This is a genomic window from Paraburkholderia sp. Ac-20342, assembly GCF_017104985.1.
In the GTDB taxonomy this organism is placed as follows: Bacteria; Pseudomonadota; Gammaproteobacteria; order Burkholderiales; family Burkholderiaceae; genus Paraburkholderia.
In genome coordinates this window covers 57672-98779 of sequence record NZ_JAAGPQ010000022.1, presented here as the reverse complement: position 1 = coordinate 98779, position 41108 = coordinate 57672, and the positions used below count along the sequence as shown (strand labels likewise).

Genomic DNA, 41108 nt, shown 5'->3' with positions numbered 1-41108 from the left:
AGGCGATCCGCCATCACGATGCCGACTGGGAAGGGTATCGGGACCGTCAGCGCCGCATCATCGCGCGCTATCTGTCGACGAACGCCGAAGTCGTGGCGCGCTATGACGGGTTGCTGCTGCAGCTGGACAGCAGATAAATGGCTGGCTTGGAAAGCCGGGAGACCAGCGTGACCCGGACCAGGAGCCGTTCGCAGCGTCGGTGCATACTTCATCGCTGTATCAGTGCCGTTTCACAAGACGCGCACTCCAGCAATCCAACCTTATCGCGACAAAACCGTTTTTGCCCGCTATTCTTCCGGCTCATTCTGCGTCTATGAAAGCCCCTTCCCCCTACTTGTTCCCTCGACATCGATGATCGGCGCAAGCCGCGCGGCGACGCGCAAGAGCTTCGCATCCTCATGCCCGGCACCGATCAACTGTATACCGACCGGCAAACCGTTTGGTCCCGTCGTGCACGGCACGGCCAGGCAAGGCACATGCAGCAGCGACCACATCGCGTTGAACACCGCTTCGCCAGTGCTTGTGTGGCCGTGCGGCGCCTCACCTCGCGCAGCCGGCGTGACCAGCACGTCGTAATCGCCGAACACGCGGTCCAGCTCCGCGCGGCAGTGTTCGGCGACGCGATACGCATGCCGCAGAACCTCAGGCTTATCGAGCCGGTCCGGTGACAATCGTTCGAGCATCGCAGGATACATGCTGTCGCGGCGGCTTTCGAGCAGGTCGAGAAACGCGGCGGCGCCCTCGGTTTCGATCACGGTCAGATGCGCGGCCGACATGTCGTCGAACGCTGCGGGCAGCGTCACATCGGCGATCGTCACACCGGCATCACGCAGGCGTTGAGCGGCAGCTTCGAGCGCACGCTCGCCGGCGGGTTCGATCGACGGCCATTGCGGCGAGCGGCAGATGCCGACGCGCAGTCCGCGCAACGGCGCGTCATCCTCGGGAGCGGCGTCGGCACCGGGCGGCAGCAGACGGAACACCTGCGCGACGAGCGCGAGATCGGCAACACTCCGGCCATACCAGCCGACCGTATCCAGACTGACCGCAAGCAGCTTTACGCCCTCGGCGCTGACGCGGCTCCACGTCGGCTTCAACGCATACACGCCGTTGAACGACGCCGGCCGGATCAGCGAGCCGCCTGTCTGCGTACCGAACGCAAACGGCACCTGCAGATCGGCCACCGCAGCGGCGGAACCCGCCGACGATCCGCCTGGCGTATGCGCGGCATTGAGCGGATGCGTGGTTGCCGCGACGCGCCCGAACGCGGCAAATTCGACCGTATCGGTCTTGCCAAGCAGCACCGCGCCAGCATGGCGCGCACGCGCGACACAGGCAGCGTCATGCACGGGCTGGTTGCGCTGGAAAGCGGGCGAATTGTGCGTGGTCGGCAGATCGGCGGTATCGATCATGTCCTTCACGCCGAACGGCAGGCCCGACAACAGCCCGCGCGCGCCGTCGCGACGACGTTTGTCCTGCTCGCGCGCGGCCTGCACCGCCCGTTCGCGGTCGATCGCGAGCCACGCCTTGACCACCGGATCACGTGCGTCGACCCGTTCAAGGCACGAGCGCATCAGCGCCTCACTGGTCAGGTATCCTTCACGAATCTGTCGGGCGGCTTCAGCTGCGGAAAGCTGGTACGGTTCCATGAATACTCCTTGTCCCTATTCAACCGGTTGGGCTCACGCAAAGCCGTAGAGCGCCGCGGGATGGTCGACGAGAATGCGCGTGCGCATCGCCCGGTCGGGTACCCAACGGTCGAGCAACGACCGCAACGCGACCGTATCCGCGTTGCCGTGCTCGGTGACATGCGGCCAATCGCTGCCCCAAACGAGCCGCTCGGGCGCCTCGCGTACGAAGGCCTCGGCGACCCGCGTCGCGTCCTCGTACGGCGCGCCGGTCAGCGTGTTCAGATAGGCGCCGGACAGCTTGAGCCAGCAGCGCTCGCGCGCGAGCAGATCAGCGACGACGCGAAATGCCAGATGCGCGGCGCCCTGCTGCGGCGCGAGTCGCGCGAGATGATCGAACACGATCATGCATGGCAGGCGGTTCAGCACGTCTCGATGCTCGACGATCTGATCGCCGGACATATGCAATTGCACATGCCAGCCCAACCCGGCGATGCGCGCCGCGAGCGGCTCGAGCATATCGACCGTCATCACCGTATCGCGTGCGTTCCAGACGCTAAAGCGCAGCCCGCGCACGCCACAGGCGTCGAGTTCACGCAAGGCGGCAAGCGGCGTGTCCGGCGCGACCACCGCGATGCCGCGCGCCGCGCCGCCGAACTGCGCGATGGCATCGACGAGGCAGGCGTTATCCGTGCCGTAGCGCTTGGCCTGTACGATCACCGCACGCGTCGTGCCGATCTTGCGCTGCACGCGGCGATAGTCGTCGACAGTCATGCCGGTCATCGGTGCTCCGTTGCCGGGCTGCTCGGGAAAGCGCGGATCGTAGATGTGCAGGTGGCAATCGCACGCGCCTTCGATAGACCCACTCATGGTTTCGGATACCTGAAGATTCATCGTCACGTTTTCTCCGGTTGATGCGCCCGCTCTGACGGGCGTCCGGTCAGCCTCATCAGCTCAGTTGCCGCCCGCGCGTTTCCGGCGAGATCAGCACCATCCCCCACGCGAGCAGGAACGCGACCAGCGTGGTCAGCATGCCCATGCGGAAACCGCTCGCCGAGGTGGCCAACGCGCCGATCAGATACGGCGCGATCATGCCGCCGATGCGGCCGCCGTTGTAGGCAATGCCCATCGCGAAACCGCGCGCGCTGGTCTTTGGCACCAGTTCGGCGGCGAACGGCCCCATGCCCGCGAACAGGCCGGTAATGCCCATGCCCGTGAAGAAGCTCGCGACCATCACCGTCGTTTCGCCGCTGCCGGTCACGAACGCGAACACCGCGATCGCGCCGATCAGCAGATAGATCGAGAAGGTTGGCTTGCGGCCGATGCGATCCACAAGCAGCGCGAACACCGCGAAGCCGAAGATCGACCCGAGCTGCTGCGCGAACGTGAAGCTTAAGCTGTGCACGAAGTTGAAGTGCTTGACGGTCAGCAGGAACGTCGGCGTCCACGTGAAAACTGCCCAGTACACGTACTGCACGAAGAAGATGAAACCGAACGCCTTCGCGAGTCCGCCGAAGTTGCCAGGGCGCAACAGATCGCCGATCTGTCCGCGCTCGCCGCCGGATTGCGCGCGCGATTGCCATACCGGCGATTCGGGTGTGCGGCGCGCGATCGGATACAGCAGCACGATCGGCAATACACCGAGGCCGTACACCCAGCGCCAGCCGCCGTGATCGAGGCCGCCCGAGAGGTTTGAAATCAGCGCCACCACACCGATCGCGAGCAGCGAGCCGAGCGGCAGGCCGAACTGCATCATCGCACCGCCCTTGCCGCGATGCTCGGGCTTCCATGTCTCCGCGACCAGCGCGGCACCCGCGGTCCACGCGCCGCCCATACCGAGGCCCGCAAGCGTGCGCAGCACCGCCAGTGAAACCGGGCCTTGCACAAACGCGGTGAGCCCAGTGAAGATCGAATAGACGAGAATGGTCAGCATCAGCGTACGCACGCGGCCGATGCGATCCGCCACCCAGCCGAACGCGATACCGCCGACGATCAATCCCGCCGCGGCGATACTGCCAATCGCCCCCGCCTGCGCACGCGTCAATGCGAAGTACGCAATGAAGGCGGGCACGGTCAGCGAGAACACGAAGATCTCGTAGACCTCGAACAGCCAGCCGAGCCCCGCGAGCGCAAGCACGCGCCACGCGCCGCTTGTGACCTGCCGATACCATGCGACCTGACTGGCCGGTCTGGCATCCGTTGCGGATGGGTGCGGAGTCTGGTCCTCCTGTGCTTGCTGCTGCATGCTGGTGTCTCCTGGGGTGCTCTTGACAATCGGGGTCTTCGTCGTACCCATCCTGCTCATGCGGCGCGTTGTATGTGTTGTCGCCGTCCTTGCCCTGAATCAGCCTGCTCTCGCTTCGGTATCCTCATAGGTCGCCGCCATATAGGTCTCGACGATACTCGGCAGATTCATTAATACATGCTCGCGCTTAAGCGCCGCCGCCTGCGAAAAATCACGCGCCTTCAACGCCTGCATGATCTTCTTCGTGTATTGCAGCGAGCGGCTCTTGTCGAGCCTGCGCGACAGCAGGTTATAGCGCAGCGGCTCAGCGGTTTCGTAGAGCCGGTTTAGCGCGTCCTGCAATGGCTTGTTGCCGAGAAACCGCGAACTGGCGTCATAGAAATTGCGGATCTCCTGCACGTACTGTCCGACATTGCGGGTTTCGAACGCCGACGCCATGCGCTGATGACACTCGTTCATTTCCTTCAGCAGCGGCTTCAGATCGTCGATTTCGCCGAGACTTAGCATCGTGTAGCTTTGCAGCTCGGCGCGCAGCAGGTACATATCGCGTATTTCACGCTCGCTGTACAACGTCACGCGAAAGCCGCGCCGCTGAATATGGCTAACCAGACCGCTTTGCTCCAGCAGACGCAAGGCCTCGCGGATCGGCCCACGGCTGCTGCCATAGCGCCGCTCCAGATCCTGCTCGCGCAGCGGCTGGCCGGGCCGGAACGTGCCGTCGATGATCGAGCGGCGAATCTGTTCCTTCAGAAAATACGGGATGGTGCCCGGAATCGATACCTGCTCCATCACCCGGCATCCTTGTTGACAACGATGCCGGCCGATGCGAGCACCTCTTCGGTATGCTCGCCGAGCCTCGGCGCGGCGCGTTGCGCGGCAAGCGGCACGGTGCCGAAGCGAAACGGACGCGCGAGTCCGCGATACGGGCCGGCGTTGTCATGCTGGTAGGTTTCCACGAGCCCTTGAGCGAGTACCTGCGGATGATCGAACATGTCCTCGATATCGCGCGCGGCCGAGCAAGGCACCCGTTCGCCGAAAATCAGCTCCCATTCCTGCGCCGAATGCGCGCGTAACGCGTCGCGCACGACCGGCACGATTTCGTCCGCGTGCTCGGCGCGCTTTCTGACGGTGTCGAAACGCGGATCGGCGGCGAGCTGCGGACGCCCGATCAGTTCGCACAGCGCAGCCCAGAAATGCGGCGTGTTGGCCGAAAGATAGATGCTGCCCTCACCCGTTGGATGCAAACCGGTGATACCGCCCGAGCGCATGTCGCGAAAGCATTCGCGCGGCTCGCTGTCCGCCCATACGAAGCGCGCGGATTGCATCGCGAGCGCGCTTGCGAGGAGCGACACGCCGACATACTGTCCGTGCCCGGTGCGTTCGCGCGCATACAGCGCCGAAGCGACGCTCGCGGCAAGCATCGCTGCCGCGTAATAGTCGACCACCGATCCGTATACGATCTCCGCGTCGCCCGGCGCCCCTTGCAGCGAACAGATGCCGGACATCGATTGCAGCACCTGGTCGTAGCCGGCCTTGTCGCGCATCGGCCCGGTATCGCCGTAACCGGTGAGCGCACAGTAGATCAGACGCGGGTTGCGCTCGCGCAGCGAGTCATAGGCGATGCCGAGCTTGGCCGGCACGGCCGGGCGAAAGTTATGCACCAGCACGTCCGCCTGATCGACGAGCTTCATCAGCGCGTCGTGCCCCGCTGCCGTTTTCAGGTCGAGCACGATGCCGAGCTTGCCGCGATTCACGCCGAGAAAGGCGCGGCTTTCCCGCGGCAGCGTGGAGGGGTAATTGCGCAAATTGTCGCCTTGCGGCGGCTCGACCTTGATGATCTCGGCGCCCTGATCTGCAAGCAGCGTGCACCCGTATGGACCCGCGATATAGGCGCTCAAATCCAGCACCTTGATGCCGGCGAGCGGTCCGGCGGAGTGATCGGCGGTGGCCGGCGTGGCGGCGGATTCGTGCGATGAAGACGTCATGTTGAACTGTGTAAGAGGCAACTGCGGGCAACTGCGCGGTGAATACCAAGCAGCCCGAAGCAGCCGTGGGTCAGCCGCAAAAACGATGCGCCGGTCGCCGGGCACGAAAACAGCACTCGTGGTTGTGCGGAACACGGTACCAATGTAGAGTACAGAAAATAAATTGTCTACAATTTTTGAGCGAAGCCAACCATGTCATCGAATGCCGGCCATCTACTGATGCGCAGCAAGCTGTTCGTCCCCGCGTCACGTCCCGAACTGTTCGTAAAGGCCATGCAAGGCCCTGCCGACGCGATTTCATTCGATCTTGAGGACGCCGTCGAGGAAAGCCGCAAGGCCAGCGCGCGCGGCACGTTGCGCCAGTATCTGTCGACGCCCGAGGCCAGCGCGGCCGGCAAGACGTTGATCGTGCGCATCAACGCAATCGACACGCCCCACTTTGCCGACGACGTAACCGCGTGCACGCAAGACGGCCTTCATATGCTGAATCTGCCGAAGGTCGAAGATCCGGACGCCGTGCGCCAACTGGCGGCGAGGCTCGATGCGCTCGAACGCGAGCGCGGCATCGCGGCGCCGATCGGCATTCTCGCCAACATCGAATCACCGCGAGGATTGCGTCACGCAGCGCAGATCGCGCTCGCGCATCCGCGTGTAAGAGGCTTGCAGGTCGGCTTCGGCGACCTGTTCGGGCCGCTTGGCATCTCGCAGCGCGACACCGCCGCGTTGCAAACGGTCCGCTTGCAGGTACGGCTCGCGGCGGGCGAAGCCGGCATCGAAGCCTACGACGGCGCTTTCGTCGATATCGCGGACCCAGAAGGATTCACGGCGGACGCGAAATCCGCGTTCGCGCTGGGCTTCGCCGGCAAGAGCTGCATCCATCCAACCCAGGTCGCACTCGCCAATGACGCGTTCCGCCCCAGCCAGGAAGAAGTGGATCATGCGCTGCGCGTCGTCGCCGCGGCAAAAGAGGCCCTCGGCGAAGGCGTCGGCGCGTTCAAAGTGGACGGCAAGCTCGTCGACGGACCATTCATCACACGAGCGGAAAAACTCGCGGAGTTGGGCCGCGCGCTCGGCATGGCGTGATGAGCCCGCAGCGGGCAATCGATCGCGTTGCCGGCGTTGTCAACTGCACGGTACAGATATTTCCACTGCCCCCTCACCTTTTTATATAGGTCTCCTCGAAAGATTGCGACGTCATCCCCATACTTCGTCGGGCAGTGGCAGGCCTGCGAGATCGGTGTCGGTGAGCGGGCCGTCAGGCGCAATGCCGTGGCTCTCCAGCATCAGCATGATCTGGCGCGTGTGTTGCGTCGCGTGCCATGCGGTGCGCTCCAGTACTTCGTGAAACGGCCGCGTGCCGTAATACGTCGAAACCGTATAGTTCACGTCCGGGTCTTGCTCCGCAGCCCACCACGCATCGAAGCGGCGATGCACGTCGTCGCCCCAGCGCGCGATATCGTCCGCCGTCCATGTTTCGGGCGGCACCTCGTCGAAGCTCTCGAAGCGCAGCGCGATGCCCTGCGATGCTTCCATCCCCATCCCGGCGATGCGATACACGTGATAGCAAAGCTGCGCCGGCGTGCGCCGCCGGTTGCGGAACGGCTCGTTCAGCTGTTCGGGCGTGAACTGATGCACGTAGCGCGAAACGGCGCTCATCACGTGGTCGAGCCGCTGCACCAGCACGGCGGCGGGCAACGGATCGGCGAGCGTCGTGCGCAGGTCGAGAAACTTCACGACATCCTTGAGCGATTGCGCGAGCGTGTAATGCTTGCCGATCGACACTACCGGCACGCTGCGCACGCCCAGTTCGAACAGCTCGGCCTGCGCGCGCGGATCGTTGTGCACGTCGCGCGATTCGTACTCGATGCCCTGCTGCGTCAAAAATTCCTTGGTGCGCAGGCACGACGAGCAGCCGGGCTGCCAGAAGACCTTGATGCGCACACCAGTCGCGGTATCAGACATGGATCCCTCCATTGCAAAAGCTTGCTTCGGGCCTGCGTGCTCCTGTCCCGCACGCTGGCGGCCCGACCGGTTGAAGCGAAAGTTCAGGCGAGCGCCGCCTGCTTGCCCTTCGCGAGCACGGCCATCGCGTCGGCGCTAGTCATGAGGTCGGCATACTTCTGGCCCATGTCGAAGAGGCTCTGCTCGTGCGGCGCCTGCGCGCGGTCGCCCACGCAGTCGGTCACGACGATCGGACGCAGCCCGTGCGCGGATGCATCGACGACGCTCGCGCGCACGCAGCCGCTCGTCGTGCAGCCGGTGACCAGCAGCGTGTCGATGCCCGCAGCCATCAGCCACGACGCGTAGTTGGTTCCGAAGAACGCCGACGAATGGCGCTTTCTCGATACGTATTCGCCGTCGAGCGGGCTGCACGACGACACGATCCGCGTGTCCGGCGCGTCCTCGGTGAGCTCGCGCAGACGCGGTACCTTCTCGCCGAACGTGCCGATATCGAAGCCGCCTTTCTGCGCGGCGAAGTACACATGCGAGACCGGCATGGCCTGCCGGCGCGCGAAGGCGAGCAGCTTCGCCGTCTGCGCGATGGCGTCGTTGATGTTGTAGCCGCCGAAGCCGTCCTCGCGCGTGAAGCCTTCCTGGAAATCGATCACCAGAACGGCCGTCTTGCGGCCGAAACCGAGCGATTGCCCGAACTTCTGTTTGACGAAGATATCCGTATCCGACATGTCGACCTCGGCGAGAGAGAGTGAGAGTTGCGGCGGGAATCGGGAACACCACGCCGGCCTCTCACCGAAAATTGCATGCAAAAAATCAGAATGTCAACATTAAAACTCACGCTGAATTTGTATGATTTGGTTAGCCACTTCAATAAAAGCCATAAAACCAGAACAAAAATTAGTTATCCAATCAGATTGGATTGAATATCCGTACAAATTACAAAAATAACTTCATGCCGACACCCGAGATTGGTGTTTTGGAGACCTTGCCCCGCGAATTTTTGTATGCGATTCTGATCTGGTGCTCTCCCGACCGATTCGATCGCTCTCCGACCGGTGTTTGCCATGACCACAAAAGCCTCGTGCCACAGCCTTTCCCGTCGTCAATTCACCCTGGGCGTCGCGGGGGCCGCCGCGCTGAATCTGGTGGCGCCGCTCGCCCGGGCGCAGGGGCAGCCGAAACTCCTGCGCGTGCGCCTCGGCTCGGACATCGCCAATCTCGATCCGGCGCATATCTTTCAGGTCGAAAACCAGACCGTCGCGACGCATATCTACAGCGGACTCGCGCGCTATGACGAGGCGACCAACAAGATCGTCCCGGATCTTGCCTCGAGCTGGGACGTCTCGCAGAACGGCACGGTCTACACGTTCCACCTGCGCAAGAACGTGCAGTGGCACAAGAACTTCGGCGCGCTCTCCGCCGACGACGTGCGGTTCTCCTTCGAGCGCGTGCTCGATCCGAAAACCGGCAGCAACTATGTCGGGCAACTCGCCGCCATCGCGAAGATCGATACGCCCGACGCAAACACGGTCGTCATCACGCTCAAGGCGCCGAACTCGGGCTTCATGCATAAGGTCACCAACCTGAATCAAGGCTGGATCGTGAGCCGCAAGGCCGTCACCGAGATGGGAGATCGCAAGCACGCATTGAATCCCGTCGGCACGGGGCCGTTCGTCTTCGAAAGCTGGACGCCGGGGCAGGAAGTGCGCGTTTCCGCCAACAGGAGCTATTTCGGCGGCCCGCCGAAAGTCGATGGCGTGCTGTTCCGCGTGATCCGCGACGAGAACGCGGCGGCCACGGCGCTCACCAACGGCGAGATCGATATCTTCTTCGCGCTGCAAGAGCCGGGCGTGATCGCGCGCCTGAAGGACGACCCGAACGTGAAGGTGCACGACCGCCCCGCCGATCACACCATCAACTTCGTGCTCAACATGACGCACCAACCGCTCGACGACCTGCGCGTGCGTCAGGCAATCATGTACGGCATCAACCGCGACGCGATCATCGCCGGTCTCTTCAAAGGCACGAAAGGCCCGGCGTACAGCGTACTCACGCCAGCCTTTCTCGAATACACCGAGGACGTACCGAAATACGCCTACGATCCGGCCAAGGCGCGCGCGCTGCTCGCCGCAGCCGGGCAGACGGATTTTTCGATGGATGTCATCGGCGTGGGCTTCAGTCCTTACGACAAGATCGTCGTGCCGATTGCGAGCGACCTGTCGGCCATCGGCATCAAGACGCGCATCCAGGTACTCGAACGCGGCGCGTACCTGCAGGCGCGCTCGGGCGGCAAAATCCCGACCGCGATCACCGGCGTGGTCGGCGCGCCCGATCCCGACAACCCGATCATCTCGATGCTCGCGAAGTCATCGTTTCCGCCAGGCCTCAATACCTCGCATTACGCCGGCGTCGACGACCTGATTGCGAACGCCGCAGCCGCACAGGACGAAGCGGCACGCAAGGTCGCGTATCAGAAGATCCTGCAGAAGAGCATGACGGACCTTCCGTTGATCCCCCTGTATGCGGACCGGCTGTTCATCGCGCATTCGAACAGGGTTCAGGGCTTCGTGCAGAACTCGCTATTCACGATGAACTCATATCCGGTCTCGCTCGCCTGAGAGGACACCCGCAATGGGACGCTATCTGGCCAGACAGACGCTGCACCTCGTCGTCACGCTTGCCGGCATTCTCACCGTGACGTTCTTCCTGGTCCGCATGATTCCGGGGGACCCCGCGCAATACATGCTCGGCGATTACGCCACCAACGATGCGCTCGCCGCACTGCGCGAGCAGCTCGGGCTGAATCACTCGCTGCTCGTGCAGTACGGGCTGTTCATCGGGCACGTGCTGCACGGCGATCTCGGCACTTCGGTCGTCACCGGCCGACCGGCGCTGCTGGAGATCGTGCAGAGCCTGCCCGATTCGGCGATTCTCGCGGTCGCCGGCATGACGATCGCCGTGCTCGTCGGCGTGCCGCTCGGCATCGTCACGGCGGTGCGGCACGGCAGTTTCATCGATATCGCCGTGATGCTCGTCGCGCTCGCGGGCATTTCATTCCCGGTGTTCTGGCTCGGGCTCGCGGGCATCCTCGTGTTCGCGCAGCATCTGAAATGGCTGCCCGCGCTCGGCTCGAGCTCCGGCGGCGGCTTTATCGAAGCGCTCCGGCATCTGGTGTTGCCCGCCGCCGTGCTGGGCGTGTCGGTGGCGGCGTATATCGCGCGGCTCACGCGCTCCGCAATGCTCGAAGTCATCGGCCACGACTACATCCGCGTGGCCCGCGCGATGGGCGTGCGCGAAAGCACCATCGTCTGGCGGCTCGCGTTCAGAAACGCGCTGGTGCCCGTGCTGTCGATCATCGGCGTGACCTTCTCGTATTCGCTCGGCAGCGCGATTTTGATCGAAGTCGTGTTCAGCCGGCCGGGCATTGGCACGACCATTCTCAAGGCGGTCAGCTCGCGCGATTACCCGCTCGTGCAGGCGGGCGTACTGGCGCTCGCGGTGATCGTCGTGCTCGTCAACACCGCGCTCGATCTGCTCTACGCGGCTGTCGATCCGCGTCTGCGCACGCGCTGATCGAACGAGGACCCGCCGATGAGCTCGCCCGCCGCTTCCCTCAACCCCGCGCACCGTAACGGCAACGCTTCGTGGCGCCGCTATGCGCGTCATCCGGGCTTCATGACGGGGCTCGTGATTCTCGCCGCAATGGTCATCATCGCGCTCGGCGCGCGGTGGATCGCGCCCTACTCGCCCGTCGCCGCCGACATGACCAACACGCTCGCGGCGCCCTCCGCCGCGCACTGGTTCGGCACGGACCAATATGGCCGCGACGTGCTCTCCCGCCTCGTCTGGGGCACGGGCATTTCGCTGCAAGTCGCGTTCTCGGTCATGGTCATTTCCATCGTGCTGGGCGTCGCGCTCGGCTCGGCGGCCGCGTTCTTCGACGGCTGGCTGGCGCGCGTGCTGGTCGCGATCATCGATATCCTGCTCGCGTTTCCGGGCTTTCTGCTGGCGCTCGCACTGGTGGCCGCGCGCGGCTCGTCGCTGAGTTCGGTGATCTGGGCGATCGCCATCGCGTTCGCACCGCGCGTCGCCGCCGTCATGCGCGCGGTCGTGCTGACGATCAGGCCGCGCATGTTTATCGAGGCGTCGACGTCGATCGGCATGGCGCGCTGGAAGATCCTGCTTGTGCACGTGGTTCCGAACAGCCTGCCGCCCGTGATCGTGGTCGCGACGGTCGGTGCCGCGAACGCGGTGCTCGGCGAGGCCGGTTTGAGCTATCTCGGTCTTGGCGTTCAGCCGCCCGCGCCGACGTGGGGCAACGTGATCGCCGACGGTCAGGGCTTTCTCGCCTCGCATCCGATGATCTCGCTCTCGGCGGGCGCGTGCATCGCGCTGCTCGTCATCGCCTTCAACCTGCTCGGCGACGGACTACGCGACACGCTCGATCCGCAGATGCGCCGCCGCGCCGACGCGAGGACGTTATGAACAGCAGCCTGCCAGCCGTCTTCCGGATCCCGCGACGCCACGCGCCTGCCGACGCCGCCGATGCATCGGACAGCATCCGGACAGGCGAGACGCGCATCGATCCGGAAGCCGTTTTAGAAATCGACGGAATACGCACCGTATTTCCGGGCGCAGTCGTGGTGGACGATGTGTCGCTGAGCGTGCGGCCGGGGCGCACGCTCGCCGTGGTCGGCGAGTCCGGCTCGGGCAAGTCGATGACGTTTCTTTCGGCGCTCGGGCTCGTCGCGCCGCCGGGGCGCGTGACGCACGGACGCGTGCTGCTCGATGGCGTCGATATCGCCCGGCTCTCCGGCGAGGCGTTGCGGCGCGTGCGCGGCGCATCGATCTCGATGATCTTTCAGGATCCGATGACCGCGCTCAATCCGGTCTTCACCATCGGCGAGCAGATGACGACGCTCCTGCGCGCGCACGAGCGCGTGAGCCGATCGGCGGCGCGGGCGCGGGCGGCGGGGCTGCTGGAACGCGTGCGCATACCCGAGGCGCGCGCCCGGCTCGACGCCTATCCGCACGAGTTGTCGGGCGGCATGCGCCAGCGCGTGCTGATCGCGATGGCCGTGGCGCTGCGCCCCAAAGTCGTGATCGCCGATGAACCCACTACCGCGCTCGACGTCACCGTGCAGGCGCAGATCCTCGACCTGCTCGCGGACCTGCAGCAGGAAACGAACATGGCGATGGTGCTCATCACGCACGATCTCGGGCTGGTGGCGCGCTACGCGCAGGATGTCGCGGTGATGTACGCGGGCCGCGTCGTCGAGCGCGGTTCGCTGGAGCGCGTGTTCGGCGCGACGCGGCACCCTTATACGCAGGCGCTGTTTCGCAGCATTCCCGATCTCGAAGGCGAGCCGGGTTGCGCGCTGCATGCGATCGAAGGCAATCCGCCCGATGTCGCCGCCCTGCCCGCCGGCTGTGCGTTCGAGCCGCGCTGCGCGATGGGACGCGGCCGCGCGAACTGCGGCTCGATGCGGCCACCGCTCGTCGAAACGGACGCCGCCGCGCATGTCAGCGCGTGCTTTTTCTGGCACTCGCTTGCCACGACGGGGAGCGCATGATGCTGTTCCAGATCGATGCCGTGAGCCGCAGCTTCGGTGCGAAGCATTCGGTTCTGCGAAGCAAGAAGCCGGTGGTGCAGGCGGTCGACGGCGTGTCGCTGCATCTCGATGCCGGCGAAACACTCGGTCTCGTCGGCGAAAGCGGCAGTGGCAAGAGCACGCTCGGGCGGCTCGCCGTGCGTCTGCTCGAACCGAGTGCGGGACGCATTTTTCTCGACGGCGTCGATATCGGCACGCTCGGCGGACGCCAACTCCGCGCGATGCGCGCGCAGGTGCAGATGGTGTTTCAGGACCCGTACGGCTCGCTCGATCCGCGGCGTACGGTGGGCGCGGCCATCGCCGAGCCGATGAAGGAGCACGGCGCGTGGCGTGCCGACGGTCCCGCAAAAGTACGCGAGCTGATGTGCACCGTGGGCCTCAATCCCGAGCACGCGACGCGCTATCCGCATGAGTTTTCGGGCGGGCAACGGCAGCGCATCGGCATCGCGCGGGCGCTCGCGCTCAATCCGAAGGTACTCGTGCTCGACGAGCCCGTATCCGCGCTCGATGTCTCCATTCAGGCGCAGATCATCAATCTGCTCGGCAAGCTGCAGCGCGAGCGGCAACTCGCGTATCTGTTCATCGCGCATGATCTGGCGGTCGTGCGCCATGTGAGCCATCGCGTCGCGGTGATGTATCTCGGACGCATCGTCGAACTCGCTGCGCGCAACTCGCTCTATGCGTCGCCGGCGCATCCGTACACCGAGTCGCTGCTGGCGGCGGTGCCGGTCGCCGACCCGGCCGCGGCACGCGCGAAGCCGCGTGCGCGCGTGCTGGGCGAGATCGGCTCGGCGGCCAATCTTCCGGGCGGATGCCGCTTTCATCCCCGCTGCGTGCGAGCGCGCGAGCTCGTCGCACGGCCCGGCAGCGCGAATCGGGCGACGATTCCGATCCGCCCGGTCGACACGCGCTACGGCCCACTGCCCCATGCCTGCGTGCACGACGATCCGACGCTCGCCGATCGCGGTGACGGCACGTTCGTCGCGTGTCACTATTCCAACGCCGCCGCGGCGGCCTGAAAACGCGCATTCGATATACTTCGTCCGTTCGATGCACTATCGGTACGTCACGCCCATGGAAACTGCGGACAGCAGCGAAAACTCACAAGACGAAACCGTCGTCACCGGCTTGCAGGCGATGATCCTGAGCGGCACGCTCAGGCCCGGCGCGAAGCTGCGGGAAGCCGAACTCGGCGAGTTATTCAACGTGTCGCGCACGCCGGTTCGCGAGGCGCTGGTCGCGCTGGAGACGCGCGGCATGGTCGTCTATGAGCGCAATCGCGGCTTCAGCGTACGTTCGTTCAGCCTGCGCGACCTGCGCGATTCATACGAACTGCGCGCGGTGCTCGAAGGCTATGCGAGCGCGCTTGCGGCGCAGCGTGGCTTCAGCGACGAACACGTCGAAGCGATGCGCGCCTATCTCGCAGAGACGGGCCGGATGCTCGTCGGCGAACGCACGCTCGACAAGGAAGAAGTGCAAGCGATGCGCGAGCGCAGCGACTGGTTCCACGCGCAGATTAACGATGCGTGGACCAACAGGCTCTTCAGGCGCAGTCACGAGATGGTGCATCGCACGCCGCACAAGCCTTTCACGGAACCGCTGATGGACACCGCCTCGATGCGCAGGTATCACGAGGAGCACGTGCGCATCTTCGAAGCGGTGGCCTCACGCGACAGCAGCCGCGCGGAGCATCTGATGCGCGAGCACATTTTGCGCGGGTGCTTCGAGATCGACCAGCGGTTGAAGATCGAACACCATCATTGATGGCACGATCAGACGCATGCAAACGCAGGGCTCCGTTGCGATAAGGATGGACGGGATGGAGCGATGGTCCCGTTCGTCATGGCGCCCGCTTATGTGCCGTTCCGGAAACCGCAGACGCCATTGCCATACTCGCTTGCTGTTGGCCGAGTGAGCATCTGGGCGTTGAGACTTTTATGCAATTGTCGGTTGGTTCAGCGCCCGACGTCCCGGAGAACGCACGAAAATCGTGACGAGCATTGCTCCTGACACGGCGATGGCTCCAGTCACCAGAAATGCACTCTCGAAGTTGCCGGACCACTGTACGAGGAAGCCCGTCACCGTGGGGGCAACAATGCCGGCCAGGTTCGCGACCAGGTGGACGAATCCGCCAACCGCTCCAACGCGATTTTTCTCAACCGTGTCCAGCACCAGAGCAAAGTAAGTGTTGTACGAGGCGTACATGAAGAATACGCCGATAGCCATCAGCGAAACCGCGCTCGTCATGTCCTTCACAGTCCCGGTAATGCCGACACAGATTGCACCTGCGCTCAGGCAGGTGATCAGCACCACCTTGCGCGAAAAGATGGCGCGGCCTGTCTTGCGGAAGATAAAGTCCGACAGGAGCCCACCCGCAATCAGACCGGTGGCGCCAACAGCCCAGGGAATCACGCTGACCACCGCCATTTTTTGAATGCTGAGGTGATGCGCCATCGTCAGATAGCTCGGAAACCAGGACAGGAAAAAGTACAGGATGTACGAATAGCCGAAGAATGCGAAAGCCGTCGCGAGAATGGCGGGACGAAGTAGAAGTGTGTGCAGTGGAGATACCGGCGGGCTGATCGAAACAGCCGTCGATGCGTCATTATCGATGACGCCTGTCGCCACATCCGGAGGCACCGCAGGCCTGTCTTTGGCAAGCGCAACCCACATGACAACCCACAGAACACCGACTACGGCAATAGCGACAAAGGACAATCGCCACCCTATGCTCACGGCCGCGAAGCCGACGGCGGGTCCGGCAAGGGCGGCACCCAGCGAAGTACCCGAGTTCGCGATGCCTATGGCGCTGGCCTGCTCCTCACGCGGAAACCAGTTGGACACCATCTTGTTGATGTTTGAACAAAGCGGCCCCTCCCCCATGCCAAAGATGATGCGCACGACAAGAAGGCTCACCATGCCAACGGTCAATGCAGTCATTCCGCAGAACAGTGACCACACCAGCATGGAGACGGCGAGAACCCGTTTGGGTCCGAAGCGATCGGAATAGTAGCCGCCCACGAAACAGAACAACGCATAGCCAACGAAGAAGCTGCTGAACACAATCCCAAGCTGGGCAGGATCAAGGTGTAGCTCCTTCGCGATGAGCGGTGCAGTGATTGAAAGTGCGGCCCGGTCCAGGTAGCTGATAACCCCTCCTAGAAATAGCAGGCTAATCAGCATCCAGCGCGAACGTGTCGTGCTCATTTGTCTTCCTCCGTTTTGAAAATCGGGTGTCTCAGCGTATCGCCGTGGATTGTCGCCACCGGCTAACTTTCGTTCTTCAGACTATGGATTGCGGTTATTTTTTAATTAGGAAAACTTCTCAATCAAGACATGATGCTTTCTTGAGAATGCAACGCGTTTGTGTATGAAGTTGTCGTCCGTCGTGCCGCGCGCGAGCACGACCGCCCAGCCGTGCGAGCACGACCGCCTAACCGCCCACGCTGCGGGCCGCAACTTAGACGGCGGCCGTGCTTGTCGCTGCCTCGTCCTGTTCAGGGATAAAGCCGCTTCAACAACCGGCGATCCTCGACGGCAAAACCGCCGCCGTACACGTCCGACGTCATGAAGTGCGCACTCAGCACTTCAGGCTCCAGGTCCGCGATCGGATCGAACGCGCTCTGACGCAGCGTCCAGTCGATCCGGCCACGCACCGGCTCGGTGTAGCGCAGTGGCGTGCGTCGATAGACGACGTCGGCATAGGCAATGCCCAGCTTCGACGGGTCGGGCAGACGGCGTACGTGAATCTCGCCTGCCGGCTGCTCGGCTTCGTCCGTGAGCAGGACTAGCGGCGCGTCCGGATCGGGCGTGAAGCTAAAGTCGGCGAGCGGCACCTTGCGGCGGCGGACCCAGCCGCTCACCTTGCCGTCCGCGGTTTCGTCAAACGCGTAGTCGGTGTCCTTCTTCGTGTAGCCGAACAACTCGCGGCCCGCCGCAATCCCCATCGGGTCGCTGCAATACATGAAGATGTGTGTCTGGGTGAACAGGTCGTCGTAACGCACGGGCACCGTCACCATCAGGTCGAACATCGCCCCCGCGTGCACCGCGAGCGTATGCCCCGGCGACAGCATGAAACGGAACGCGACGCGGTCGTTAACCAGTTCGAAAGGCGTGTCCTTCAGCAACTCGCGAACCTTCGCCTGATCTACGCGGGTGACGACTTCGAGCGTGCGCAGCGGACACTCCCACTCGACCGGATACGCGGGCGAATAAGGCGGATTGACGCCGCTGTTTTCGTGCATTTTATAGTTACCAAACATCATACGTCTCCTTGACAAATAGCTGATTCAAACTAGGCAATAGCAGATAGACCACCTTCTCCAGCGTGGCGGCATGCGTTCTCCGGCCGCGCGGATACGGCTACGGGTGCGGGTGTCACAATGGCGTCACGGCTGACGTCGGCGACGTCGGTGATGCCGCACAACGCCATCGTTGATTCGAGTTCCTTATGAATGAGTTCGAGCGTGCGGGTAACGCCCGCTTCGCCGAGCGCGCCAAGGCCGTACAGGAACGCACGGCCGATCATCACGCCGTGTGCACCCCGCGCGATCGCACGCAGCACGTCCTGGCCGCTGCGGATACCGCCATCCATCAGTACCTCCGTCTGCTGACCGACGGCTGCGGCAATGGCGGGCAACGCGCTGATCGACGACGGCGCGCCGTCCAGTTGCCGTCCGCCATGATTCGACACGATGATCGCGTCGGCGCCTGCCGCAACCGCGCGGCGCGCGTCGTCCACGTCGAGTATGCCCTTGACGATCAGCCGCCCGCCCCAGTGCCGCTTGATCCAGCCGATGTCGTCCCACGTCACCGTGCGATCGAACTGGCGGCTCACCCACTCGGCGAACGCGAACGTGTCCGTCACACCCTTGGCATGCCCAACGATGTTGCCGAAGGTGCGCCGCCGCGTGCCGAGCATCCGCACACACCACGCGGGATGCGCCATCATCATCGACAGGGTACGCAGATTCAGCTTCGGCGGCACCGAGAGGCCGTTGCGCACATCCTTGTGACGCTGCCCCTGGAGCGGCAGATCGAGCGTCAGCACGAGCGCGGAGCAGCCCGCGTTGCGCGCGCGTTCGATCAGCCGGACGATGAAATCGCGGTCCTTCATCATGTAGAGCTGGAACCAGAACGGCTCTTCGACATGCTCGGCGACGTCCTCGATCGAGCAGATGCTGACCGTCGATAGCGTGAAAGGCACGCCGAATCTGGCCGCCGCGCGAGCGGCAAGAATCTCGCCGTCGGCATGGATCATGCCGGCGAGGCCGGTCGGCGCGAGCGCCACGGGCAGGCTGCACGGACGGCCGAGCAGCGTGACAGCGGTGCGGATCATGTCGACGTCGCAACCGACACGTTGACGGAACTTCAGTTGGCCGAGATCGACCTCGTTAGCGCGATAGGTGGATTCCGTCCACGAGCCGCTGTCCACGTAATCGTAGAAAATCTTCGGCACGCGCCGGCGCGCGAGCCGCTGCAGATCGCCGACACATGTCACGGTATCGGCCATGTCACGCCTGCAATGACGCATCGAACGCAACGACGGACGAGCGCTGCTCGCCGAGGCCGGCGATACCGGCGCATACCGTTTGTCCAGCCCGCAGATAAACAGGCGGTTTCAGGCCCATGCCAACACCGGCCGGCGTGCCCGTTGCGATCACGTCGCCGGGCTGCAGGCTCATGAAGCCGCTGATGTAGGAGACCAGCTCCGCGACGCCGAAAATCATGTCACGCGTATTGCCGTCCTGACGCCGCACACCGTCGACGTCGAGCCACAGCGACAACGCCTGCGGATCCGGCACCTCGTCCGCCGTGACAAGCCACGGCCCCAGCGGACCGAACGTATCCGCCGCCTTGCCCTTGTCCCACTGTCCGCCGCGCTCCAGTTGATACGCGCGCTCCGAGACGTCGTTCACGACGCAGTAGCCGGCAACGTACGACATCGCGTTTTCCTTCGCCACATAGCGCGCGGTCTTGCCGATCACGATGCCGAGTTCGACCTCCCAGTCCACTTTCTGTGCGTCGCGTGGGATCTCGACAGAATCGAAAGGACCATTGATCGAGCTCGTGGCCTTCAGAAACAGAATCGGCTCTTTCGGCAGTGCCATCCCGGCTTCCGCTGCATGGTCCGTGTAATTCAGGCCCACGCAGACCAGCTTCCCTACCGCGCCGACGCATGGCCCAAGCCGCTCGCCTCGCGCGACGAGCGGCAGCGCACGCAAATCGGCCGCCGCGACGCGAGCGAGCGAACCCTCCGTCAACGCCTCGCCGTGCCAGTCGTCGACGACGCCGACGAGGCTGCGTACCTGCCCTTCGCTATCCAGCACGCCCGGTTTTTCATCACCCGGCTGTCCCCACCGTACCAGCTTCATAAGAATCCCTGCCTCCGGTTTTCACCTATAATGTACATAGTGTGCAATGTACATTTTTAAGATTATCGATCCAAAACTGCGATGTCAAGTCGTGTTTTCAGCCGTAGTTCCCGGGGCAGCGGAAATGTGGCATCAGATCGGCTAACATTTCGCAACTGGCCACCCGAAGCGCGGGCGGCGGAATCGAAGCGTTGCGAGAACCGCGGCGTTCGCCCTGTGGAGAGGCGCCGCTCATTGAGGACCATGTCAGAAATCATCGAAAAGCATTCCGTCCAGGAGCGCGCGTATGCGCTGCTCAAGGCCATGATCGAGGACGGTCGCCTTGCGCCCGGGCAAAAGCTGCTGGAAGCGCAGGTCTCGAAATCGTTTGGCATCAGCCGGTCGCCGGCGCGCTACGCATTGCAGGCGCTATGCAATGAACGGCTCGTGAAGGAAGCAAGTGGGCGCGGCTATGAGGTGGCAGGCAAGGTAAAGCCCGGCGTCCCGCGCGAGCGAGCGGTACTCGACGAAGTCAAGATCACCTCCGTGCAGCAGTGGGAGCGCGTCTATGTCGAACTCGAGCGCGAGCTATGCGCCCGGGTAATGTTCGTCTCGGTACGGATCATCGAGGAAAGACTGGCCGAACACTTTGGCGTGAGCCGCACGGTCGTGCGCGATGTGCTTGCGCGCATGCACAGCGTCGGGCTCGTGACGAAGGATTCGATGGGCCGCTGGATTGCGACGCGCGTCACACCTGACAAGACCCATCATTTGTATGAACTGCGCTGGCTGCTCGAGCCGGAGGCACTGCAACAGGCAGCAGCACATGTGAGCCGCGACTACGTCGGGCAATTGCGCGAAACGGTGGTCGAAGCGCTGGACGGCTTCCCGCGTGAAGGATTCGATACCGACGTCGTCGAGCATGATCTGCATATCCGGTTGCTGTCGCATTGTCCCAATAGCGAGATCCTGCAGGTGCTCGCGCGTACGCGCATGCTGTTCGCGCCGACCCGCTATCTGTTCGATCCTGTGCTGCGCATTCCGCTTACGTCGATCGAAGATGCGTTGAAGGAACACCGGACTATCTACGACCTGCTGCTCGCGAAGAAACCGGCGAAGGCGGCCGCCGCCCTGCACGAGCATCTGAAGCAGGCGGACGCACGCTGGCTGCAACGCTTCGAAGGCGCCGCGAACGCGACGCTCGAAGAATTACCGCCGTATTTGACGCGTTTGTGATTTATGCAGCGTAATCCGGTTGGGGCTCCGGTGCTGCAAGTGCCTCAAGAACGTTGACTTATCACGCGCATCCCGATGCGCCCGCATTGCCTCGTGAGCAACGTCCTCGTTCCCTGCGCCTGTTGTCGATTGACGGTGGGCAGCGCATACTTGCCGGCGTCGCCAGGCAGGCGGCAGTGACGCACGACTGCCAGCCTCACGGCACACGATATTTGTTCGAGGAGAGATGATGCAGGTTTACGGAAGACGAAATTCGATCAATGTGCAGAAGGTATTGTGGTGCCTCGGCGAACTCGGGCGAATCGAAGGCCGCGATTACGAGCGGATCGACGCCGGGCTCGAATTCGGCGTCAACGATACGGCGGCCTATCGCGAGCTCAATCCGAACGGCCTCGTGCCGGCGCTGGTCGACAATGGACGGTCGATCTGGGAATCGAACACGATCATGCGCTATCTCGCGACGGCCTATGGCAATGGCGACCTGTTGCCGCAAGACGCCGACGAGCGCTCGGAAGTCGAGCGCTGGATGGACTGGCAGCTCGGTGCGTTATGGGCGACGTTGCGCATTGCGTTTCTCGGCTTGACTCGCGTGCCCGAGGAAAAGCGCGATTACGCCGCGATACGCAACGCATTCGCCGAGTCCGCGCGGCTGCTCCGGATTGTCGACGCGCGGCTCGACACGCATTCGCATCTCGCGCTCGATCGCTTCACGCTCGCCGACATCGGCGTCGCACTCGCCGCGCATCGTTGGTACTCGCTGGCCGAGCGCTTCGCCTCCACGCTCGATGCCCAGCCGGAGATGCCGTCGGTGGCACGCTGGCTCGACGCGCAGCGCGCGCGTCCGGCGTTTCCGGACCAGAAGTGACAATCGATCAACCAGATCGCTAAACCCACCCACGTATCCGGGTTTAGCGCGTCCTTCGGACAGCGGCCGTACGCAAGGGCGGCAATGAAATTGTCGACACTCGCCGCGCGGCAACAGAAGCGGTAAAACCCATTGCGTTCATCAACGGTAACCCGTCGAAAAGTGTTGCTGCGCGGCTTCAACCGCCGTGGCGCGGCTTCAGAGCCGCAGCCGGAACATCGCCCAACGCAGTCTCATCCGACTCGCCCCCTTCGATGCGCTCGAGCCTGCCGACAACAAACAGATACGAAAAAGCACCGAGCAGCGAAAGTGCCGCGACATAGGTCAGCGCAACCTCGAACGAGCCGGTGCGCTTGATCATCCAGCCGATGGCCAGCGGCGTGACGATGCTCGCGAGATTGCCGCACAGATTGAAGATGCCGCCGCTGATGCCCATCGCGTGTTTCGGCGAGACGTCACCGACGATGCACCACCCCAGGTTGCCGACACCCTTCGCGAAGAAAGCGAGCGACATCACGAGAATGACGATCACGGAAGAATGCACGTAATTCGCCGCGACGATCGTACTCGACAGCACGAGGCCGCCGATGATCGGCGTCTTGCGGGCCGCCGTGAGACTGAAGCCGCGCTTGAGCATCCAGTCGGACCACAGGCCGCCGACGAGTCCACCGACGCATCCGGCCACGGCGGGTATCGCCGCCGCAATGCCCACCTTCAGTATCGACATGCCCTTGGCCTCGACGAGGTAGGTCGGGAACCAGGTGAGGAAGAACCACGTAATCGACGTCAGGCAGAACTGTCCGATATAGATGCCGATCATCATGCGGTTGGCGGCAATTGCGCGGACCTCGCGCCAGCGGAACGGCCGCGGGCTGTCGCCCATCGTCGGGAGTCCGCCGCCGGCGGCGATGTAGTCGAGTTCGGCCGCATTCACGCGGTGATCGGACTGCGGCTCGCGCACCGATTTCAGCCACCAGAGCCCGATCAGCACACCGATCGCGCCGGTCGTGAAGAACACGTAGTGCCAGCCCCAGCGGCTGACCGTATAGGAGTGAAAACGGCCAGCGCGAAATATTGCGCCAACTGGAAGATCGACGTCGCGAGGCCGCGTTCGGTACTCGGAAACCACATGACCGTCAGACGACTGTTGCACGGGAAAGCCGGCGATTCGGCAGCGCCCATCAGGAAGCGCAACGCGAAGAGCGCGGCGAACGCCGACGCGAACAGGTGCACGTATCCCTGCAGAAACGTGAGCACCGACCACGCAATGAGGCTCAGGCCCAGCACGATCCGCGCGCCGAACCGGTCCAGGATCAGCCCGCCGGGAATCTGCATGCCGGTGTAGGTCCAGCCGAATGCCGAAAACGCAATGCCCATGGTGAGCGCGTCGAAGCCGAGTTCATGCCGCATGCTCGGCGCCGCGATCGACAACGTCGCCCGGTCCACGTAATTGAACACGGTGACGATAAAGATCATCGCCAGGATGAACCATCGCACGTTTGTCCGTCTGGTTGTATTCGCTACCACTGCCCTGTCTCCTCGATTCCTTGCTGATCCTGTTCGATTGCCGGCGGCTCGTGCCGGACGGCACGCCGCGTCCACGCATCCATGCGGACTCGATCATACAATGATTGCGCAATCATTCAAACGAAACTGATTACGCGATCGCCATGGTTTACACCGATCTGCCTTGATGGTCGTCAACCGGGGGATTCAATTTGCAGCGGCGGCAGATCATCCCGCAGCGTTGAAGCCAGGTATGGGAGCCGCTGGATAGCCCGGCAGCGACGACGAAAACACACCGGCAAGATTGCCGGGCGCGCCGATCAACGCCAAGCGTTGCCGATCCCTATTGCAATTGGGCGCTTTGCCGCGTTGCCGTCTCTTTCTGTCCCAATGCAAGCGCGGCAATGAGGCTAATCGCGGCATTGACCGCCAGCCAGACGCCGACCATGGCATTGCTGTGGAAGGTATGCGTCAACCACGTGAGAATGGCGGGCGTGAAGCCGCCCAGAACCGCGGCCGCCACCGCCTGTGCGAATGCATAGCCGGACGTGCGCGCGCTCGGCGGCACCAGTTCGACCATCGCGGCCACCTGCACGGAACTGTACGCCGCGTAGATGAACGAGAACCACAGCTCGACGACCGCGAACTTGAACACGGTGGGTTGCGCAGCGAGCCACGACATCATCGGATAGGCGCTCAGCCCTGCCAGAAGGGTCACGACGATCAGGACCGTGCGGCGATTGAAACGATCCGCCACCACGGCCATGATAGGCAGACAGATCAGCACCGACAGTCCGCCGAAAAAGAGAATGATGAATCCCGCGGACTCTCCGAGGTTCAGACTCTTGATGAACGTCGGCGCATACGTGGTAATGGTTTGCGAAGTGACGGTGGCGAGCGCCACCATGCCCATGCACAGGGCAATGGTTCGCCAACCCGAAACGAGGCTCGTGCAGATATCCCCTACTGTCGGCGTCTTCTTTTTCGCGGCGAACACCGATGTTTCGGCAAGACTGGAGCGCAACCAGAACATTACGGGAATGACCGCGCAGCCCAGCAGAAGCGGAATCCGCCATCCCCATGCGTGCAACTCGTGCGGCGCGAGCAGATAAAGCAGGACGAGGCCGACGAGCGAAGCCGCCATCACGGAGAGTTGCTGGCTGCCCGCCTGCCAGCAGGTGAAGAACGCGCGCCGCTTCGGCGGAGCGATTTCCGCCAGATAGACCACGACGCCGCCGAGTTCGGCTCCCGCGGAAAAGCCCTGCAGCAAACGCCCAAGCAGCACGATAACCGGCGCGGCCAGCCCGATGCTCCGGTATGAAGGCGTGCACGCGACGGAAATGATGCCGAGCGACATCAGCGACAGGGCGAGGATCAGGCCTTTGCGCCGCCCATGACGATCGGTGTAGGCGCCGAGCACGATGGCCCCGATCGGCCGCGCGAGAAACCCGAACGCGAAGGTCATCAGCGACATCATCAGGGAAACGTACTCGCTGTCGCTCGGAAAATACGTTTGGGCGATGTATCTGGCGTAGTAGCCATAGATCATGAAATCGTAGATTTCGAGCGCATTGCCGGCCACCACCTGGATGATCGGCCTCATGGCCGCGCCCGGCTTCCCGGTCGCGTCGGCGGCGGCCGTAAGCCCATGGGATGCAACCGTCACGTCCTTCATCTCCCGCTCCTGTGAAAGTGAGATGTATCCGTCGATTGCGCCGCACCTGTCTCCGGCAAGGCGCGAGAGTCACGCCCTTTCGCCTGAATCTCGCTGTCTTGCACAGGGTCGCCAGTTACCGCCCGGCACCAGAAGGCAAAAAAAGATTGCGCAATCATTTCAGTCAATGGTTGCGCAATCTTTCATCCGGTGCAACTCGGGGTAACGTGCAAACGTCCCGCCCGGAGGAGCCATCTGTCAGCCTGTCAGCCCCCTGCCCGTCTCCGCCGTCAGGCGCTGTCCCGGTCGACGATTGAAAAGCCAGTATCGATCTTCACGGTATCGAGGCCCGCCTGCGACTTGCCGGCGAAGCGCGTGAGGAGCGCCGTCGCGGCATTCCTGCCGATCGTCGCCCCGTCGACCCGGACCGTCGACAAGGCCGGAAAAACGTGCGCGGCGGTGCTCAGATCGCCGAACCCCATCACCGCGAGATCCTTGGGTACGCGCAGGCCGCGGCTCGCGGCTTCCGCCAGTACGCCTTGCGCGAGCGTGTCGGAACTGCAGACCACGATCTCGGGAAACCCGGCAACCATCATCCGGCCCACGCCCTCTCTGCCTGCCTGCAATGTTGCCGGTGCCTGCAGCACCTCGAACGGCACGTCGGTCAGGCCATGGCGGCCGAGTTCCCGGATAAGGCTTTGGCAACGGCGCAGGCCACGCGGATCGTTGACCGAGAGGACCCCAAACCGCTTGTATCCCTTGTCGAGAAGATGCCGCGCCACCTTGATGCCCACTTTTTCGTGTGAAAAGCCGATCACGATATCGATCGGCTTGTCGGTCAGATCCCATATCTCGACCACCGGTATCCGCGCATTCTTGAGCCGCTCGACGGTCGCGTCGGTGTGACTCGTGCCGGCCAGCACGATCCCGTCGGGCCGGCGTCCGAGAATCGCTTCGACAAGCGCCTCTTCCTGGGCGCTGGAGTACCCGGTCAGCCCGATCAGCGACTGATAGCCCGAGGCGGTCAGGCCGTCCATCAACGCCTGCACGGTGTCGGCAAAAATCGAGTTGGCGATCGTCGGCAGCAGAATCGCAACCAGACGACTCCGGCTGCTCGCCAGGCCGCCCGCCAGCATGTTCGGCACGTAGCCCGTCGCTCTCACGGCCTCGAGCACTTTTCTCGCCGTATCGCTGCGCACGAGCTCGGGACGATGCAGCGCCCGCGACACGGTCATGGGCGCGACCCCTGCTACGCGAGCGACATCGATTAACGTCACGCTCCCCGCCTGCTCGGCGACGGCGGCGGGTTGGCTGCGCGCGGATTTCTTTGCCATTCAGGCTCCTGTTGTCATGCCCGCAATTCTAGCGATGATCTGCCGGAATCCCGAATCCCAATCCGGCTTCGACACCTCGGGCTTCCCCCCATTTCAGGCACCCCTCCTCCGTTGAATCGGCTCGCTCAGTGTAAACCACGACGATTTCGCCACCTGCCACACTTGAATGATTGCGCAATCATTGTATGATCGAGGCATGCGCTTGAGCCATACATTCGCGGCTCGCCTTTTCAATCGCACAGGAACCTCGCTCATGAACATCAACGACCATCTGACATCCGGCACGGCAACGGGCGACCGCATTGCCTGGGTTCGTATTGCGTCCACCTTTCTGCCGCTCGCCACCCCGATCAGCGATGCCAAGGTGCTCACCGGCCGTCAGAAGCCGATGACTGAAATCGCCATCCTCTTTGTCGAAATCGAAACGACTGACGGTCATCGCGGTCTGGGCTTCAGCTATTCGAAGCGTGCCGGGGGCCCGGGCCAGTTCGCGCACGCGAAGGAAATCGCGCCGACGCTGATCGGCGAGGACCCGAGCGACATTGCCAAGCTATGGAACAAGCTCGCCTGGGCCGGGGCCTCGGTCGGCAGAAGCGGCATGGCGGTGCAGGCGATCGGCGCATTCGACGTCGCGCTGTGGGACCTGAAGGCCAAACGCGCCAACCTGTCGCTCGCGAAGCTGCTCGGCTCGCAGCGGGACTCCGTGCGCTGCTACAACACCTCGGGCGGCTTCCTTCACACGCCGCTCGACCAGTTGCTGACCAATACCGACGCATCACGCGAAAAGGGCATCGGCGGCATCAAGCTGAAGGTCGGGCAACCCGATTGCGCGCTCGACATTCACCGCGTCGAAACGGTGCGCAAGCATCTGGGCGACACGTTCCCGCTGATGGTCGACGCGAACCAGCAATGGGACCGCCCCACCGCGCAGCGCATGTGCCGTACGTTCGAGCCATTCAATCTGGTCTGGATCGAAGAGCCGCTCGACTGCTACGACGCGGAAGGCCATGCCGCACTGGCCGCGCAGTTCGATACGCCGATCGCCACGGGCGAGATGCTCACGAGCGTGGCCGAGCACTGGGAGTTCATCAAACTGCGCGGGGCCGACTATCTGATGCCCGACGCACCGCGTGTCGGCGGCATCACGCCGTTCCTCAAGATTGCCGGGCTGGCCGAGCACGCGGGCTTGATGCTGGGGCCGCACTTCGCGATGGAGTTGCACGTGCATCTCGCGGCCTGCTATCCGACCGAGCCCTGGGTCGAGCATTTCGAATGGCTCGAACCGCTGTTCAACGAAAAGCTCGAAACGCGCGCCGGCCGGATGATCGTGCCGACGCGGCCCGGGCTCGGCCTGACGCTCAGCGACCGCGTCGCCGGCTGGACGGCCCAGGAAGTGGAATTCGGCCAGCGTGCCTGAGGTGTGCCGCGGGCGACGTCCGGACTTCGTGGGCGCCGCCTTCCCTACGTTCAGCAAGAGCCGTCCGGCCTCGCGGAAGCATTCGCCGGAAAACGGCTCACAACGAGCGTCACGCCCCGTCTCCAACGTTGAACAAGCAGGAGCGACGCACCCGATGCCAGCAAGACCGCGAAAGCGGCAACCCCGTACCCATCGATAAACGCCGCTCTCTCTCCTGGCGATAATTGGCATCGACACCGCTACTCGCCCCGTCCATCCATCGATATTCCCACAGCCGTTCCTCTCGCCGGCTAAACGCGCCTTTTGCGTGCTCTGAAAATGCTGAAACCCGCTTTTTAAGATGTTCGATTGAGCGCACAGTGCTCTCGAATCGAACGTCGCGAACGCCTTGCCGGAGTCTCGATCAATCAGCGTGCGCGGTGTTGACCAGCAATCAGAAGAGTCCGGCGCGAGCCGGTAAAGGAGACAGGGATGTTCAGATGGATGCGGGACTTGACGCCGCGGGAGAGCAGCGCTCTTCGTGCATGCTTTGCAGGTTGGACCCTCGATGCGCTCGACGTGCAGATTTTCAGCTTCGTCGTGCCGACACTGATTGCCGTGTGGGGGATCAGCAAACAGCAGGTAGGCTTTCTCGGCACCGTCGCGCTGGTGACGTCGGCGATCGGCGGCTGGCTCGCGGGCGTCATGGCCGATCGCTTCGGCCGCGTGCGGGTGCTGCAGATCACGATAGGCTGGTACGCCGTTTTCACGTTCCTATGCGGCTTCGCCCAGAACTTCGAGCAGTTCTTCATCTTCCGCGCGCTTCAGGGCATCGGCTTCGGCGGCGAATGGGCCGCCGGTTCCGTGCTGATCGCCGAGGTGATTCGCGATAAATATCGCGGCCGCGCAGGCGGATTCGTGCAAAGCGGCTGGGCAGTCGGCTGGGGTATCGCCGCCGTCATTTACACCGCCCTGTTTTCGCTGGTGCCGGAAGGTCAGGCGTGGCACTGGCTGTTCTGGATCGGTATCGCGCCCGCCGCGCTGGTGTTCTTCCTGCGCCGCCACGTCGACGAACCGGAAGTCTACGCACGCAATAAAGCACTCGAAGGACAGCGAAACGAATCGCTGCTGGCGGTATTTCGACCGGAGTTCTTCTGGACCACGATCAAGCTGTCGATCTTTACGACGGGCTGCCAGGGTGCCACCTACATCTATCAGGTGTGGCTGCCGACCTATCTGCGCACTGAACGAGGCCTTTCGGTCATCGGGACGGGTGGCTTTACCGTCGCCCTCATCGCCGGCGCGTTTGCGGGTTTCATGATCGGCGCTCACCTCGGCGATGCCATCGGCCGGCGCAAGACGTTTTTTATCAGCACGATCGGCGCGGCCGTGACGCTGGTCGTCTATCTCGTGCTGCCCATCAGCAACGCTGTCATGCTGCCGAGCGGCTTCTTCCTCGGCATGTTCACGTACATGGTGTTCGCGCCGCTCGGCCCCTATCTCAGCGAAATCTATCCGACCGCCATGCGCGGGTCCGGCCAGGGCTTCTGCTATAACGTGGGACGCGGCATCGGTGCGCTGTTTCCGTTGCTGATCGGCATGCTGGCATCGCAGATGCCGCTCGGAAAATCGATTGCCCTCTTCGGATTCATCGCCTACGGCTGCATGTTCCTCGCGCTTTGCGTGCTGCCGGAGACCAAGGGGCTCGGCCTGCGCGACAGCGTGCCGCCCGGCGAGCACGATCTCTCCGCCGAGTCGCGCAAGCATGTAGCGCCGCGTGCCTGAAACGATCTTCTGCCGACGGCATATGACCTGCATGACCGTCGAGCCGACGCATCCCTCTATCGATACACCAGCCACACCATCCGGGTCCGCCGCTGCCAGCAAAACAGCGGCAAGACTCACGAGACGCTCATGACCCTCGCCTGTTTGCCCGCGTTGCCTTCTGTTAGACCACCTCGGAACCCGGCACCCCGCTTTTCGTGCGATTGCCATTTTCACGTGTTCGGCGATCCGCTCGCGTATCCGCTTAGGTATCCGTTCACGACGCCGCGCGACTACACGCCTCCGGCGGCCTCCCTGCACGCATGGCGAGACATGGCCGCGGTACTCGGGCTGGAACGCATGGTCATCGTGCAGCCCAGCGTGTATGGCACGGACAACCGCTGCACGCTCGATGCCTTGCAGGCAGTGGGCGTCGAACGGGGCCGCGCGGTTGTCGTATTAGGCGACGATGTTTCCGATGAGGCGCTCGAGCGCCTGCATCGGGCCGGCGTGCGCGGGGTTCGCTTCAACCTGGTCAATGCCGGCGGCTTGACGCCCGACCGGATAAACACAATCGCACACCGGGTCGCCGCGTTCGGCTGGCATCTGCAGTTTTACGTCGACGGTCCCCAGCTCCCGGCGCTTGCGCCGCTGATCGCCGGGCTGCCGACGCCGGCCGTCATCGATCACATGGGGCAGATTCGCGCCAGCTCGCCGACCTATCGACAGGAAACCGAAGCATTGCTGCGCCTGCTGTCGAACGGCAAGACTTGGGTCAAGCTGTGCGGCTACCGTGCCTCGACGACAACCTACCCCTACGACGACGTCCTTGCGCTGGCACGCGCGCTCGTGGCCGCCGCGCCCGAGCGTTGCGTCTGGGGAACCGACTGGCCGCATCCGGGCCTGGTCGACGGCATGCCCGAGGACGCCGCGCTGCTCGATCTGCTCGACACGTGGACCCCGACGCGCGCGGTGCGCGATCGGATTCTGGTGGACAACCCGGCCGTGCTTTACGGCTTCGCGGATTGACGCGCGCCCCAGCGCCCTGCGCTCATTTCTGTTTCCGTGCCTTTGGCGACTCGCTGCAGGCAATCTGAACGAACGCTTCCACGAGCGGCGAGCGCACCGACGTGCGCAGCCATACCATTCCCACGCGACGTACGGGAGACGGTTCCGGCAACTTCCAACGCCGCAGTTGCGGGTCGGCCGGGCCGATAATGGGCCAGTCCGGCAGCACGGAAACGCCAAAGCCCTCTGCCACCAGCCGGGCAATGTGCTCGATACCGTCGAGTTCGAACTGCACCTTGGGACGCACGCCGTGTTTGCGTAGATATTCATCGGCCATTTTTCCGGCCACGACTCTGCGGTCATAACGGATGAACGGCTCGTGAGCCGCGGTCGCCAGCGCATCCTTCACCTGCAAACGCGCCTGGGTCAGGAGTATCAGCGGCTCTTCGCGCAACAGCCGCCATGCGCAAGTCTTCGGCAACTCGAATGCGGGATGCACGACGATCGCCGCGTCGAGCTCCCCCGACATAACCCGGTCCAGCAGCACGGCCGAGGTGCCGGGCTCGATATAGATCGGGATCTGTGGATGCGCCTGCATCCAGCGCCGCAGAAACGGCGGCAACAATCCCATCAGCGCCGAAGGTGTCGCGCCGAGGCGCAGCGGCCCCGCCGGCAGGCCCGTATCGGAGGCGGCGGAGCGCAGGTCGCGTACGTCCCGCAGCAGATCGCGCGAGCGCTCGAGAATGCGGGCGCCGACCACCGTGGGTTTGACCGTCCGCCCCGCGCGCGTCAGCAACTTCGCACCAATATCGTCTTCCAGCGCGCGGATCTGCTGGGCCACCGTGGTCGTGGCGACGTCGAGACGGCGCGCCGCTTCGGCGATAGAACCGGATTCGACGACCGCGACGAAACTCTGAAGAAAGCGGGTATCCATAAAAACGTATTTTACAGCTTCTGAAGAGGCTGGAATCCACTTTTTCAGATGTCCGATTGAGCGCACAGTATCTCCATTGCCCGATCAATCCGTATCTGAAGGAGACATGCCGTGCCCATCATCCAATCCATCGAAGTCTGCGCAGCCCGTGTCCCGCTCGACAAGGTGACGTCGTTTTCCAATCGCACGGTGACCGACCGGCACTACGGCCTCGTCAAGGTCCGCACCGTGGACGGCATCGAAGGGGTCGGCTTCTGCTACGTGGGCAGCGCCGCCGGCGAAATCTTCCGGGTGGCCGTGGAGCAGTTGCTCGCGCCCGTCGTGATCGGCCGCGACTCGCTGGCCGTCGAGGGTCTGTGGAAAGACATGTATCAGGAGTCCCTGCTTCAGGGACGCATGGGCACCGTGATGCGCGCGCTGAGCGCCATCGACATCGCGCTGTGGGACATCAACGCGAAAAGCGCCGGCCTGCCGCTGCACAAATACCTCGGCGCCGTGGAAACGGAAACCGTGGCGGCCTATGCGAGCGGCGGCTACTACGTCGAGGGCAAGACGGCGGAAATGGTCGGCGAGGAAATGGCCGGCTACGTGGCGCGAGGCTTCAAGGCCGTCAAGATGAAAACGGGCCGCTGGTCGCCGAGCGGCGAGGAGTCCCGCGTGAAGGCCGCGCGCGAGGCGATCGGCCCCGATGTGGAGCTGATGCTCGACTGCAACAACGGCTGGATCGATACGGTGCAGGCCATGCAGTATTTGAGCCGCATCGAGCAGTACCAGCCCTACTTCATCGAAGAGCCGTTCAGCCCCGACGACATCGAGAGCCACGCGCGCCTCGCGAAGCTCACGCGCATCCCCGTCGCCACCGCCGAGATCGGCTACGGCCGCTGGTATCACAAGCAGCTACTCGATATGGGCGGCGCGGCGATCCTGCAAACCGATGCAGCGGTCTGCGGGGGCATCACCGAGTGGAAGCGGATTGCCGCGATGTCGGCCGGTTATGGCGTGCAGGTGTGCCCGCACTGGTTCCACGACGTGCATGCCCCGCTCGTCGCCGCCACGCCCAACGCGCGCTACGTCGAGTTCTTCTGGGACGACCAGGTACTGAATTTCCGCCGGCTTATCGATCGGCAGCTCGAACATAAGGAAGGCCGCGTGGTGCTGCACCAGACCCCGGGGCTCGGCTTCGGCTTCGATGAAAAGGAAGTGGCGAAGTACGGCCGGTGGAGCACCGTGTCCTGAAGCCGTGTGCCCGAAATCGTGACGCCGCGAGGCAACGCGATTCCGGGCACGTGCCGGCGACACGCCTGGCGCAACTGCCGATGTCGTGACGGCGCGAAGCCGCGCTTGAAGTCCTGAAGACATCCGCACCGCCGAGGAAGTATTCTTTAGCCTCTTCGAACCCGGCCACTTCTATCGATGGATTCCCGCTACCTGCAAAGCTTCGTGTTCGTCGTGGAACTCGGCTCGATTGCAGAGGCCGCGCGCCGGCTCGACCTGACACCGGCCGCGGTCGCCCAGCGGGTGAAGATGCTCGAAACCGAACTGGGCGCGACGCTCGTGCGCCGCTCGGGCCGCACCGTCGGGGCGACGGAAGCCGGCGAGCGCATTCTGGCGCGGGCGCGCTCGGTGCTGCACGACATCCGCGATCTGCGCTCGGACATCGAGGACGCCGACGAACCCGGCGGCCAACTGCGTCTGGGCGGCATGGCGACGATGATGGCGAGTCTCATCCCCGATGCGCTCGCGCTGCTGCTGAACCGTTATGCGCGCCTGGACTTCTATCTGGAGCCGGGCACCTCGCTCGATCTCTATCGCAAGGTCACGAGCGGCGATCTCGATGCCGCAGTGATCGCGCAACCGCTTTTCAATCTGCCGAAAAGCTGCGACTGGCACACGTTCAGAAGCGAGCCGCTGATCCTGCTCACGCCCGCTTCGATGCACGTCGCCGATGTGCACACGACCCTGCAAACCGAACCGTTCCTGCGCTACGACCGCAATGTGGTCGGCGGACAACTCGCCGACACCTATCTGCGCCAGCACGGCATCAGGCCGTCGCAGCGGTGCGAACTCGATGGGCTAGGCGCGATCGCCACGCTCGTCGACCGGGGGCTCGGCGTATCGCTCGTGCCGGACTGGTCATCGCGCGAACTCGCCGGGCTGTCGCTGAAGAAATGGGCGTTGCCCCATGCCTCGCCGAGACGTCTCGTGGGGCTGCTATGGGGGCGCTCGTCGGCGCGGCTGCGCCTCGTTCAGGCGTTTCTCGCCGCGGCGGAATCGGTGAGCAACATTTGATCGCGAGCCGGTCATCGCCGGCAACACGTTGCGGGCAAATCATTATGGGCCGATCATGGTCAGCAACGTCGGGACCTCAGAATCTTTATCGTTTGAAGCAAGCGTCAGTTCGACCTCGCCCTGCCCGGCACTGGCGATAATCACCGGTATCCCCTCATCCTTTCACGAGACGGTAGCGCAATCATGACCGACACATTCAAGAAGCAGCCCGACGACGTGCCCGCGCAACCCGGCGGCCTGCGCAAATCGCTCACGAGCTACGGCGACAACGGCTTTTCGCTGTTTCTGCGCAAGGCGTTCATCAAGGGCGCGGGCTATACCGACAGCGCGCTCGACCGGCCCGTGATCGGCATCGTCAATACGGGCAGCGCCTACAACCCGTGTCACGGCAACGCGCCGCAACTGATCGAGGCCGTCAGGCGCGGCGTGATGCTCGCGGGCGGACTGCCGATGGACTTCCCGACCATCTCCATCGCCGAATCGTTCTCGCAGCCGACCAGCATGTACTTGCGCAATCTGATGTCGATGGACACCGAGGAGATGATCCGCGCGCAACCGATGGACGCCGTCGTGCTGATCGGCGGCTGCGACAAGACCGTGCCCGCGCAGCTGATGGGCGCGGCATCGGCGCGCATTCCGGCAATTCAGCTCGTCACCGGCGCGATGCTGACGGGTGCGCATCGCGGCGAGCGCGTCGGCGCCTGCACCGACTGCCGCCGCTACTGGGGCCGCTTTCGCGCGGAAGAGATCGACGAGGCGGAAATCGCCGCGGTCAACAATCAGCTCGTCGCGAGTGTCGGCACCTGCTCCGTGATGGGCACGGCCAGCACGATGGCCTGCGTGGCGGAAGCACTCGGCATGACGGTGCCGGGCGGCGCGGCGCCGCCCGCGGTGACGTCGGACCGGATGCGCATTGCGGAGATGACGGGCACGCAGGCCGTACAGATGGCACGCGATGGCCTTTCGATCGAGAAGATTCTCACCGCCGACGCATTCGAGAACGCGCTGCGCGTGCTGCTCGCGATCGGCGGTTCGACCAACGGCATCGTCCATCTGACGGCAATCGCCGGACGCATGGGCTACGACGTCGATCTGAAAGCGCTCGACCGGATGGGCCGCGAGACGCCGGTTCTGGTCGACCTGAAACCGTCTGGCTCGCATTACATGGAAGACTTCCACAAGGCCGGCGGCATGGCGACGCTGTTGCGCGAACTCAGGCCGCTGCTGAACCTGAACGCGCTGACGGTCACGGGCCGCACGCTCGGCGAGGAAATCGACGCTGCGGGGCCGGCCTTCGAGCAGGACGTCGTGCGTCCGTTCGACCGGCCGATCTATCCGCAAGGCGGCATCGCGGTGCTGGAAGGCAATCTCGCGCCGGGCGGCGCGATCATCAAGCAGTCGGCCGCCGATGCCGGCCTCATGGAACACGAAGGCCGCGCGGTCGTGTTCGAGAATGGCGCCGACCTCGCCGCGCGCATCGATTCCGACGATCTCGACGTATGCGCCGACGACATTCTCGTGCTCAAGAACATCGGCCCGAAGGGCGCGCCGGGCATGCCGGAAGCAGGCTATATTCCGATTCCTCGCAAGCTCGCGACCGCGGGCGTGAAGGACATGGTGCGGATTTCCGACGGCCGCATGAGCGGCACGGCGTTCGGCACCATCGTGCTGCACGTGACGCCCGAGTCCGCCGTGGGCGGCCCGCTGGCTCATGTCCGCACCGGCGATCGCATCCGCCTCAGCGTGTCGCGGCGCGAAATCAGCCTGCTTATCAGCGACGAGGAACTGGCGACGCGCGCCGCGAGCCATCCCGTGTCGATACCGACCGCAGAGCGCGGCTACCGCAAGCTCTTCTTCGACACGGTGACGCAGGCCGACAAGGGCGTCGATTTCGATTTTCTGCGCGCGACCGAAACGCGTGGCGTGACGCCGCGAAGCTAGGGCACACGGGTCGTTCCCATTCGCAGGCCGCCTTGCGCGGCCTTTTTTTCGTTGATGCTTCGGCATGCCATGCATTCCGGATCAAGCACCCCGCCCTATTCCGGCCGCGGTCCGAAGCGTCCGCGAAACATCAAAATTTCTTTTGTTTGAAACAAGCGCACCCGTGTACTTCGAGCGTCGACCCACGGCGATACTGGTCCGATCTCATCGCCACTCACGGAGACGCTTTTCATGACCTCGTCCAGCCACTTTCAACGCGTGCTTTCACCGGTCGTCACACCGTTCGACGAAAGCGGCGCGCCGAGCGCGGAACGCTTCATACGCCATTGCCGCGCACTGCTGAGCCATGACGTCGGCCTCGCGGTGTTCGGCACCAACTCCGAAGCCAACTCGCTATCGGTCGGAGAAAAACGCGGCCTGCTCGACGCGCTGCTCGCAGCAGGCTTGCCCGCCACGCGCATGATGCCGGGGACCGGCGCCTGCGCGCTGCCCGATACGATCGAACTCACGCGGCATGCCGTGGCGAGCGGCTGCGCGGGCGTGCTGATGCTGCCGCCGTTCTACTACAAGAACGTCAGCGACGAGGGTCTGTTCCGTGCGTACTCGCGTGTTATCGATGCCGTCGGCGATACGCGTCTGAAGGTCTACCTCTATCACATCCCACCGGTTGCGCAGGTTGGCCTCAGTCTTTCGCTCGTCGAGCGGCTGCTGAAAGCGTATCCGGGGACGATCGCCGGCATCAAGGACAGTTCGGGCGACTGGAGCAACACGTCGGCGCTGATCGCCGAATTCGCGGCCGCCGGCTTCGAAGTATTCGCGGGCAGCGAGACGTTCCTGCTACGCACGCTCGAAGCAGGCGGCGCCGGCTGCATTACCGCGACCGGCAACGTGAATGCGGCCGCCATCGCGCAACTGGCTCGCGACTGGCGCGCGGTCGACGCCCCCGCGCAACAGCGCCGCCTCGACGAAACCCGCGCCGTGTTCCAGCGCTTCCCGATGATTGCCGCGATGAAGGCGGCCATCGCGTGGCAATCGGGCGACGCAGGCTGGGCGGCGCTGCGCGCGCCGCTGGTCGAACTCGATGCCACGCAGCGCGCACGACTCGAAAGCGCCTTGACGGCCCTCGGCTTTCGCCTGCCGCACGCGGAGCAACTTGCGTTGCACGCCGGCGCACTGCACTGAGCCGGCCGAATGCACTACGTGCACCGACACTGCAAACAGGCGGGCGCGCGAGCACACAAAACCGACAGCACGCCCCGCATCATCAGGAGACAACCTTGGACTACAGCACCTCATTGCCCGCTTCGATAGGCACGGACGACGCCGATTCGATCTTCCGTCGTGTCGCGCTGCGCTTCATGCCCTTGCTGTTCGTCGGCTACGTGGTCGCGTATCTGGATCGCGTCAACGTCGGCTTTGCGAAGCTGCAAATGCTCAACGCGCTGCATCTGAGCGAAGCGATCTACGGCCTCGGCGCGGGCCTCTTCTTCGTCGGCTACTTTTTCTTCGAGGTGCCGAGCAATCTGCTGCTGCATCGCATCGGCGCGCGACGCTGGATCGCGCGCATCATGATTACGTGGGCCATCCTCTCGATGGCGACCGCATGGGTCACGACGCCGCTGGAGTTCTACGCGGTGCGCTTTCTGCTCGGCATCGCGGAAGCGGGCTTTTTCCCCGGCATGGTGCTGTATCTGACTTACTGGTTCCCCTCGCACCGGCGCGGCCGGATGGTCGCGTTGCTGATGGCGGGCAATCCCGTCTCGGGACTCGTCGGCGGACCCGCGTCGGGCTGGATCATGCATTCGTTGCAGGGCGTGGGGGGCCTCGCGGGCTGGCAATGGCTCTTCATCATCGAAGCGCTGCCGTCGCTGCTGCTCGGCTTCGTGGTTCTGCGCCATCTCGACGACCGCATCGCCGACGCCACCTGGCTCTCCGCGCCCGAGAAGCAGGTCATTCTCGACGAGATCGCCGCCGACGCCACGACGCACACGCACGGCTCGGTGCGCGCCGTGTTCAAATCCGCACGCGTCTATCTGATGTGCCTGATTCTGTTCGGCATCGTGATGGGCTCGTATGCGATCGGTTTCTGGCAACCGAGCATTCTGCGCTCGACCGGCATCGAGGACACGTTCGTCATCGGCCTGCTCACGATGATTCCGTATTCCGTCGCGCTCGTCGCGATGATCGCGGCCGGCAGGCACGCCGACCATACGCGCGAGCGCCGCTGGCACGTCGCAATGCCCGCGCTGGTTGCCGGAGCCGGCTTCGTGCTGTGCGCGCTGTCCGGTGCGTCGCCGGTCATCTCCGTGCTGGGGCTCACGCTCGCGACCGCGGGCGTCATTACCGCCTTGCCGATGTTCTGGGCGCTGCCGACCGCGTTTCTCGGCGGCACCGGCGCAGCCGCCGGTATCGCGCTCATCAACTGTACCGGCAATCTCGCAGGCTTTATCAGCCCGGCCGTGATCGGCTGGCTGAAGACGCTCACGCATTCGCTTTCTTCGGGACTGTTCGTCGTGGCGGCTTCGCTCGCGCTCTCGGCGCTGCTGATTCTCGTCTTCGTCCCGGCACGACTCGTCAACAAGTAACCCATGATAAAAAACCCGATGCACGACCCGAACCCCACCCTGCCGCCCGTACTGCAAATCGGCGAATTTCCTTCGGTAGCCTATGCGTTGCTGAAAGAACGCCTCGACCTGTTCACGCTCGCCGATATCGCCGCCGACGATGCGTTGCGGCAACGGATCGGCGCGATCGTCACGCGCTCGAACTACGACATCGACACGGCACTCCTCGAACGCCTGCCGTCGCTTCGGATCATCGCGACAAACGGCGTGGGCTTCGACCGGATTCCGCTCGCGTTCGCGCGCGAGCGCGGCATTGCGGTCACCAACACGCCCGACCTGCTCAACGCCGCGGTCGCCGAGCTGACGATCGGCCTCATGCTCGCCTTGCTGAGGAAACTGCCGCACGCCGATCGCTTCGTGCGCTCGGGGGCCTGGCGACAAGGCGCCTTTCCGCTGGGATCGAGCCTCGCCGGCAAGCGAGTAGGCATCGTGGGCATGGGCCGCATCGGCCGGGAAATCGCGCGGCGGCTCGCCAGCTTCGATGTCGAACTGGCGTACTTCGGCCGCACGCAACAGGCTCTGCCGTTTCAATGGTTCGCGCAGCCGGTGGAACTCGCTCGCTGGTCGGACCTTCTGATCGTGAGTTGCCCGGGCGGCGATGCCACGCGTCATCTGATCGACGCGGCCGTGCTCGCTGCACTCGGTTCGGCAGGCATGCTCGTGAATATCGCGCGCGGGTCGGTCGTCGACGAGCAGGCGCTCGTGCTCGCGCTTGAAAACGGCACCCTCGCGGGCGCGGCGCTCGATGTTTTCGAGCACGAGCCCGCGCCTGAATCGGCCCTACTCCGATTCGAGAACGTGGTATTGAGTCCGCATATGGGAAGTGCGACACACGAAACGCGCATGGCGATGGCGCAACTCACGATCGACAATCTGGCGTCGTTCTTCTCGGCGGGCAAGGCGCTGACGCCGGTCTGACGGCACGCCGCGCGTCATTCGCCACGCTGACCCGGCTCGCGGCGCGCATGATCCAAACCGTCGGCCTATGTTGCGTCTTCCTTCGTCATGCTTCCGGTTTCACGCGTTCCGCCGCGGCCACGCCATCGCTTCCGTCAACTCATGATGCCGATCTGCCAAGGCACGAACTCGTGGTCGCCAAGCCCGAGTTCTTCGCTGCGGGTACGCTGGCCCGACGCGGTCGCGAGCAGCGCCTCGAAGATCTCGTGCGCAGTGCTTTCGATCGTCGCGGTACCGTCCAGAATGCCACCGCAATTGAGGTCCATGTCTTCCGTCAAGCGGCGATACATCGACGTGTTGGTCGCGAGCTTGAGCGACGGCACGGGCTTCGCGCCGAACATCGAGCCGCGCCCGGTCGTGAACGCGATCAGGTTTGCGCCGCCGGCAATCTGCCCGGTCGCGGACACCGGATCGAAACCGGGCGTATCCATAAACACGAGACCGCGCGCCGTGACAGGCTCCGCGTAACGATAGACATCCATTAGCGGACCCGTGCCGCCCTTCATCGACGAACCGATCGACTTCTCGAAGATATTCGCGAGTCCGCCGTCCTGATTGCCGGGGCTGACCTTGCCGTTGATCTGCACGTCGCGCCCGACCGAATATTCGTCCTTCCACCAGCGAACGCGCTCGATCAGTTTCTCTCCGACCTCGCGGCTCACGGCACGCCGCGTCAGCGTGTGTTCTACGCCGTAGATTTCCGGCGTTTCGGAAAGAATCGCGGTGCCGCCGTGACGCACCAGCAGATCGACGGCGGCGCCGAGTGCCGGGTTCGCGGTGATCGACGAAAAACCGTCGGAGCCGCCGCATTGCAAACCGATTCGCAGATGGCTCGCCGGCACGGTCTTGCGCACCACGTCGTTGGCAGCCGGCAGGAGCGCTTCGACGGCGGCGATGCCGGCCTCGATCGTGCGCCGCGTGCCGCCGCTTTCCTGCATCACGAAGGTATGCAGCCGTGAGCCAGGCTGCAGCCCTTCCTGTTCGAGCAGGCCGCCCAACTGGTTACGCTCGCAGCCGAGCCCGACGATTACCGCTGCCGCGAGATTCGCGTGGCGCGCGTAGCCCGCCATGGTCCGGCGCAGCAGCGCCATCGGTTCGCCGCTCATCTCCATCCCGCAGCCGATGCCATGCGTGAATGCGACCACGCCGTCGACGTTCGGCCAGGCGGCAAGCCGCTCGGGCGTGAAATGCGCGGCGATGCGATGCGCGACCGTCGCCGAGCAGTTGACGGTCGCGAGAATGCCGACGTAATTGCGCGTGCCGACCTCGCCGTTCTCGCGCACGATGCCCTCGAAGGTCGCTCGCTCGGACTCGGGCAGCAGCTCGACAGGCCGGTAATCGGCGCCGAATGCGTAGTCGCGGTCGAATTCGCGGAACGTCAGGTTGTGGCTGTGCACCATCGTGCCTGCCGCAATGTCGCCCGCGGCGAAGCCGATTACCACGTTGTACTTACGGATCGGCTCGCCTTCGCGGATCGCGCGCGCGGCGATCTTGTGGCCGGCCGGCACCTGACTGCGACAGGCGATGCCGTCGATCGGCAGCGGCGTGCCGATTGCGATGTCGACTCGCGCGATGACGACGTTGTCGTCCGGATGGAGCCGGATCACGGGACCGGCGACGGTCTTGTTCGAAGTGGAGATCATGGTCGGGGCAATCGGGAAGGAAGCGACGCGCGGGCGGCGAGAGGGTTGATGTTCGTCGCCCATGTTCGTCGCAATGGGCGATTAAAGAAAGTACGCTTTGCCTTCTTCAAAGCATAAAATTTTTATCGATGAGTTGCCGTTACCTGTGGCGCTTTGTCCGTGGGGTTGGACTGGGTGGTGT

General features: G+C 63.9%; 33 protein-coding genes and 2 pseudogenes. 18 read left to right on the top strand and 17 right to left on the bottom strand.

Going from position 1 to position 41108, the window contains the following annotated elements:
• Window positions 1-311 precede the first annotated feature (311 nt).
• The 5 genes from G3N58_RS12150 to G3N58_RS12130 form a co-directional block, all read right to left on the bottom strand.
• Window positions 312-1646, bottom strand: a complete 1335-nt coding sequence (locus G3N58_RS12150; RefSeq protein ID WP_205999258.1) for an amidase — start codon at window positions 1644-1646, stop codon at window positions 312-314.
• A 33-nt stretch (window positions 1647-1679) separates the two neighbouring features.
• On the bottom strand, window positions 1680-2519 hold the full coding sequence (locus tag G3N58_RS12145) for an amidohydrolase family protein (protein WP_241017083.1): 840 nt from the start codon (window positions 2517-2519) through the stop codon (window positions 1680-1682).
• Window positions 2520-2574: 55 nt separating this feature from the next.
• Entirely contained in the window at window positions 2575-3870 is a 1296-nt protein-coding gene (locus G3N58_RS12140) for an MFS transporter (protein ID WP_167039985.1), read from the bottom strand.
• A gap of 99 nt (window positions 3871-3969) precedes the next feature.
• The gene (locus tag G3N58_RS12135) at window positions 3970-4659 is read right to left on the bottom strand and encodes a GntR family transcriptional regulator (protein WP_167039987.1); all 690 of its coding nucleotides are present in this window, start codon (window positions 4657-4659) and stop codon (window positions 3970-3972) included.
• Window positions 4659-5855 (bottom strand): CoA transferase, encoded by a 1197-nt coding sequence (locus tag G3N58_RS12130; RefSeq protein WP_167285127.1) that lies wholly within the window; start codon window positions 5853-5855, stop codon window positions 4659-4661. Before G3N58_RS12130 ends, G3N58_RS12135 begins: the two co-directional genes overlap by 1 nt.
• 219 nt (window positions 5856-6074) lie before the next feature.
• Between G3N58_RS12130 and G3N58_RS12125 the strand changes: the two genes are divergently transcribed.
• Complete coding sequence (locus G3N58_RS12125; protein WP_205999266.1) at window positions 6075-6938, top strand: CoA ester lyase; 864 nt, start codon at window positions 6075-6077, stop codon at window positions 6936-6938.
• On the opposite strand, the pseudogene G3N58_RS12120 reads toward G3N58_RS12125, so the two are convergent.
• From G3N58_RS12120 to G3N58_RS12110, 3 genes and pseudogenes are all read right to left on the bottom strand, one after another.
• Window positions 6938-7030 (bottom strand): annotated as a pseudogene (locus G3N58_RS12120) (DDE-type integrase/transposase/recombinase); the annotation flags it as partial. The gene G3N58_RS12125 and the pseudogene G3N58_RS12120 sit on opposite strands and share 1 nt — an antisense overlap.
• Before the next feature lie 19 nt (window positions 7031-7049).
• Complete coding sequence (locus tag G3N58_RS12115; RefSeq protein ID WP_167039991.1) at window positions 7050-7817, bottom strand: DinB family protein; 768 nt, start codon at window positions 7815-7817, stop codon at window positions 7050-7052.
• Between the two features lie 83 nt (window positions 7818-7900).
• The gene (locus G3N58_RS12110) at window positions 7901-8539 is read right to left on the bottom strand and encodes an isochorismatase family protein (RefSeq protein WP_167039993.1); all 639 of its coding nucleotides are present in this window, start codon (window positions 8537-8539) and stop codon (window positions 7901-7903) included.
• 336 nt (window positions 8540-8875) lie between these two features.
• On the opposite strand from G3N58_RS12110, the gene G3N58_RS12105 reads away from it, so the two are divergent.
• Genes G3N58_RS12105 through G3N58_RS12080 form a run of 6 tightly spaced genes read left to right on the top strand, consistent with a single transcriptional unit; the run spans window position 8876 to window position 15187 of the window.
• Complete coding sequence (locus tag G3N58_RS12105) at window positions 8876-10429, top strand: ABC transporter substrate-binding protein (RefSeq protein WP_205999257.1); 1554 nt, start codon at window positions 8876-8878, stop codon at window positions 10427-10429.
• 13 nt (window positions 10430-10442) lie between these two features.
• Window positions 10443-11384, top strand: a complete 942-nt coding sequence (locus G3N58_RS12100; RefSeq protein ID WP_167285121.1) for an ABC transporter permease — start codon at window positions 10443-10445, stop codon at window positions 11382-11384.
• An 18-nt stretch (window positions 11385-11402) separates the two neighbouring features.
• Window positions 11403-12296, top strand: a complete 894-nt coding sequence (locus tag G3N58_RS12095) for an ABC transporter permease (protein ID WP_205999256.1) — start codon at window positions 11403-11405, stop codon at window positions 12294-12296.
• The gene (locus G3N58_RS12090; protein ID WP_241017082.1) at window positions 12293-13384 is read left to right on the top strand and encodes an ABC transporter ATP-binding protein; all 1092 of its coding nucleotides are present in this window, start codon (window positions 12293-12295) and stop codon (window positions 13382-13384) included. The genes G3N58_RS12095 and G3N58_RS12090 overlap by 4 nt, the downstream gene beginning before the upstream one ends.
• Entirely contained in the window at window positions 13381-14442 is a 1062-nt protein-coding gene (locus tag G3N58_RS12085) for an oligopeptide/dipeptide ABC transporter ATP-binding protein (RefSeq protein ID WP_205999255.1), read from the top strand. Before G3N58_RS12090 ends, G3N58_RS12085 begins: the two co-directional genes overlap by 4 nt.
• Window positions 14443-14497: 55 nt before the next feature.
• Window positions 14498-15187 carry a GntR family transcriptional regulator gene (locus G3N58_RS12080; protein WP_167040002.1) on the top strand — a complete coding sequence of 230 codons (690 nt, stop codon included), beginning with the start codon at window positions 14498-14500 and terminating at the stop codon, window positions 15185-15187.
• Window positions 15188-15358: 171 nt separating this feature from the next.
• Here G3N58_RS12080 and G3N58_RS12075 read toward each other — a convergent pair whose 3' ends face one another.
• The 4 genes from G3N58_RS12075 to G3N58_RS12060 form a co-directional block, all read right to left on the bottom strand.
• Window positions 15359-16630: an MFS transporter gene (locus tag G3N58_RS12075; RefSeq protein ID WP_167285110.1), complete on the bottom strand. Its 1272-nt coding sequence runs from the start codon at window positions 16628-16630 to the stop codon at window positions 15359-15361.
• A gap of 290 nt (window positions 16631-16920) precedes the next feature.
• Window positions 16921-17685 carry an acetoacetate decarboxylase family protein gene (locus tag G3N58_RS12070; protein WP_205999254.1) on the bottom strand — a complete coding sequence of 255 codons (765 nt, stop codon included), beginning with the start codon at window positions 17683-17685 and terminating at the stop codon, window positions 16921-16923.
• A gap of 32 nt (window positions 17686-17717) precedes the next feature.
• Window positions 17718-18935 carry an alpha-hydroxy acid oxidase gene (locus G3N58_RS12065; RefSeq protein ID WP_241017081.1) on the bottom strand — a complete coding sequence of 406 codons (1218 nt, stop codon included), beginning with the start codon at window positions 18933-18935 and terminating at the stop codon, window positions 17718-17720.
• 1 nt (window position 18936) lies between these two features.
• Entirely contained in the window at window positions 18937-19797 is an 861-nt protein-coding gene (locus G3N58_RS12060) for a fumarylacetoacetate hydrolase family protein (RefSeq protein WP_167285108.1), read from the bottom strand.
• Window positions 19798-20040: 243 nt separating this feature from the next.
• On the opposite strand from G3N58_RS12060, the gene G3N58_RS12055 reads away from it, so the two are divergent.
• Together G3N58_RS12055 and G3N58_RS12050 are read left to right on the top strand one after the other, a co-directional pair.
• On the top strand, window positions 20041-21012 hold the full coding sequence (locus G3N58_RS12055) for a GntR family transcriptional regulator (RefSeq protein WP_167285106.1): 972 nt from the start codon (window positions 20041-20043) through the stop codon (window positions 21010-21012).
• Window positions 21013-21238: 226 nt separating this feature from the next.
• Window positions 21239-21877 carry a glutathione S-transferase family protein gene (locus tag G3N58_RS12050; protein ID WP_346778262.1) on the top strand — a complete coding sequence of 213 codons (639 nt, stop codon included), beginning with the start codon at window positions 21239-21241 and terminating at the stop codon, window positions 21875-21877.
• 178 nt (window positions 21878-22055) lie between these two features.
• Here G3N58_RS12050 and G3N58_RS12045 read toward each other — a convergent pair.
• From G3N58_RS12045 to G3N58_RS12035, 3 genes and pseudogenes are all read right to left on the bottom strand, one after another.
• Window positions 22056-23353, bottom strand: a pseudogene (locus tag G3N58_RS12045) (MFS transporter).
• 373 nt (window positions 23354-23726) lie between these two features.
• Entirely contained in the window at window positions 23727-25058 is a 1332-nt protein-coding gene (gene tcuC / locus G3N58_RS12040; RefSeq protein ID WP_241017080.1) for a tricarballylate/proton symporter TcuC, read from the bottom strand.
• A gap of 269 nt (window positions 25059-25327) precedes the next feature.
• Entirely contained in the window at window positions 25328-26272 is a 945-nt protein-coding gene (locus G3N58_RS12035) for a LacI family DNA-binding transcriptional regulator (RefSeq protein ID WP_346778263.1), read from the bottom strand.
• Window positions 26273-26624: 352 nt separating this feature from the next.
• Here G3N58_RS12035 and G3N58_RS12030 point away from each other — a divergent pair, with 352 nt between their 5' ends.
• The 3 genes from G3N58_RS12030 to G3N58_RS12020 all read left to right on the top strand — a co-directional run bounded on the left by G3N58_RS12030 (window position 26625) and on the right by G3N58_RS12020 (window position 30560).
• Window positions 26625-27788, top strand: coding sequence for a mandelate racemase/muconate lactonizing enzyme family protein (locus tag G3N58_RS12030; RefSeq protein WP_205999253.1), 1164 nt, complete (start codon window positions 26625-26627; stop codon window positions 27786-27788).
• A gap of 471 nt (window positions 27789-28259) precedes the next feature.
• Window positions 28260-29552 (top strand): MFS transporter, encoded by a 1293-nt coding sequence (locus G3N58_RS12025; protein ID WP_167284260.1) that lies wholly within the window; start codon window positions 28260-28262, stop codon window positions 29550-29552.
• Window positions 29553-29681: 129 nt separating this feature from the next.
• Complete coding sequence (locus G3N58_RS12020; RefSeq protein ID WP_205988743.1) at window positions 29682-30560, top strand: amidohydrolase family protein; 879 nt, start codon at window positions 29682-29684, stop codon at window positions 30558-30560.
• Window positions 30561-30582: 22 nt separating this feature from the next.
• Here the strand turns inward: G3N58_RS12020 and G3N58_RS12015 are convergent, their stop codons facing one another.
• Window positions 30583-31473, bottom strand: coding sequence for a LysR family transcriptional regulator (locus G3N58_RS12015; protein ID WP_167284310.1), 891 nt, complete (start codon window positions 31471-31473; stop codon window positions 30583-30585).
• A 111-nt stretch (window positions 31474-31584) separates the two neighbouring features.
• On the opposite strand from G3N58_RS12015, the gene G3N58_RS12010 reads away from it, so the two are divergent.
• The 6 genes from G3N58_RS12010 to G3N58_RS11985 all read left to right on the top strand — a co-directional run bounded on the left by G3N58_RS12010 (window position 31585) and on the right by G3N58_RS11985 (window position 39245).
• Window positions 31585-32709 carry a mandelate racemase/muconate lactonizing enzyme family protein gene (locus G3N58_RS12010; protein ID WP_167040015.1) on the top strand — a complete coding sequence of 375 codons (1125 nt, stop codon included), beginning with the start codon at window positions 31585-31587 and terminating at the stop codon, window positions 32707-32709.
• 177 nt (window positions 32710-32886) lie between these two features.
• Window positions 32887-33762 (top strand): LysR substrate-binding domain-containing protein, encoded by an 876-nt coding sequence (locus tag G3N58_RS12005; RefSeq protein ID WP_205988742.1) that lies wholly within the window; start codon window positions 32887-32889, stop codon window positions 33760-33762.
• A 183-nt stretch (window positions 33763-33945) separates the two neighbouring features.
• A complete protein-coding gene (locus tag G3N58_RS12000) occupies window positions 33946-35703 on the top strand; it encodes an IlvD/Edd family dehydratase (RefSeq protein WP_205999252.1) in 1758 nt (585 codons plus the stop codon).
• A gap of 231 nt (window positions 35704-35934) precedes the next feature.
• Window positions 35935-36885, top strand: coding sequence for a dihydrodipicolinate synthase family protein (locus G3N58_RS11995; RefSeq protein ID WP_205999251.1), 951 nt, complete (start codon window positions 35935-35937; stop codon window positions 36883-36885).
• Between the two features lie 95 nt (window positions 36886-36980).
• The gene (locus G3N58_RS11990; RefSeq protein ID WP_167284265.1) at window positions 36981-38288 is read left to right on the top strand and encodes an MFS transporter; all 1308 of its coding nucleotides are present in this window, start codon (window positions 36981-36983) and stop codon (window positions 38286-38288) included.
• A 3-nt stretch (window positions 38289-38291) separates the two neighbouring features.
• Complete coding sequence (locus G3N58_RS11985) at window positions 38292-39245, top strand: 2-hydroxyacid dehydrogenase (protein ID WP_241017079.1); 954 nt, start codon at window positions 38292-38294, stop codon at window positions 39243-39245.
• Between the two features lie 134 nt (window positions 39246-39379).
• On the opposite strand, the gene G3N58_RS11980 is transcribed toward G3N58_RS11985, so the two are convergent.
• Window positions 39380-40927, bottom strand: coding sequence for an altronate dehydratase family protein (locus tag G3N58_RS11980; RefSeq protein ID WP_205999250.1), 1548 nt, complete (start codon window positions 40925-40927; stop codon window positions 39380-39382).
• Window positions 40928-41108: the final 181 nt, after the last annotated feature.

Bases quoted from the DNA above. Each gene is read 5' to 3' on its own strand.
- G3N58_RS12085 (WP_205999255.1), top strand. From the start codon at position 13,381: ATGATGCTGTTCCAGATCGATGCCGTGAGCCGCAGCTTCGGTGCGAAG.
- G3N58_RS11995 (WP_205999251.1), top strand. From the start codon at position 35,935: ATGACCTCGTCCAGCCACTTTCAACGCGTGCTTTCACCGGTCGTCACA.
- G3N58_RS12125 (WP_205999266.1), top strand. From the start codon at position 6,075: ATGCGCAGCAAGCTGTTCGTCCCCGCGTCACGTCCCGAACTGTTCGTA.
- G3N58_RS12050 (WP_346778262.1), top strand. From the start codon at position 21,239: ATGATGCAGGTTTACGGAAGACGAAATTCGATCAATGTGCAGAAGGTA.
- G3N58_RS12000 (WP_205999252.1), top strand. From the start codon at position 33,946: ATGACCGACACATTCAAGAAGCAGCCCGACGACGTGCCCGCGCAACCC.
- G3N58_RS12015 (WP_167284310.1), bottom strand. From the start codon at position 31,473: ATGGATACCCGCTTTCTTCAGAGTTTCGTCGCGGTCGTCGAATCCGGT.
- G3N58_RS11985 (WP_241017079.1), top strand. From the start codon at position 38,292: ATGATAAAAAACCCGATGCACGACCCGAACCCCACCCTGCCGCCCGTA.
- G3N58_RS12115 (WP_167039991.1), bottom strand. From the start codon at position 7,817: ATGTCTGATACCGCGACTGGTGTGCGCATCAAGGTCTTCTGGCAGCCC.
- G3N58_RS12060 (WP_167285108.1), bottom strand. From the start codon at position 19,797: ATGAAGCTGGTACGGTGGGGACAGCCGGGTGATGAAAAACCGGGCGTG.
- G3N58_RS12105 (WP_205999257.1), top strand. From the start codon at position 8,876: ATGACCACAAAAGCCTCGTGCCACAGCCTTTCCCGTCGTCAATTCACC.
- G3N58_RS12020 (WP_205988743.1), top strand. From the start codon at position 29,682: ATGACCCTCGCCTGTTTGCCCGCGTTGCCTTCTGTTAGACCACCTCGG.
- G3N58_RS12065 (WP_241017081.1), bottom strand. From the start codon at position 18,935: ATGGCCGATACCGTGACATGTGTCGGCGATCTGCAGCGGCTCGCGCGC.
- G3N58_RS12140 (WP_167039985.1), bottom strand. From the start codon at position 3,870: ATGCAGCAGCAAGCACAGGAGGACCAGACTCCGCACCCATCCGCAACG.
- G3N58_RS12030 (WP_205999253.1), top strand. From the start codon at position 26,625: ATGAACATCAACGACCATCTGACATCCGGCACGGCAACGGGCGACCGC.
- G3N58_RS12075 (WP_167285110.1), bottom strand. From the start codon at position 16,630: ATGAGCACGACACGTTCGCGCTGGATGCTGATTAGCCTGCTATTTCTA.
- G3N58_RS12005 (WP_205988742.1), top strand. From the start codon at position 32,887: ATGGATTCCCGCTACCTGCAAAGCTTCGTGTTCGTCGTGGAACTCGGC.
- G3N58_RS12150 (WP_205999258.1), bottom strand. From the start codon at position 1,646: ATGGAACCGTACCAGCTTTCCGCAGCTGAAGCCGCCCGACAGATTCGT.
- G3N58_RS12100 (WP_167285121.1), top strand. From the start codon at position 10,443: ATGGGACGCTATCTGGCCAGACAGACGCTGCACCTCGTCGTCACGCTT.
- G3N58_RS12055 (WP_167285106.1), top strand. From the start codon at position 20,041: ATGTCAGAAATCATCGAAAAGCATTCCGTCCAGGAGCGCGCGTATGCG.
- G3N58_RS12025 (WP_167284260.1), top strand. From the start codon at position 28,260: ATGTTCAGATGGATGCGGGACTTGACGCCGCGGGAGAGCAGCGCTCTT.
- G3N58_RS12070 (WP_205999254.1), bottom strand. From the start codon at position 17,685: ATGTTTGGTAACTATAAAATGCACGAAAACAGCGGCGTCAATCCGCCT.
- G3N58_RS12090 (WP_241017082.1), top strand. From the start codon at position 12,293: ATGAACAGCAGCCTGCCAGCCGTCTTCCGGATCCCGCGACGCCACGCG.
- G3N58_RS12135 (WP_167039987.1), bottom strand. From the start codon at position 4,659: ATGGAGCAGGTATCGATTCCGGGCACCATCCCGTATTTTCTGAAGGAA.
- G3N58_RS12095 (WP_205999256.1), top strand. From the start codon at position 11,403: ATGAGCTCGCCCGCCGCTTCCCTCAACCCCGCGCACCGTAACGGCAAC.
- G3N58_RS12145 (WP_241017083.1), bottom strand. From the start codon at position 2,519: ATGAATCTTCAGGTATCCGAAACCATGAGTGGGTCTATCGAAGGCGCG.
- G3N58_RS12080 (WP_167040002.1), top strand. From the start codon at position 14,498: ATGGAAACTGCGGACAGCAGCGAAAACTCACAAGACGAAACCGTCGTC.
- tcuC (WP_241017080.1), bottom strand. From the start codon at position 25,058: ATGAAGGACGTGACGGTTGCATCCCATGGGCTTACGGCCGCCGCCGAC.
- G3N58_RS12035 (WP_346778263.1), bottom strand. From the start codon at position 26,272: ATGACCGTGTCGCGGGCGCTGCATCGTCCCGAGCTCGTGCGCAGCGAT.
- G3N58_RS12130 (WP_167285127.1), bottom strand. From the start codon at position 5,855: ATGACGTCTTCATCGCACGAATCCGCCGCCACGCCGGCCACCGCCGAT.
- G3N58_RS12110 (WP_167039993.1), bottom strand. From the start codon at position 8,539: ATGTCGGATACGGATATCTTCGTCAAACAGAAGTTCGGGCAATCGCTC.
- G3N58_RS11980 (WP_205999250.1), bottom strand. From the start codon at position 40,927: ATGATCTCCACTTCGAACAAGACCGTCGCCGGTCCCGTGATCCGGCTC.